Source organism: Aeromonas sp. s8, assembly GCF_040907785.1.
Taxonomy (GTDB): domain Bacteria; phylum Pseudomonadota; class Gammaproteobacteria; order Enterobacterales; family Aeromonadaceae; genus Aeromonas; species Aeromonas veronii.
Genome location: NZ_JBFOCL010000042.1, coordinates 71551 through 121028, shown reverse-complemented (window position 1 = coordinate 121028; position 49478 = coordinate 71551). Strand labels below are relative to the sequence as shown.

The window sequence follows — 49478 nt, the reverse complement described above, 5'->3', positions numbered from 1 at the left end:
TACTAATTACCCGTGAGGCTTAACCATACAACACCCAAGAAGTGTTCTAAGGCTTGTAGCAAATACCAAGCGAACTACTAATTCAGTGATAACGACAGGCCACGAGCAACATCGTTATTCACGTCAGCTTTTCAGATTAAGAATTTGCCTGGCGGCCATAGCGCCGTGGAACCACCTGATCCCATGCCGAACTCAGAAGTGAAACGCGGTAGCGCCGATGGTAGTGTGGCATTCGCCATGCGAGAGTAGGACACTGCCAGGCACCCAATTTAAGAACCCCGCTCGATGAGCGGGGTTTTTTATTGCCTGCAATTCAGAAAGTCGTCTGATAACTGACCTTTTATTCCCTTTTCTCTGCCGTTTTCCCTGTTTTTCCTCCCCGATTTTCTCCGGTTATGCCATCGCGGCTGGCGGTGGTTGTCGCTATAATGGCCGCCCTCAAGCAAGGTGGTGGTATGAAAGCAGAATATCTACAGCGATTCGGGGGCATTGCCCGTCTTTATGGTCAGAACGCCCTGCGTTCCTTTAGCCAGGCTAAGGTCTGTGTGGTGGGGATCGGCGGCGTGGGCTCCTGGGCAGCCGAGGCGCTGGCCCGCGCCGGTATCAACCAGATCACCCTGATCGACATGGACGATATCTGCATCACCAACACCAATCGCCAGATCCACGCTATGCAGGGGACGGTCGGTCGCCTCAAGACCGAGGTGATGGCCGAGCGTATTCGCGCCATCAATCCGGATTGCGAAGTGATCGAGGTGGATGATTTCGTCACTGCCGATAATCTGGCCGAGCATATCAAGCGGGAGTTTGACTATGTGGTGGACGCCATCGACTCGGTCAAGGCCAAGGTGGCGCTGATTGCCTTCTGCAAGCGCAACAAGATACCGGTAATTGTGGCCGGTGGTGCTGGCGGGCAGATGGATCCGACCCAGATAACCGTGGCCGATCTGGCCAAGACTATTCAAGACCCGTTGGCGGCAAAGGTGCGCTCCGACCTGCGCCGGTTGCACAATTTCAGCAAGAATCCGGCGCGCAAATTCGGGGTGGAGTGTGTCTTCTCAACCGAGCAGCTGAGTTATCCGGATGGTAATGGTGGCACCTGTCAGGCCAAGGCCGCCAGCGATGGCACCATGAAGATGGATTGCGCCTCCGGTTTTGGCGCCGTGACGCCGGTGACGGCAACCTTCGGGCTGGTTGCCGCGTCCCGGGTATTGAAGAAGATTGCCGAGCGGGGCGCCCGAGCCGAGAAAGAGAGCGGGAATGAAGAAGCTGGATCGATTGGCGAAGCTTAATCGACCACTGAACAGAGCGGGTTAGACAGCCTGTTCCCGGATCGCCAGTACGATCGCTCTGAGCCCGTTGCCTCGTGACGGGCTCAAGTGTTTCTCAAGTCCCAGTTCGGTGAAATACCCTTCCATATCAAATGCCTGGATCGCCGCAGACGATTGGTGGTTGAGTGCCGCCAGCACGATTACGATGAGGCCACGCACGATGCGAGCATCGGAATCACAGGCAAAGTGCCAGCAGCCATCCTCGCTTTGTTCTCCCTTCAGCCAAGCCTGGCTTTCACACCCCTTGAGGCGGAACTCCTCCTGCTGCCATTCGGCGGGTAGCGCTGGCAGCTGCTTGCCGAGCTGGATGATGAGCCGATACTGGTTCTCCCAGCCGTGGGCGGCGGCAAACTGCTGGCGGATGGTGTCGGCGTTGGGCTCAAGGCCAATCTGGGTATAGCTTGCGAGGTCACTCATTCGGTTGTCTGCCTTAGAAGAAGTCACAGAGTTTGTGCAGGGCGGCCAGCAGGGCGTCGACATCATCCCGATTGTTGTAGCAAGCCAGCGAGGCGCGTATGGTGCCGCCGATCCCGAGCGATTCCATCAGCGGCATGGCGCAGTGATGGCCGACTCGCAGGGCGATACCCTGCATGTCGAGCAGGGTAGCAGCATCTTGCGGGTGGATGTCGTCGAGCAGGAAAGAGACCGCACCGGCGCGTTGGCCGGGTTCGCCGACCAGACGCAACCCCGGCACTTGTTGCAGGCCAGCTACCAGATAGTCGGTCAGTGCCTGCTCATGTTGGGCGAGCCATTCCCTATCTTGCCCCATCACAAAGTCGATGGCGGCAGCGAGGCCGATAGCGCCAGCGATATGGGGGGTGCCCGCCTCGAATTTGAAAGGCAGGGTATTGAAGGTGGTGCCGCTGAAACTGACCCGATCGATCATTTCGCCACCGGCTTGCCAGGGCGGCATCAGCTCCAATAGCTCGGTGCGGCCCCACAACACACCGATGCCGGTCGGGCCATAGAGTTTGTGGCCGGAGAAGGCGTAGAAGTCGCAGCCGATGGCTTGCACATCCACCTCGAGATGAGCCACCGCCTGGGCGCCGTCGATCAGCGTCACGGCGCCAACCGCTTTGGCGGCAGCCACCATCCGGGTGACCGGATTGACAGTACCGAGGGCATTCGAGACGTGGGCCACGCTTACCAGCCGGGTGCGTGGCCCCAGCATGGCGTGATAGGCGGCCAGATCGAGATCGCCCCGCTCATCGAGGGGGATAACCCGGATGACTGCGCCGGTACGCTGGGCGACCAGCTGCCACGGGACGATATTGGCGTGGTGCTCCAGCGTACTGAGGATGATTTCATCCCCCGCCTTGAGCTCGCTCATCCCCCAGCTCTGGGCTACCAGATTGATCGCTTCCGTGGTGCCGCGGGTCCAGATCACCTCGTGGCTGCGGGGCGCATTGATAAAGCGGGTGACAGTCTCGCGGGCAGCCTCAAAGGCGCGGGTCGCGCGGCCACTCAGAGCGTGGGCGGCGCGGTGCACGTTGGCGTTGTCGGCCCCATAGTAGTGAACGATGGCATCCAGTACCGCTTGCGGCTTCTGGGTGGTGGCGGCGTTGTCCAGATAGACCAGAGGGTGGCCGTTTACCTCCTGCGCCAAGGCCGGAAACTGGCTGCGCAGTTGGTCATGCTGTTGCTGATTCATGCTCCCCTCACTATCTGGAAAAAGTCATCATTTCGAAGGTCGGCCATGATCCTGAAAATAGCGCCCAAACACAAGGCGCGATAAGTCGGAATGGCGGTTGCCTGCCGTGCAGCTGATACGGTTCGTCGGGTGATTTCTGGTACAATGCCGCCCCTCATCATAAGCCAAGAGATCCGGCCCATGAAGCTCAACCCCAATCAGAACGAAGCGGTCAAGTATGTCTCCGGCCCTTGCCTGGTGCTGGCGGGTGCCGGATCGGGCAAGACCCGCGTCATCACCAACAAGATTGCCTATCTGGTGCAGCAATGCGGCTACAGTGCGCGCAACATCGCGGCGGTCACCTTTACCAACAAGGCGGCGCGGGAGATGAAAGAGCGGGTCGGCCAGACTTTGGGGCGTAAGGAGGCGCGGGGGCTGATGGTCTCCACCTTCCATACCCTGGGTCTCGATATCATTCGTCGTGAGCACAAGAGTCTGAATCTCAAGGCCAACTTCTCCCTGTTCGATGACACCGACCAGCTGGCGCTGCTGAAAGAGTTGACTGAAGACGAGCTCGACAACGACAAGGACAAGCTCTCGGCCCTTATCAGCCAAATCTCCAACTGGAAGAACGACCTTATCCTGCCAGCCCGCGCCATGCGTATTGCTCGCGGGCCGGACGAGGTGTTGATGGCCCAGCTCTATGAGCGTTATCACCGCCAGATGGTGGCCTATAACGCGCTGGATTTTGACGACCTCATCGTGATGCCGACCCTGCTGCTCAAGAGCAATCAGGAGGTGCGCGAGCGCTGGCAGAACAAGATCCGCTATCTGCTGGTCGATGAGTACCAAGACACCAACACCAGCCAGTACGAGCTGGTGAAGCAGATCGTCGGCGAGCGGGCCCGTTTTACCGTGGTAGGGGATGATGACCAGTCCATCTACTCCTGGCGCGGTGCCAAGCCGCAGAATCTGGTGCTGCTGAGCGAGGATTTCCCCAGCCTCAAGCTGATCAAGCTGGAGCAGAACTACCGCTCCAAGCGGCGGATCCTCAAGTGCGCCAACATCCTGATCGCCAACAACCCGCACGTCTATGACAAGGCGCTCTTCTCCGAGTTGGATGAAGGGGTGAAGCTCAAGGTGCTGTTCGCCAAGAACGAGGAACACGAAGCGGAGCGGATCGCCGCCGAGATGATGGGCCACAAGTTTATGAACCGCACCCGGTTCAAGGATTACGCCATCCTCTATCGGGGCAACCATCAGTCGCGCATCTTCGAGAAGGCGCTGATGACCAACCGGATTCCTTATCGCATCTCCGGCGGCACCTCGTTCTTCTCCCGCACCGAGATCAAGGACATCATGGCCTACCTCAAGCTGCTGGTGAATCCGGATGAGGACACCGCCTTCCTGAGGGTGGTCAACCTGCCGCGCCGCGAGATTGGCCCCTCCACCCTCGAAAAACTGGGTCAGTATGCCAATCAACGCGGCAAGAGCCTGTTTGCCGCCAGCTTCGAGCTGGGGCTGGAGCAGCACCTCTCTGGCCGTGGCCTCACTGCATTACAGGCCTTCACCAACTGGTTGGTACGCCTTGGCGATCAGGCGTTGCGCGGCAATCCGGTAGAAGCGGTGCGGGACATGATCAAGGAGATCCACTACGAAGAGTGGCTCTACGAGACCTCGCCCAGCCCGAAAGCGGCCGAGATGCGGATGCAGAACGTCTCCACCCTCTATCGCTGGATCACCGAGATGCTGGAAGGGGATGAGCTGGAGGAGTCGATGACGCTGGCTCAGGTGGTCACTCGCCTCACCCTGCGCGACATGATGGAGCGCAACGAAGGGGAGGATGATGCGGATCAGGTGCAGTTGATGACGCTGCATGCCTCAAAGGGGCTGGAGTTCCCCTATGTCTACATGGTGGGGATGGAGGAAGGCTTGCTGCCCCACCAGACCAGCATAGACGAGGACAACGTGGAGGAGGAGCGGCGTCTCGCCTACGTGGGGATCACCCGGGCTCAGACCGAACTGACCTTCACCCTCTGCAAGGAGCGGCGTCAGTTTGGCGAGTCGGTACGGCCAGAGCCGAGCCGCTTCCTGCTGGAGCTGCCGCAGGATGATCTGGATTGGGAGAATAAAAAAGTAGTCAGCCCTGAAGAGCGTCAGCAAAGAGGTTTGGATGCTCTTGCTCAGATAAGAGCACAACATAATTTGAAAAAGGGGTAGGGCGATTCTTCTCTACTTCTTGAGTTATCCCCAAGGGGAAAACCAGAAGAAGGTGACCGCCAAGGAGCGCCAGCAGAAGGGGCAGGTCGGTGTTGCCAACCTGCGGGCGTTGTTCAAGAAGGATTAACCCTAAGGATTGGCCGGGGTCAGTAGCGGTACTATGTCTGCTCCCGGCATGGGCGGTGAGATATAGCGCCCTTGCCCCATCCGGCAGCCGATATCAATCAGCTTCTGCAATTGCTGCTGGTTCTCGATCCCCTCGACTACCAAGGTGTAATCGAGATCCTGACAGATATCCCGCATGGCGCGGATCAGCGCCAAATCTTTGGGCGATTGCAGCATCCTCTGGGTAAAGCTGTCATCCACTTTGATGTAATCCACCGGGAAGTGGAACAAGGCGTTGAGGGAGGAGAAGCCGGTGCCGAAATCATCGAGGCTGATCTGGATACCCTTGGCCCTCAGGTCATGAAGGGATGCCAGCGCATCGGAATCTTGCCGCGACAGCTCCCGCTCGTTGAATTCAAAAATCAGATAGCCGGGGGCGACTCCTTCCTCTTCGATAATTCCCATCAGCCGCATGATGTGGTCATGGTTGACCAGATGCTTGCCCGACAGATTGATGGCGACCTTGAACTTGCCCTGCCCGGAGATTGGCAGCCAGTTCTTCAGTTGCTGACAGGTGTGGCGCAGGATCTGGTAATCCAGCTCCAGAATCAGGCCGCACTGCTCTGCCAGCGGAATAAAGTCGAACGCATCCTTCAGAATCCCCTCCTCGGTCAGCCAGCGCGCCATCACCTCCAGTCCGGTCAGGCGGCTATCCTGCAGCCGGATCACCGGTTGGAAATAGGGGACGATACGCCCCTCCCGCAGGGCTCTGGCCAGCATCTCTTCCGGCGAATTCCAGTTCTGGTTGATGCAATCATCCGAGTAGCTGACGATGCGACTGCGACCATTGCGCTTGGCCTGATACATGGCCAAATCGGCCTGATGGAGCAGCTGGCTGATATCTGAGGTTTGCTCGGAGACGCTCGATACCCCAAGGCTGACGGTAATGCTCAACTCGTTGCCGAGTAGCCGGAACGGGTAGGAGAGACGGCTGATAATGCGGTTGAGCACCGGGCTGATGTCATCGTCGCTCTTGCTGCTGTCCAGATAGATGACAAACTCGTCGCCCCCCAGTCTGGCCACCAGATCGTTTTGCCGGATGCAGGTCTGCAGGCGGCGGCTCACCTCCTTGAGCAGCTGATCGCCAGCGCTGTGGCCCAGGGTGTCATTGATCTGCTTGAAGTGATCCACATCGATAAAAATCACCGCGAATCCCGGTGACTTGTAGCGGTTGTAGTGGGTCATGGCGTGGTTGAGGTGGTTCATCAACAGCGCGCGGTTGGGCAGTTGGGTCAGCGGATCGTGAAGCGCATCGAATTGCAGCCGCCGTTCCAGCTCCTGATGCTGCTTGAGCTGCTTTTGCAGCCTGAGGTTGGTCTGACGCAGCTGTTGCAGCCGCTGGTTGATGGAGTCTTCGGTATTGATGTCGTTGAGCTGCTGGCGGATCCGTCTCAGCTCCAGCAGCAGGGTGAGCTGGCCACGCAGAAAGTCGAGAAACAGCTTGTCGTCGGTCTCCAGCGGTTGAGCCGTGCTGATGATGAAGTGGGCGAAGTACTGTTGTTGCAGCCGCAGCGGCATGCTGTGCCAGTAGCGGGACTCCCTGCTCACCTCGATATTGCTGGTGCTGTGGCACAAGCCGCTGATGAACTCGTCCCCTTGATGGGGATGGGCAGGGTAGATCTTTTCCAGCTTCTGACTGGTTAGCCTGACCAGCAGCATGTCCTCGATGGTGAGCATCTGGCGCAGTACCGCTTCCAGTTGGGAGAAGAGCGCCTGGGCCGGCAGGGTATTGGCGAGCCGCATGATGCGGCTGATGCTCTCGATTTTCTTTTTCCAGTTCGGGTCTTTGCGGATCAGCGGTGAAGGGAGCTCGGTGAGATGGGATCCCGCCTGGGTTTCGGTCAGCCGTTTGGCCAGACACTCCAGCAGCAGACGCAGGGTCGGCAGGTCGGCTGGTGTGCCACGCGCCAGCAACCACTGTATCTGGCCATGCTCGATGGGGAAGACGCACCACCCTTCGGCCTCATCCAGCTGGGTGAGTTGATCGGTGATGCGGGACTGCTCACGGCCCAGCTGTTGCTTGAAGATGTCGCTGACCTTGTAGGCGTAAAGCCAGTTCAGACCGGTATCGGAGAGGCCCAGCATGCCGAAATGTTGCAGCGGGCAGAGTTGGTCAATCTGCTGGATCAGGGCATCGTAATCGTCAGACGTGGCGGTTTGTGGCGCCGGGAAGTCCATAATGGCAGAGACCAACGCCAACAGGGGAGTTGAGTAGTGGGGTTCGATGGATTGGGACGACATGTGCAACTCCCGATATGTCTACCTTACAAGAGTAGTCGGAAGCCGATAGATTGAAAGGGCCGCAATTGCGGCCCTTTCAAATACTTACAGCTTGTCGATCATGTAGTGGATGGCGTTTTCAATCTCTTCATCACTACAGTTCGCACAGGTACCGCGCGGAGGCATCATGCCGGACTTGCCGGTAAAGCCTTCAATGGCATGTTTCTTGAGAGTATCAATGCCCTGGGCGATGCGAGGATCCCAGGCTGCCTTGTCACCCCGTTTGGGGGCACCAGCGGCGCCGGTGTCGTGACAGGCAAAGCAGGCGCCCTTGTATACCGTTTCGCCATCGCGGGGACCGGAAGAGGCGGCCGCAGTCGGTGCAGCACTCGCGCCGGCAATACCTTCCAGATCCTTGGCGGTATAGACCTGACCGATTGGTTTGATCCGCTCGGCAATGGCCTCCGGTGACATCTCATCGGCAGCAAGCACTGCCCCAGACAAGCTGGCGGCCGTCATCCCGACAGCCAGCAAATAGCTCAGTTTTTTCAACACGCTCATATACTCCCAGCAGTCTTTTATTATCCATGTAAACGACGGGATTATAACCGAATAGTTACAGCCATTTAAACGCTTGTGTGTGAAGTGTTAAACACTCTGCGTGCAAAGTTTTGGCCGATATCACGGCAATTCGGGTGGTGGAGATAAAAAGAAACCCGGCATTCGCCAGGTTTCGAGTAACCAAAGGGTGAAAAGGGTTATTTATCCCAGCTCAGGATCACCTTGCCGGAGTGGCCGGAGCGCATCGCATCGAACCCCTGCTGGAATTCGTCGATGTGGAATCTGTGGGTGATGATGGGGGAGAGATCCAGCCCGGACTGGATCAGGCTGGCCATCTTGTACCAGGTTTCGAACATCTCGCGGCCATAGATCCCTTTGATAAACAGCCCCTTGAAGATCACCTTGTTCCAGTCGATGGCCATGGTGGAGGGGGGAATGCCAAGCATGGCGATCTTGCCGCCGTGGTTCATCTTGTCGATCATCTCCTGGAAGGCGCTCGGGACGCCTGACATCTCCAGCCCCACATCGAACCCTTCGGTCATGCCCAGCTCGCTCATCACGTCGGCCAGCTTCTCCTTGGCCACGTTGACCGCGCGGGTGGCGCCCATCTTGCGGGCCAGCTCCAGCCGGTATTCGTTGACGTCGGTGATCACCACGTGGCGCGCACCCACATGGCGGCAGACGGCGGCGGCCATGATGCCGATGGGGCCTGCCCCGGTGATGAGCACATCTTCACCCACCAGATCGAAGGAGAGGGCGGTGTGCACCGCATTGCCAAACGGGTCGAAGATGGCAGCCAGCTCGTCCGGGATATTGTCCGGCAGCTTGAAGGCATTGAACGCGGGGATCACCAGATATTCGGCAAAAGCACCCGGGCGGTTGACGCCAACACCAATGGTGTTGCGGCAGAGGTGAGTGCGGCCAGCGCGGCAGTTACGGCAGTGGCCGCAGGTGATATGCCCTTCACCGGAGACCCGATCGCCGATGGCGAAGCCGCGCACCTCCTGACCGATGGCGACTACTTCGCCGACATATTCATGGCCGACCACCATGGGTACCGGAATGGTCTTCTGGGACCACTCGTCCCAGTTGTAGATATGGATATCGGTGCCGCAGATGGCGGTTTTGCGGATCTTGATCAGCAGGTCGTTGTGGCCGAGCTCGGGGGCCGGCACATCCGTCATCCAGATGCCGACCTCTTTGTGCAGTTTGGAGAGTGCTTTCATGGCTGTTCCTTCAATACGAATGCAGAAAAAAGGGGCTGCAGCCCCTTGATTCAAATCAGATAACGCCGAGTTCACGGCCGATGCGGATAAAGGCGTCGATCGCCTTGTCCAGCTGCTCGCGGGTATGGGCGGCAGACATCTGGGTGCGAATGCGGGCCTGACCCTTGGGCACGACCGGGAAGGAGAAGCCCACCACATAGATGCCGGCTGCCAGCATGCGGCTTGCCATTTCGGAGGCGAGTTTGGCATCCCCCAGCATCACCGGAATGATGGCGTGGTCGGCGCCAGCCAGAGTGAAGCCAGCGGCGCTCATCCGCTCGCGGAAGTAACGGCTGTTCTCTTTCAGGCGGGCGCGCAGGTCGTGACCCTCGGCCAGCATGTCGATCACCTTGATGGTGGCGGCAACGATGGAGGGGGCCAGCGAGTTGGAGAAGAGGTACGGGCGGGAGCGCTGACGCAGCCAGTCGATCACCTCTTTCTTGCCGGAGGTATAGCCACCGGACGCGCCGCCGAGCGCCTTGCCCAGAGTGCCGGTGATGATGTCGACCCGATCCATCACGCCGCAATATTCGTGGGTGCCACGACCGTTTTCGCCGATAAAGCCGACGGCGTGGGAGTCATCCACCATCACCAGCGCATCGTATTTGTCTGCCAGATCGCAGATGGATTTGAGGTCGGCGATGACGCCATCCATGGAGAAGACGCCGTCGGTGGCGATCAGCTTGAAGCGGGCGCCGTCGGCATCAGCCTGCTTGAGCTGGGCTTCCAGCTCGGCCATGTCGTTGTTGGCATAGCGATAGCGCTTGGCCTTGCACAGCCGCACGCCGTCGATGATGGAGGCGTGGTTGAGGGCATCGGAGATGATGGCATCTTCGGCGCCGAACAGGGTCTCGAACAGACCGCCATTGGCATCGAAACAGGAGGAGTAGAGGATGGTGTCTTCGGTGCCGAGGAAGGCAGACATCTTCTGCTCCAGCGCTTTATGCTGGTCCTGGGTGCCACAGATGAAGCGCACCGAGGCCATGCCGAAGCCGTGGCTGTCGAGTCCCTGATGGGCGGCGGCGATCAGGTCCGGGTGGTTGGCCAGCCCCAGATAGTTGTTGGCACAGAAGTTCAGTACCTGCTCACCGCCGACGGCGATGCTGGCCTGCTGGGCGGAGGTGATGATGCGCTCCTGCTTGTACAACCCTTCAGCTTGCACCTGGTTCAGTTGCTCGGTCAGGTGACGATAGAATCCGTTAGACATCCTCGATCCTTAGTGGCTATTTCAGCTGCGTATCAACAGAGGGCGACATTTTACTGCAATCTGTTGCGGTAAATTCAAATGATTGTGCTGATATTCAACAAATGTGAAACAGATCTCACCCAGCTGGTTGGGCCAGCTGGCGGTAGTGCTGCTCCAGCTGCTGGATCTGTCCGGCCACCTGGGGTTGCACATAGGGGCGCAGCAGGAACAGCACCTTCAACACGCCTTGATAGAGCAGCGGTTTGGTGATGCGGGTGTTGGGGGCCTGGGCAATCTGGAACGGGATCCAGCAGGTCACCACCATCTTGATGGTCTGGCCCAGATCCGGCAGGTCTTCATCGCTGACATCGATAATGCCCCCTTCGCGCAGGCTTCTGAGTAGCGCGACCACGGAGGAGCGCATCTGCTCCTGGGCCTTGAGGTACTTCTGTTGCAGCGGTTCGTCACGGCTCAGGATGTCCGGCAGATTGGCGTAGAAGAAGCGGAACTGCCACATCAGATAGAAGATGGCATCCAGATATCCCATCAGATCCTGCAGGGTGATTTCACGGTTGCGGGTCGGGACGAAGCTCTCGCTCAGGTGGCGGGCATACTGGTCGAAGATGGAGTGGATGATGTCTTCTTTATTGCGGAAGTGGTAGTAGAGGTTGCCCGGGCTGATGCCCATGTGCGCCGCAATATGGTTGGTGGTGATGTTGCGTTCACCCTGATCGTTGAACAGCTCGGTCGCGCTGTGAATGATCCTGTCTCTGGTTTTCATCACTCATTCCTCCAACAGGTTCCGCTCGGGGCAGTTTTGAACAAGGTCGAATCCCCGGACGGCCCGTGATAAACTTTTCGGCAATTTCAAATTGGCTCACTATACACAGCTTTAACAAGCAGTCACATGTAGCCATCAACGTACGAGAGGCAAACTCCATGATCGTAGTAACTGGCGGTGCTGGCTTTATCGGCAGCAATCTGGTCAAGCAGCTGAACGCTCAAGGACGGACCGATATCGTGGTCATTGATGACCTGACCGACGGCACCAAGTTCGTCAACCTGGTCGATCTGACCATCGCTGACTACATGGACAAAGACGAGTTTCAGGCTCGGATCGTCTCCGGTGACGAGTTTGAAGAGTGGGACAACGGCATCGAGGTGATCTTCCACGAAGGCGCCTGCTCTGCCACCACCGAATGGAACGGCAAGTTCATCATGGAGGTCAACTACGAGTACTCCAAAGATCTGTTCCACTACTGCATCGAGCGTGAAATCCCGTTTATTTACGCCTCTTCTGCCGCGACCTACGGTGGCCGCAATGACAACTTCATCGAAGATCCCAAGTTCGAACAGCCGCTCAACGTCTACGGCTACTCCAAGCAGTTGTTTGACCAGTACGTGCGCCGCTGGATGCCGGAGATCAACTCTCAGGTTGTCGGTCTGAAGTACTTCAACGTCTACGGCCCACGCGAGCAGCATAAAGGCTCCATGGCTTCCGTTGCCTTCCACCTCAATACCCAGGTGAAGAAGGGCGAGAATCCCAAGCTGTTCGAAGGTTGCGATGGCTTCCCGAACGGTGGTCAGATGCGTGACTTCATCTATATTGACGACGTATGCAAGGTAAACCTCTGGTTCTGGCAGAACCCGCAACACTCCGGCATCTTCAACTGCGGTACCGGCCGTGCCGAGCCGTTCCAGAACGTGGCCGAAGCAGTGATCAAGCATCATCAGAAGGGAGCCATTGAGTACATTCCCTTCCCGGATCACCTCAAGGGCCGCTACCAGAGCTTCACCCAGGCTGATATGACCAAGCTGCGCAGCGTGGGTTATGACGCCGAGTTCAAAACCGTTGCCGAAGGGGTAGCGGATTACATGGCCTGGCTCAACCGCTAACGGGTGAGCACAACGCGGCAGTTTGAGCGCAAAACCGGAAGTGGGCACTCGCCTGCTTCCGGTTTCTGGTCTCTGTGGCTGCTTGCCGTTCCTCTCTTCTCTATCGGGTAACCGCGCGATGAATATATTGATGGCACTCTCCCAGCTCGAGGTAACGGGAGCTGAGGTCTATGCCACCACGGTCGGTAACGAACTGACCCGGCGTGGTCACAACGTCTTTTATGTTTCTGATACCCTGACCAAGCCGACGCTTGGTCCCGTCTTCAAGCTGAGATTCAACAAGCGCAGCATTCTGCGCCGCTTCTGGCACGTCTTTTACCTCATCTATCTCATCAAGAAGCACCATATCCAGTTGGTGCATGCTCACTCCCGCGCCTCCGGCTGGAGCAGCTATGTCGCTTGCAAACTGACTGGCACACCAATGATTACCACGGTTCATGGTCGCCAGCCGGTGCACGCTTCGCGCAAGGCATTCCATGCCCTTGGGCTTAGGGCGGTTGCCGTTTGTGAGGATATTGCCCATCAGATAGTCGACAATCTGGGGGTGGATCCCGCGATCGTGCAGGTGCTGCGCAACGGTATCGAAACCGACAAATTCCAGCCTGTGCCTGCGCCGGATAATCCAAAGCCGGTGATCGCCATCATTGGCCGTTTGAGCGGCCCCAAAGGGGAGCTCTGTTACCGTCTGCTCGACGAGGTACTCGATCTGGATGCCTGCAAGGTGCGGATTGTCAGCGGTACCAAGGTACCGGAGCGCTTTGCCCGTTTCGAAGGCCGTGCCGAGTTTGTTGGTTATGTCGATGATGTGCCCGCTCTGCTGGCGAGTTGCGATCTGGTGATCGGCGCCGGTCGGGTGGCGATGGAAGCACTGCTCTGTGGTCGGCCCGCCTTTGCCATTGGTGAAGCCAAGGCAGTTGGTCTGGTGACCGAACAGAATCTGGATGATGCTCTGGCGAGTAATTTTGGCGATATCGGCCCCAAGGATCTGGCTATCGATTTTGCTGCCCTTAAGGGAGAAATCGAGACCGCTTTGACCAGCAAGACGGTGCCGGAAGTCATTCGGCAGCGCATTCAGGATGAGTATGGCTTGCAGGGGGTAGTATCCGGCCTCGAAACCATCTATCAGGATGCCGTAGTCGAAACCCTGCGCCGCGAGATGCCCGTCATCATGTACCACCGTTTTATCGAGCAGGATAGCGAGAAAGGAGTGCATGGCACCTGGATGCCGATCACCATGTTCGAGAAGCATCTGCGACTGATGAAGTGGCTAGGCTACGAAACCCTGACTTTCCGCGATTTGGCGGACAAAGGCTTTATCCACCGTCTGCAATACGGCAAGAAGTACCTGATGATCACCGCCGATGACGGCTATCAGGACAACCTGACCCGCATGCTGCCACTGCTGGAAAAATATGGTTACAAAGCCGTGGTGTACGTGGTTACCGGCGAAGGTTATAACCGTTGGGATGTGGAGCATCCGACCAATCCTGATACCAAGGTCTCATTGATGAGTGGTGAGCAGGTCAAGGTGCTGGCCGCCAGCGGTCATGTGGAAATTGGTGGTCATACCCTGACTCACCCCCGCTTGAGCAAGCTCACACCCGAACAACAAGCCCATGAAATTCAGGAGAATAAACGCCAACTGGAGGCCCTGCTTGGCCATCCGCTGCTCTCGTTTGCCTACCCTTACGGAGATATGAACGAGAGTGCCAAGGAACAGGCTATCACCGCCGGGTATCGTTTTGCCGTCGCTACCAATAGCGGCCCCAAAGCAATGCACCAGGACCCTTTCCAGATCCGCCGGATTGCCATCTTCCCCCGTACTGATGTATTCGGGCTGTGGCGAAAAATTCGTGGGAATTATGTGTTCAGGAAGTGAACTGATAGCTTCCTGCCATACTCAAGGTAATTAATAGGTATGACAGACTCTATAAAGCGATACTTGGAGAGTGAGCATTGCTCATCATTAATGTTTCTCTCCATTATATGCTACGTGATGTTCAAAGATTCATTTCAGGTTGTTGGCGATTTCTTTCAAACCGTTATGATTATTGGTGGTTTGGTAGCAATAGCTGTGTATCGGGATTTTTTTTCCAGAAATGTAGTGTTTTGGTTGCTAGTAATTGGAGGAGTAATTCAGTTCGTAAGCTGGTTTATGTCAACTAGAACTATACCTGAACTCGCACAGCCTACTCCTAATCTCAAACCGTTTTCTTATTTAATGGTGTTTCTTGTCGTGGCTTTTTGGCTAAAGGGGTCACTTAAGAGATCTATCGTGACACTACTTGCATTTTCTGTTGGTAGTGTTTTTACGTTGTTTTATTACTCTGATTTTTTTGAACAATTTATAATTGGAATGCACGGTAGTCGAGTAGACTTTGGCTATAGAAATGCGCAGCATGGCTCCTTGATAATAGGCGCAGCTTTCATCTGTACACTTTGGTTTATATATACTGTCGCGCCACAGAAAATAAATAATAAAGGTGTTGTTGTTTCAATATCATGTTTGTTTTTGGTTCTTTTAGGGGCATTGTTGATGATGTTACAGTCAAGACAATCTTGGCTGGCAGTGTTCATATCTATATTTGTGATACCATTGTTATATGCTTATTTTAGAGACAGGGTTTCACTCAGAAAGATTATCATGCTCTATGGTATATTATTCGTCATCGGAATTATCATATATCATGTTGATTTTGTTCATAATCGTATTTATGCTGGTTTTTCACATCCAGGTGATTTACATAACATGTTATCAGGGAACTGGCGAGAGGTGAAAGATATAAGTATCGGTGTCAGGCTACAGACATGGCTGGAGGCGATTAATTGGTTTTATTCTCATCCTATTTTTGGTACTGGTGATGGCAGCCGTTCTTTAGTGATTACTCAGTCAAATGTTTTGCCTGACTATATTAAGGCGGAATTTAGACATCTGCATAATTCAAATTTTGAAACTGCAGTTTCTTATGGTGCAATGGGGCTCGTATTCACCTATGTACTGATGTTCTATCCTGTATACAAGGCTGTGAGGAGTAATGCTCCTACCTTAATAAAATGTATTGCCATTAGTTTCTTGATCTATTGGCTAATAATTAACAATTTTGAATCGTTCTTATATATGCGTTCAGGTCAATGGGTTTTCAACACCTTTATGGGAACAGTGTATTCATTTGCATTATATAGTGACTTTCTTGAATATCAATCTCGCCGAAATAAATTGGACGAATATAATATATGAAAATTTTTATTGTCAGCTTAAAAAATGCTGAGTCTCGCCGTGAGCGAGTTAAGCGAGTTTTGGCAGAACTTGATGTTGAGTTTGAATTTTTTGATGCAATAAATGGTTTTGCTGGACTGCCCGAAAGATTACAAGGGTGTCCGGATGATATGCACCGAAAATTTTTAAGAAGTCGTCCACTGACTCCCGGTGAGAAAGGCTGCTATGCAAGTCATTATTTACTATGGGAGAAATGCATAGAGCTAAATGAGCCGATAATTGTCCTTGAGGATGATTTTCTACCGACAAGATATTTCTGTGATATATTCGAAGCCCTACCTAAACTACATGAAAAATATGAGTATTTGAAGCTGGAGCCGCAGATCGGTGACGCGACGGCACTGGAATATGAGCATGGAATACAAACAATGCTCTGGCATAACAATGTTAGGTGGACGACGGGATATAGTATTAATCCTAATGGAGCCAGAAAGCTGGTTGGTTGCAGTAGCAGATGGCTATGTTCAGTAGATAACTTTATTGGTGAGTCATATCGACACAAAGTCCAGTCAGTCGGTGTGCTGCCATATGCAATATATAGCCCTGGTGATATGGAGAGTGGAATTCAAAACAAGGTGGCCTTGGCTAAGGTGCCGCTACTTTTTAAGGCATCTCGAGAAATATATAGGTTTTATCGCTTTGTAAGAATGTATTTTTGGAATAAAAAATATAAAAATCAGAAGGGATAACATGAAAGCTTCAAAAAATAATACAGGAATAGGTTGTGATAAAATACATGCAATATGGTTGGGTGACCGCTTGCCACCACTTGCACATGTATGTATTGATGATTGGAGTAAGCAGGGGTATGAATATAAAATATGGTTAGATTGCGACCCTAAAATAAAACATTGGATAGCTGGGTGTGAATTTTCAAGGCGATGCTATGAAAAGGGACTCTATGCTTTTGTGACTGATTATCTTCGCTTGAAAATTCTTGCTGAAGAGGGCGGTCTATATATGGATACGGATGTTACAATAAATAAAAATCCGTTTGGTATTTTCCATGACTATAATTTTGGGGTTGGTTATGAAGAGGGTGATAGAATTGGTACGGCAATAATTTACGCCAAGCAGGATTCTTCTACATTAGCACGGTTGATCCATTTCTACGAGAATGAAATCATGAAGTCAGAGCTCTATATGGGGCCTGATATTATGACCCATATTCTTAAAAGTGAGTCGATTGTGGAAAATGTTGGGGTTTTTGATAAACATTATTTTTATGATTATAGTGGCGAAAAAATAAATTACACTCCACACCCAGATAGATATGTAACACACTGGTTTCAACATAGTTGGAAACGCTCAAACGGATTAGTATTCCTGAAATCAAAACATAAGGGTATGTTGGGGTTTCTATATGAATATCAAAAAGAGCTATTTCGCTTCAGGAGTTAAGGAATGATACGCTTTTTGCATTCATTCTTAACGCTTGATGTCGATGATAAAATGTGAGTTGCAGTTGGGAAACGTTGGTGAATAACTGTTAAAGTTCTAGTCAAATTTTTCTGGTTGGTATGAATTTGATGGTTGTGTTTAGTGAGCGCTACAGCAAGATGATGTTTGGGGCCGTTATTTTTTCTGGGCTGATGTTATCTTGGTTGTTCTTTAGCCACCAACTCCTAACCGGCGACCAGACCCAGATGCTCTACAAGGGTTACCTTGGGGCTTATGAGGGGGTCTGGCTCAGCTATGGCAATGCGGCGAGTGCGGTGGGCAATGTGCCGGGGAGTTTGTCGGCCTGGCTGATCGGCGGGCCGCTGCTACTGTGGGATTCTCCCTATGCCCCCATGGTGTTGCTGCTGGCGATGCGGTTGGTCGGGTTTCTGCTGTTTGATGCAGTGATCCGTCAGGTGTTTGATGACAGGGTGCGTCTGCTGTTTCTGGTGCTCTGCTGGCTTAACCCCTGGTTCCAGTACGAGAGTCTGCTCTACAACCCCTCCTATCTGTTCCTTTTCTCGGCCATGCACTGCTGGTCGGCCTGGCATATGCGCGAGCGGGCCTCCTTCTGGCACATGATCGTTCACCTGCTGGCCATCGGCATGGCGATGCAACTGCACTACTCCTGGCCACTATTGGCGGTAATGTCCACCTATCTGTTCTGGCGCCGCATTCTCAAGGTGAGTTGGAGTGGGGTGGTGGTGGCTACCCTGCTGATCGGTGCCTCCCTGATCCCTTATGCCATGGAAGTGATGAGCAACAGCCATATCACCCAAAACGTCGATCCCGAGGCGCGCCAGCGCTATATCGGCTGGGGGCTGGTGCATGTCTATCCGGTGCTGAAATCAGTGCTCTACTGGCTGCGCTACGGCTCCTGGTTGTTTGCCAGCAAGCTGGTCAATGACACCCAGTTCATCTGGCTGGCTGGGCACGAATACCTGCAGATGGCGGCAGTCTGGCTGTGGCGGGTGGTGATCTACGGAGTGGGCTCGGCGACCGTATTGCTGGCGGCCAAGGCCAACTGGCAGCTGTGGCGTGAGCTCAAGCCGCGCCTGCTGCGCAGCGACCGCGCGCCAGTGGATGGTGAAAGCTGGCTCGGTCTCTATGCGCTGGCGGCGGTGCTGGCGGTGCTGGTGAGTGCGGCTCTGTCGCCGATCATCTTCAACTACTGGCACCTGATGCTGATCTTCCCCTACGCCCTGTTCCCGATCCTGCTGTTACTGGTGCGTTGGAGCCGTCGTTATCCGCAGTGGGTTGGCAAGGGGCTGCTGGTGGCCACCCTGTTCTGCACCGCTGTGAACCTGATCGCGGCGTGCGACAGCACCAAGTTCTCCTATCAGGCGGACTACAAAACCCAGGTGCTGGAGTATCTGCAAGAGATGAAGCTGCAACCCAAGCAGTGAGTCATCCACGCCCAGCTCCCCGGTCTCGGGGGGGCTGGCTGTCACTATTCGAAACGGTCCATATGGGCGAAGTTTTTGGCTTCGGCAACCCAACCCTCACGCCCTTGCTTGTCCCGAATTTTTACCCACCACTGGTTCTGCGGTGACCGGCCGTATCTGATCTCTTTGCGCGCATAGTCATAATCGAGAATGTAGGTTTTGCCCTTGTACCAGAACAGGCTATTGCCTTCGCCCAGTCCGCCGAGGATATAAAGCGTTTCCCCTGCCTTCATATTCAGCAGCGGCCCTTTTCCCTCCTCGTTGTAGCCCAGCTTGACCGATCTGAGTATCTCAACGATCCCCGGTTGTTCGGTAATGACAACCCCGGTCAGCCCTTCCACCTGCTGGCCGCGGGGTAGCCGGAACAGCGCTTTGGCCGTCAGGGATGGCTCGGCTCTGACGATCACCTCTTGCTTGGTGGTCCACGACTGATAGGTACAACCTTCAAACGGGCAGCGACCCCAGTCGTAATAGGGCAGGCGCGGCTTTTCATCAGAACTTACAGTCGCAGCAAACAACGACAACAACAGCAAAAACAGTCTCATGAATTTACCTGTCCGGCGGGGCGCTCACCCGCCGGTTTGATGAATGGGGCCGCACTATATCTCAAGAGACCAAAATCCATCAAAGCAGCGGAAGTATTGATTTTCACCGCAATAAAACGGGGGCCCATTGGTCATGGGAGTAGGGGGCACAAGAGGTCGAAGCGCGGCGGGAGCGGATAGCCCGCTCATTTGCCTTGTGCCTATGGGCATCTCTCGTTCGGGCACGCGTTTGGTATTACTGCTATCGGCACTTCTTCTCCCTCTTATGACCATCAGCCAGGCTGTGGCGATCAACGCGCCACTGCGGGGATGTGTCTTCCAGCTGGCGCCGCTGGTCACCATCGATCAGCAGGGCAAGGTCTCCGGGCCGGTGATCGACTACTTTCGCCGTCATATCGAACCCGCGATCGGGCGCACCATCGAGTGGCAGGGGCTCAATGTGGCGCGGCTGCTCAGCAACCTCGAGAGCGGCGAGTGCGATCTGACCCCGTTGCTGAGCTACAGTCCCGAGCGTGCTCGTCACTTTCTCTATATCGACTCCCACCTGTTGCTGCTGCGGCCAGTGCTGGTGGTACTGGTGCCATCGCGACTTCACTCGGTCGAACGGCAAGAAGATCTCTTCGGCACCACCATCGGCTGGTCGAGTCAGGCGATCGTGCCGCCGCTGTTGCAGCATCCGCAGATCCATATCGACACCCTCTCCCAGCTCAGCTGGGAGCATGGCAACATGCAGAAGTTGCTACGCGGGCGGATTGATGCCGCGCTCTTCTCCAACGATATTTCTGCCAACCATTTTCGTGCCAAGCTCCCTGCGGCGACCCGCCTCATCTACCTGCCGGTCACCCCGCTGCAGGTGCATATCGTGCTGAACAAGTCGTTGGGGGATGGCAATCCCGAACTGGTGCAGCGTATGCGTCAGATGGTGGAGCGGGTGCCGCTCGCCTCGCTGGTAGAACCAACCCCGCGGCTGTGGGGGCGTTGAGAGGGGGTTGCGTGCAATAATCTACAAGCCCAAGGCCCGCTTCTGGTGTATCTATAACCCATGAATACCACCGATTCCCTCATCCGCTACTGGCAATCCCCGCACCTGCCGGGGGTCGAGCTGTCACACTCCCACCACAGGGCGTTCAGCTATGGCCGCCATGTCCATCTCGACTACCATATCGGGCTGGTGCAGCGGGGTGGCCAGAAGTTTATCCACAAGGGGAACAGCCACCATCTGGTGCGCGGGGTGCTATCTACCGTCAATCCGGATGAGGTGCACGACGGCCTCAGCCTGCTGCCGGAAGGGTACGAGGTGCGGGTCTTCGCCATCGATCCGCAGCAGCTGATGCTCTGGCTGCCGGAGCAGCCGGAACCCTTCTTCGACAAGGGATTGCAGAGCCGCCCCGACCTCTATCAGGGCTTTGCCCAGCTGCACGGCTATCTCGACAACCCCAAGGCCGATGGCCTGCTGATCGAGAGCCAGCTGCTTGCCCTGCTGGGGGAGCTGCTGCATCTGGCCCCCGAGGTACACCAGTTGGCGGATCCCCAGTTGCGATTCCTGCGCGACTACCTGATGGCCGCCCTCGACGAGCCCCACTCGCTGGAAGAGCTGGCGGGGCTGCTTGGGCTCGATCGCTTCGCCTTCCTGCGCCAGTTCAAGAAGCGCAGCGGCATGACTCCCTACGCCTGGCTGAAACGGCTGCGGCTGGAGCAGGGCAAGCGGCTGCTGGCGAGCGGCATGGCGGTGAGCGAGGTGGCGCTGGCGGTCGGCTTCTTCGATCAGAGTCACTTCCACCACGGCTTTCGCCAGGCATTCGGTCTGACACCCGCCGAATTTCGTGCCCAGATGCAATCTTTTACAAGCCGCGCCCCCCGCTGATCCGCCATGCTGGCGCTCCGTCGTTAAAGCGAGAGTTGTTATGCTGACCAGTCTGTTCGTTACCCTCGGCCTGATGCACCTGATTGCACTGGCCAGCCCCGGCCCCGATTTCGCCCTGATCCTGCGCACCAGCCTGCACCGGCCGACCGCTCTTGGCGCGGCGCTGGGCATCTCGTTGGCGATCATGGTGCACGCCACCCTGAGCCTGACCGGGATCAGCATGCTGATCGCCAGTCACCCGCTGCTGTTTATGGTGATCAAGTGCTGCGGCGCCCTCTATCTGGGCTGGTTGGGGTGGGGCGCCCTGATGGCGGCTCGCCAGCAGAGCAGTACCGTGATGGCCAGCGCCGCCAACGAGCTGCGCGGCTGGGGCAGGGGCGTGCGCACTGGCCTTGCCACCAATCTGCTCAACCCCAAGGCGCTGGTGTTCTTTATCGGTCTGCTGGCCGCCATGGTGACGCCAGAGGTGGATGGAATGACCCGCAGCCTGCTGGTGGGCGAGCTCTTCATCATCTCCCTCTGCTGGTTCGGGCTGCTGGCGTGGAGCCTCTCCACCGATCGTGCCCAGCGCCGGCTGCTGCGGGTGCAGCGGCCGCTCAATCTGGTGACCGGCGTGCTGTTTGCGGTGGTCAGCCTCTCCATTCTGGCGAGCATGGGGGCCGAGCTGATGGCCTGACGAGTCGGCGCATGGGCCTATACTCCAACAAGGTTTACCTGTCAGGAGTACCCGGCCATGCGTCTACTGCCTCTTTGCTGGTTGTTGGGGATGACCCCGGCGCTGGCGGCCCCGGTTCAGCTCAAATTGCTGGAGTGGGGCTATCTGCCTGCGGGTTATGAACAACAGTTTGCCGACTACGCCAAAACCCATGGGGTGGAGGCGACGGTCAGCCGGATCGAGCCGCTGCTGACCGATTTCGACAGCGTCTACCGCGCCCTGCGCACCCGCAGCGCCGATGTGGTGCTGCCGACCAGCTACTTTTACAAGGCCCATCACCAGCCGCTGTTCAAGCTGCTGCTCCCCATCGATTTCAGCCGCCTGCAGCACTACGCCGAGGTGAAGCCCGCCCTCAAGAACACCGAGTATGACAAGCAGGGGGAGCGCAACTACTCGGTGCCCTTCTCCTACGCCATGTTCAGCCTCGCCTATGACAGCAAGCAGGTGCCGCAAGCGCCCACCAGTTGGCAGGTGCTCGCCAACAGCTCGCCGCCGGGTCAGTTTGCCGAGTTCTGCGACCAGTTCGAGCCGCTGCTCTTTTCGGTGCTGCTCTCGCTGGGCAAGTCGCCCGCCCTGTTTGCCAGCGGCGAGATGCTGGCCGACAAGACCTTGCAGCAAGAGGTGGAGCAGCAACTCTCGCAGCGGCTGCGAGCCAGTCGCGGCTTCTGGTTCAATCAGGCCAACCGCTGCGAGGATCTGCGCCAGCAGACCTTTGCCACCACCTGGGGGCTGGAGCTGGTGGAGTGCAATAAGCAGAACGAGCAGCAGTGGCGGATCGCCATGGTGCAGGAGGGGGCCATCTATGCCCTCGATGCGATCTCCATCGCCCGCCATGTTGACGATGATCCCGCACGGCTCAAGGCCGCCTACCTGCTGGTGGATTTTCTGCTGAGCGCGCCGCTGCAACGCCAGATGCTGGTGGGCACGCCCACCATTTCGGCCAGCAATATGGCCTCCCGGCCGCCCCTCAGCCCGCAGGAGCAGGCGGTGCTGCCGGATCGCCCGCTGCCGGAGTTTGACGAGCGGCTGCTGGTGCCCGCGTTGCCCGCCCATATCAAGAATCGCTACAAACGGATGGTGCAGCAGGCGATCGTCGCCAGCGGCAAAGAGGGGCTGGTCAAGCAGTGCCCCTGGGATCTCGATAACTGATGAATGAGCCTGCCTCTTCTCCGGCGGCAGGCAAGTTTGCGCAAGATGGCTGATGATCGGTCATCACCCGCTCCAGGGTATTCCCCCGTTCAACTCACGCCGCTCGCGGGCTCACATCGTTTGAAAAAACTGAGCGCTTACCGCAGCCCCATTTAGCCGGATTAAACAACCGAACCCTCGCCAGATTGCCGTTCGTACCCTGGCTGACCCTGTACAAAAGTGCCTCAATTGTGACAACTTGGATGTGAGCTGAACAATCCTGATCTGTCCCTTGTGGGAAGGTGATGAATAGGTTATTTCTCTGTGACATTGGCGGCATCCGGCACGGGTTCTCCAGCCATGTGGTGCGAAATCCACAGCAAAAACAAACAGTAAAATGCAGGAGCAAATATGAAAAAGGTCGTGATGGTTGCCGTGGCTGCGGCCCTGCTGGGTGGCTGCGCCGTCAAGAATCAGGTATCCCACAGCTTGCAGGCGATCCCGCTGACTGCCTTCCAGCAGAGCGAGAGCAACCCCAATCAGCGTGTCTACAAGGAGCCGGGTGTTGATCTGCGCCAATACAATGAGGTGCTGCTCGATCCGCTGCAGTTTATCCGGCAGGAGAACGGTCAGTGGTATCTGCTGACCGCCAATGAACAGAACCAGATTGGCCGCTACTACCACGACAAGTTCCAGAGCGAGCTGATCAAGCAGGGCGTCAAGATCGCCTCCGCCCCCGGCCCGAAAGTCATGCGGATCCAGGCCGCTGTCACCAACTTCGACCTGACCCGCCCCGACCCCAAGCTGCGTGACCTGCTGCCGGCCAAGATCGCCATCAATGTCACCCGCGAAGTGATCGGCAAGGAGCCCTATCTGCTCAAGGTGGGCAGCATGGCCCAGCTGCTCGACTCCCGGAGCGGCAAGCTGCTGGTGCGTGTGATGGATGCCCGCGAGAGTACGGATACCACCCACAAGGATGAGCCCATCACTGCCGAGGAGATGGAGAAGATGATCGACCAGTGGGCTGCCAGCCGCGCCAAACAGCTGGCGGACAATCTGGGGCGCTGATCGATTGGTGCGTCCAAGCGGGGCGCTGCGGGAGCCTTTTGGGCTGCAATAATGGTAAGATGTTGATAAGGTGGTCATTTTGCAGGCAGGAGAAAATGATATGAAACGTGTGTTGTTACCCATCCTTGTTGCTGGCCTGTTGAGTGCCTGCAGCACCTCGTCACCCACGCCTGAGTGTGCGCCGATGGCGGGTGGCTGGCAGAGTCAGCCGTTGCCCAATGCTGAAGGGGAGGCTGCGCTGGCCAGCGTGCTGGCTCGCATGAACACGGCCGCCAAACTGCAGAGCATCCGCGAGGTGCGCAGCCAGGTGGTCTCCGGGGTCAACTACGACATCGAGTTCCAGCTCGACAACGGAGAGGTGTGGAACACCCGTGTCTATCGGGATCTTGCCGGCAACTACCAGATGACCCGCACGGCTGCACAGGGTGAGCTTCCTCCCTTGCCTTGCGTCAAGGCCAAGTAATTCCTGCTTGTTGAGCCCCTCGTCAGAGGGGCTCATCTGACCAGAAAATTTCTGCTTTTCTCCCCGCATTCTGACAGTCAGGATGACCCTTCCCGTGACTGCATCCTCATGGAAAAGGAACCGCTATGAATCGCCACCCCTGCATCAAACACTGGAGCGAGCTGCAAGAGCAGACGCCGCGCTACTACTCCGGCAGTCAGGAGCCCCTTTCTCGCGGCTGCGCCCTCGGCAAACACTTCGGCTTTAGCCGCATCGGCATTCACCACGAGATCGTCGAGCCCGGCCATCGCACCAGCTGGCCCCATGCCGAGAAGACCGAGGACGAGTTTGTTCACGTGCTGGAAGGGACGCCGGATGTCTGGCTCGATGGCGTCCTCTATCGGCTGCAACCGGGCGACTCGGTGGGCTTCAAGGCCGGTGACGGGCTGGCCCACGCCTTTATCAACAACACCGAAGAGACTGTCCGGCTGCTCTGCATTGGCGACACGGATCGGGAGGACAACCGCATCCACTACGCCGTGCATCCCGAGCGCAATATCACCCTCGGCAAGCTGCACTGGGATGATGTGCCCGAACGTGAGTTGGGTGATCACGACGGCCTGCCCGACAAGCTGCGCGAGCGCAACGGCCCCTTCTAGGGGGCAGCCCTTCTGCACACCAGCCCAGTACCACCCGATATAAAAAAGCCTGCCGCTTGGCAGGCTTTTGCTATCTGTTTGCCGCCTGTGGCGAGCGGCGCTTATTGCAGGTTGAGCCCGCCCAGATAGTCACGCTTGCCGAGATCGACCCCGGCGCGGCGCAGCAGGGCGTAGGCCATGGTGAGGTGGAAGTAGAAGTTGGGAATGCCGTACTCATGGACGCAGGTATGGCCATCCATCCCCTTGCCGCCCGCCCAGTGGGGCACGTAACGGCCGCTGGCGTACTGGCTGTAGTCCGCCTCCAGCTTGCCTTGCAGATAGGTGATGGTCTTGCCGATATGGGCGCGCAGATCCGCCATGGTTTTGGGATCATCGCCCATGGCCGGCAGCTCGCTGTGGCTGGCGGTGGCGACCACGGCGCGGGCCGAATCGCAGCAGATCAGCACCTGCTTGCTGAAAGGCAGCATATCGACGATCAGCCGATCGCCGAAGAAGTTCTCCACGTTGAACTGCTTCGCCGTGGCGTGGGCCTCGGCCTTGGCCAGACAGTGATCCAGATTGGTCAGCATCTTGATGAACTGGGCGGTAATGTCGCGATTCATGAGCACTCTCCATCTTGTTGAAACAGCGGCCCGCTTGCGCGGCCACGGTGAATGAGACTGGCTAATCGGCCACCAATATACCCCAACCGCTGCCGGGTTCGAGCCCGCCACGATGAAAAGGGCAGGGCAGCGCTACTTCGCGCGACAACCGTTGGCCAAGGGGCCATGCTCGCTTTCTGAACCTGTGAGTCCCTTATCGCCCCTTTTTTGATCTGTGACATAAATCACCTTTTTTCAGGGGCGTAGGCTGAATGCCGTTGTCCTGGACAGACGCCTGCGCATCCGCCAGGACACAAGAAAAGGAGAATGAGATGAAGATCTATGACCGGAACCGAAATGTGCTGAACCAGGGTCAGCGCGTCATGATTGCCGCCACTGGCGCAGTCGATTTTCTGAAAGAGGCCCACACCGACAACATGACCCCCTATCAGGCGGAGCATGAGAAGTGCGTGCTGCTGGCAAACTCCGGAGAGCGCTACGCCCCCATCGAGTTGATTAGACTAGGCTGATCCCTTTCCCTGTCACCCTACTCTTTACAATTCACCCGGCCGCCGCGCCCCATCTGGCGGCCGGGTTTCTGAGTTCCCCCCTTCATCCCACCAAATGCTGGAAAATTGAACCGGGTCACACCCCAACCGATTTGAGCGATTGTCAGCCAGCGCAGGCTCATGCGAACCTTTAAACCCCGTTAACTCACTAAAAAATAACGACTATGTTCAGGCAAATAATGATGAGTGCCGCCCTGCTGTCAGCGGCGCTGCTTTCCGGTTGTGCTTCCGTACCCATGGCCGATGCCACTGCAGATGCGCAGGCCAAGCAGTTTGTGGCGCCCAAGGATGCGGCCAACCTCTATATCTATCGCAACGAGACCTTCGGTGCGGCGGTGAAAATGCCGCTGCTGGTGGATGGTATGGCGGTCGGCGATACCGTGGCCCACACCTACATCCTCAAGCAGGTGACGCCGGGCAGCCACACCATCACCTCCAAGTCGGAGAACGATGCCACCCTGACCCTCAGTACCGAGGCGGGTAAAAACTACTACGTATGGCAGGAGGTCAAGATGGGCCTGCTGATGGCCCGCTCCAAGCTGAGTCAGGTCAGTGAAGAGGAGGGCAAGCAAGGGGTGATGGAGAGCAAGTTGGTCAAGTGACCAGAGGCTTTCACCAAAAACAAGGCGTAGCTCCACCAGTTACGCCTTTGCCCGAAAGTGGGTGTTCCAGATTTCCTGTCCATGTAGGTTCGATTAGCGAAGCGTAATCGGACGATCGCGTAAGTAACATCCGCATCATCACGGCCTGCAAGCAGAGCGAAGTAAGGCAAGGCTATGCTTGGCTTTTCGGCCTCAACGAGGGGAAAAGGATGGCCAATTGGCGGCGGGCATGGTGGCCCGGAGGAACCTGGTTCTTTACCGTCAACCTGCTGGAGCGACGCAACAACCGGTTGCTGGTGGAGCAGATCGACCTGCTGCGCCGCAGCGTTGCCAAGGTGCAACAGGCTCACCCCTTCGCCATTCACGCATGGGTGGTGTTGCCCGACCATCTCCACTGCATTCTCTCTTTGCCGGAAGGGGACACCGATTTCCCCCTGCGTTGGCGGCTGATCAAAAGCCACTTTTCCCGCGCCTTGCCGGTCAATGAGCGGCGCAGCCAGACGCGGTTACGTCACGGGGAGCGGGGCATCTGGCAACGCCATTATTGGGAACATCTGATCCGGGATGAGCAGGATTACCGCCGCCATATGGATTACGTCCATATCAACCCGCTCAAGCATGGTCATGTCACGCGGGTGGCCGATTGGCCGTATTCCACCTTCCATCGTTATGTGGTGAGCGGCGTCTATCCACCGGATTGGTGCGGGTCGGTGGATGGGGCATCGGGGGGATTGGAGTGAACCCTAAAAGGGTTGTTCCGTTGTAAGCGACCGATAATGCGAACGTCTTACGCGATCGTCCGATTACGCTTCGCTAATCGAACCTACGGTCCTACCTACCGTAAGAAAGAATCTGGGGTACATAAATACTGTGCTTCAAATCGATCTTTAATTTGTAGGAAGCTAAAGCGAATGCTGCATTCAAGGACTTTTCTGCTGAATCCTTATCCACTTTCTCATTTCGATGCGCAAAACCATTTCGTGCATTCTTAGCTTGCGTTATCAATGCAATAACAGATGAATACTCACGATAGTTAGCAGTGCTTTGTACTTTTGATAGCATGTCATCAAACTTCGGTGAGTTCCCATTTTTATTCATGTTGCCATTTGCTTCTCTTAAGAAAATATCAAGTATGATATGCTCTATGATAAACCAAGAGAGAATTAATGAGGTGCTGTAGTCACTATTTAAATACTCGCTTTCAGATTTTGATAGAATGTTTAAGCATTCAATCCCCTTCTCATCTAAACGTTCTAAAACATCAAAAGCCTTTTTGTATGCATCAACATAAATTTGGCCATCTCGACTTTCTAATTCTTTGAACTCAAGATTCATAGCTGAGGTTACATTAGGGCATGTCGGGATGAATGTTGTTGGCTCATCAAGGTTTTGACCGCTTTCACCGAAGAATTTAATGCACATAGTTTCATGAATGGTGATTTCTATTGGGATAATTGGCGTGGCACAGCCTGAAGTGTAATCCTTTGATGTCAAAGCTAGTAGATAGTTATAGACATTAGCGACCTTAATTAAATTTTTACGCAATTCAACAGTTTTGAAAAAGTCATCCTCTTGTGTTGTTGCTAGTCTCTTTGTGTTGCTTGATATCCAAACCATACCCGGTCTTGTTACTATTATAGAAAGATCTTTCCCTTCAGCAGCAAAAACCACCTCTCTTATAAAAAGAGATTTATCTTTTCTGGCATTAAAGTCATACCAATGCTCATCAGCATCTACTACAACCCAAACATATGGTTTTGGTGTAAAACCTAAAAAGTAAACGTTATTCATTAGCGTTGCCTGGTAATTAATTTTAATGCATTAATAACACTTGTTGTAACCTGATGCCAGCATCGTAGGTTCGAATAGCGAAGCGTATTCGGACGATCGCGTATTTAAAGTTGTCGCGATGGGTCATATAAAAATCAACCCGGCCTAAGCCGGGTTGATTGCATCAAGCGCGGGACAAATCAAAGCGCTTCCAATCTGGCATACGCCGTCACCAGCCACTTGGCGCCGACGTCGTCGAACTGGATCTGCACCCGGCTCTGCTGGCCGACCCCTTCGAAGTTGAGTACCACCCCTTCGCCGAATTTTGGATGGAGCACCCGCTGGCCGAGCTTGATGCCGCTGGCGTCGAAGCTCTGCTGCACCTCGTTCTGGCTAAAGCGGCCGTACTGGGTGGGGCGGCTGACCTGAGTGCGCAGCCGGATCTCTTCCAGACATTCGGCAGGCATTTCGCGGATAAAGCGGCTCGGCTTGTGGAACATCTCGCGGCCGTAGATGCGGCGGCTCTCGGCATAACAGATGTAGAGCTTCTCCATGGCGCGGGTCATGCCGACGTAACAGAGGCGGCGCTCCTCCTCCAGCCGGCCCGACTCCTCGGTCGATTGCTGGCTGGGGAACATGCCCTCTTCGACGCCGACCAGCAGCACCAGCGGGAACTCCAAGCCCTTGGCGCTGTGCAGGGTCATCAGCTGCACCGCGTCGGCATATTCGTCCGCCTGATTCTCGCCGGATTCCAGCGCCGCGTGGGCGAGGAAGGCGGAGAGATCGCTCATATCCTCCAGCTCGTCCGAGCGCTGGTACTGGCGGCAGGCGGTGACCAGTTCGTCGAGGTTCTCTACCCGCGCCTGGGATTTCTCGCCCTTTTCCGCCAGATACATTGCCTTGAGGCCGGAGTTCTGGATGGCGATATCCGCCTGCTGGTGCAGCGGCAGCATGGCGACCTGCTCCTCCAGCGCGTCGATGAGATCGACAAAGCCGCGCACCGCGTTGCCGGCGCGACCAGTCAGCACCTTGTCGTTGAGCAGCGCCTTGGCCGATTGCCACAGGTTGAGCCCCTGATCGCGGGCGTTGCCGCGCAGGATCTCGAGGGTGCGATCGCCGATGCCGCGGGTCGGGGTGTTGACCACCCGCTCGAAGCTGGCGTCGTCGCCACGGTTGTTGATAAGCCGCAGGTAGGCCATGGCGTCTTTAATTTCCTGTCGCTCGAAGAAGCGCAGGCCGCCGTAGATGCGATAGGGCATGGCATCCTGCATCAGCGCCTCTTCCAGCACCCGTGACTGGGCGTTGGAGCGATAGAGGATGGCGCAGTCGGCCAAGAGCCCGCCCTTTTCCTTCCAATCCTTGAGGCGGCCGACCACGAAGCGCGCTTCGTCCACCTCGTTGAAGGCGGCATACAGCGAAATCGGCTCGCCCTCGGCCCCTTCGGTCCACAGCTCCTTGCCAAGGCGCTCGGCGTTGTTGGCGATGACGCTGTTGGCCGCTTTGAGGATATTGGCGGTGGAGCGGTAGTTCTGCTCGAGGCGGATGGTTTCGGCGCCCTGATAGTCGGTCAGGAAGCGCTGGATGTTCTCGATCTTGGCGCCGCGCCAGCCGTAGATGGACTGGTCATCGTCGCCGACGATCATCACCTTGCCGCTGTTGCCCGCCAGCATCCGCAGCCAGGCGTACTGGATGCCGTTGGTATCCTGAAACTCGTCCACCAGGATGTTCTGGAAGCGGTCGCGGTAGTGCTCGAGGATGTGCGGCTTGTTCAGCCACAGCTCGTGGGCGCGCAGCAGCAGCTCGGCAAAGTCCACCAGACCGGAGCGATCGCAGGTCTCCTGATAGGTCTTGTAGATCTGCTGATAGGTGCGGGTGACGGGGTCGCCGTAGAGGTCGATGTCACCGGGGCGCAGCCCCTCGTCCTTCTTGCCGTTGATGTAGCCCATCACGGCGCGCGGGGCCCAGTGCTTCTCGTCGAGGTTGAGCGCCTTGAGCACCCGGCGGATGAGGCGGTACTGGTCGTCGGAGTCGAGGATCTGGAAATCCTGCGGCAAGCCCGCATCCAGATGGTGGGCCCGCAGCAGGCGGTGGGCGATGCCGTGGAAGGTGCCGATCCATATGCCGCGCACGCCGTCGCCGATCACTTTTTCGACCCGGCCGCGCATCTCGGCCGCCGCCTTGTTGGTAAAGGTGACCGCGATGATGGAGAAGGGTGAACAGCGTTCCACCTGCATCAGCCAGGCGATACGGTGCACCAGCACCCGGGTCTTGCCCGAACCGGCACCGGCCAGCACCAGCAGGTTGCTGCGGGGCGCCGCAACGGCATCTCTTTGCTTGTCGTTGAGCCCGTCGAGCAGGGTTGAAACGTCCATCACCACTCCTGTTTATTTATACAGGCGGGGATTATACGGCCTGAGCGGCCAGAGACCAACCAGCAGGATCAACGAAGGGGGCGGTGATAATCTCGATATTGGCCCAACACATCGCCAGAAAAGCTCAATAGCATGGCGCGTGGGGAATCTAGCACTTGATGGACGGGATCAAAACGAAGTACTGCTGCGTGCAAACGGCCTTCAGGTAAGGTCACTTCCGTGTCGCCCATCATGAGTTGGCCATCTTGATAATATCCATGCTGGAAGTGCACGATGACATCATTCACCATCAAGGTACCCAGCTTGAGCTGCAGTGACTCTCGTTGCATCTCTCGCAACGCAAAGAGACTGGACAGTGACGGACGCCCATCGGGCATCCGCTGCATATATTCCCGGGTAGTTAATTGATATTGCAATTGACCCTGACGATCGAAGACACGTTCCCGATAATCCTTGTAGCGTGCCAACATACCGGCAGCTTGCGCCGTCGGTATCAGCAAAAAGAGCGCCCCCAGCAGGAGCGCTCTGCATTGTTTACAGCTGATCGGCACAGCTGACCTTGTTGCCATCCAGATCGGTACAAGATACAAAGACTTTGTCAAAGGTCGAACCGGACACCGGTGTAATCCGGGTTGACCAGTCATAACCCACCCCCTTGGCATAGATGGCGGTGCGGCTGTCTTGATCTTCCTGCATCCAGCCGATGTACTTGAGCGCACCGCGATCGCTTTGGGCAAGGGCCTTAAACTCGTCGCTCGAGATCAGGCACATAGGTTCTCCCATTGCCTTGGACAGTTCGGCATCCCGCATACCCACAGCACAGTTGCCAGATACCTTGATGGTTAAATCGCTACGATCCAACATCTCGTCAAAGAATGGGATGACGTTGATGTTGAACTTGACGCCCACCTCTTTGGGCTCCCAGCCCATACCGGTATTGACATACTTGGTCTCGACGCTTTCCCACTGGATAGTGGGCAAAGTACCTGCAAAGTGGTTCGCCAGCTCCTTGAGGGTCGCAGCATTGGCCTCGATCTCATCCTGGGTCAACGACTCGTCCAGCTTGTTCTGATCGATAGTCAGTGCGATGCTCACCGCATCCTTCACCTGTGACTTGGCCTTGGCCAACCGCGCTTTGGCATCGTCGGTCAGACGGAAGAAATCGGCGTGCGCCACCAGCGCATCCGGCTCGATATCCTGCTGGATGAACTGGGTCTCGAAGGTGCTGCTGCTCTCTGCATAGGTGGTGCTCGGCTGCATGCCCCAGGAGTCCTTGATGTGCATGCGTGGCAAGGTCACCTCTTCTTGCTGGGTTGCATACGCATTATCCGGGCCGTATTGGTAGGATGCGGCAATATTGAGTGCCGATGCCATCGCCATCGCTGAGGCGCGTAGGGCCTTGGCGCTGTCGAAATTGAGGGTAATCGCATCGTTGTCACCATAGATTGCGCTGTAACCCGGGTCCTGGATATCGGCCAGGGTGGCGGCGACCTTGTCCATACTATCGGCATAGGCCCCCATCAGCTTGGCTACGTCACGGGTATATCCTTTGCCACCCTTGAGACTAAAGGCCATGGAGGCGGAGTATGGTGTGTGGATAATGACATCGATCACTTTAGCCAGGTTGGTGCTGTAATTAACGCCCATCTCAGAAGAGGTAAAGCCTAAGCGGTCTGCAACAACAGGGTCGTTGGTTACTTCGAGCATGGCCAGCATGGCCAGCACGATCTGGCGATCGGTTTTGCCAGTGTCTGTGGTCTCGGCCTGCAGCGTGCTCTTGTACTCCTTGAGCTTATCTTCCACATGCAGGGTTTTCAGATCGGTCAGCGTCAGCAGATCGGTGAGTACCTTGTTGACTGCAACTGATTGACCATTAATCACTGCCAGCGAGGCATTCATATGTGCTTCGGCAGCTTTGGTATCAACCACTTTTTTGTCGAGCTGTGCCTGTTTCAGGGCTTCATTCAGGCTGGTATTAAAAGCGTCATCGCTTTCAAAACGGATGGTATTGCCCAGCTTGGCGATGGCATCAGGCTTCAGGGTGATACCGTTCGCAGGATCGTTGTCGTCATCCATGGTTTGCAGCAGGGCGGCGATACGAATGGCGCGATCTTTGTCACCCTTCTCGGCGATGGTATATGGGGTTACCAGGGTCTGACCTTTTTTAACCTGGGTTTCCCCAAGCGGGATTGAGCCCAGTTTGAAGGCACAGGTGTCACCGTCATTAAAGAGGAACTGGCCTTGCTGATTAGTGAGCGCGGTGTAGTTACCGCATGTGTAGTTCAAACCGGCTACTGCACTATCAATAAAGGTGGCAGTCAACGCAGGTTTGGTGGTGTTTCCACCATTGCCACTGTTATTGCCATTATCTGTGCTGGCACCATCGCCACCACCGCCACAACCTGCCAGCGCCAAGCTGGATAACGCCGTCACAACCGATAAAGCCAGAATATTTTTTTTCATTTTTATTTTCCTGAAACAACGATGCATATGTCACCGGCACCTGGCTGAGGAAGTCAGAATGGGTGGCATGAATTGATGCAAAAGAAGCCCAATTGATGTTTTTGTTAGTTTCATTTGAGGTCTATGCGGCGGGCATCATACAGGGGCTCATATGGTTTTCAACTTGATCTGGATCTCGAGTTCATATGAATTGTGAGCTTGCTCAACAAAGTGGATGCGGGGGCTCATGGTTGGTTAGGGTATGTTGACTGGAGAGTATTAGAGAGAGGGTCTATGAGCTTTGATCGTATCCAGCTGTAGCCAACTCTTGCTCGCGCGGTTTGTGGGGATTTTGCGAGCCGGATCACGGGCTTGCCGGGGGGCTGGATGAATAACAGGGGAAAACGGTTTACAGTAACTTGCTGAACAATAAGAGAAATGTCGTTTGGGTCTTTTGGTTTTTAGCATAAAAAACTGAAAAGCAGCTAAAAAACAACTGCTTATAAGGTTATTTGCTTAGAATTCAAACCGTTAACGCAAACGTTTTTCCCTTATCATTTGCTTGACCCGCATCGGGGCTGACTTAGAGTAAGCCTGCGTGCTAGATAGCCTGCTCTGACAGGCAAGCAAGTTCCCTCACTTAATAACAATCAAGGATACGATCGTGACTAAAGTGCTCAAGCTGGCCACTGTGGCCTCCCTCACTCTCGCTGCTCTCTCTGCTCAGGCTGCTTCCGAGCCAGCCGTCATTTATGACACCGCGGGCAAGTATGACAAATCATTCAACGAAGCCGTGTTCCGTAACGGCGTCGAGCTCTACAACAAGGACAAGGGCGTCAAGGTCAAAGAGTTTGAACCCCAGAACGAAGCCCAGCGCGAGCAGGGTCTGCGTCGTCTGGCCAGCCGTGGCAACGGCCCGATCGTGGCGGTCGGTTTCAACATGGGTTCTGCCGTTGAGAAAGTAGCGACCGAATTCCCGAAAACCCAGTTCACCATCATCGACATGGTGGTCGACAAGCCGAACGTCCAGTCCGTCATCTTCAAGGAGCATGAAGGTTCCTTCCTGGTGGGCGCGCTGGCTGCCATCGCTTCCAAGAGCGGCAAGGTCGGCTTCGTGGGCGGCATGGATATCCCGCTGATCCGCAAATTCCAGTGCGGTTACGAGCAGGGTGCCAAGTTCGTCAATCCGAAGATCGAAGTGTTCCAGAACATGGCGGGCTCTACCCCGGCCGCGTTTGCTGACCCGGCCAAAGGTGCCGAGCTGGCCAAGTCCCAGTTCGCCAAGGGCGCTGACGTGGTTTACGCCGCAGCTGGCGGTACCGGTATCGGTGTCTATCAGGCAGCCAAGGACAGCGGCAAGTTCGCCATCGGGGTGGACTCCAACCAGAACCACCTGCAACCGGGCACTATGCTGACCTCCATGGTCAAGTCTGTGGGTCTGGCCGCTTACCAGACCTGGGATGACGCTGCCAAAGGCGAGTGGAAGCCGGGTATCAAGAACCTAGGTCTGGCAGAAGGCGGTGTGGATTGGGCTCTCGACAAGGACAACGAGAAGCTGATCACCCCGGAAATGAAAGCCAAGGTGGATGCCATCAAGGCTGAAATCATCGCTGGCAAGGTCAAGGTTCATGACTATATGAGCGATAACACCTGCAAATACTAATTAGATAGTTGCTACGACTCTCAACGCACCACCGGCCCGCACGGGCCGGTTTTTAGTCTTATTTCATGAAACGCAGGGCTGCATCATGGACCAGACAGATCGCTATGCCATCGAATTAAGAGGTATCGATAAGCGGTTCGGCGAAGTGTACGCCAACAAGCTGATCGACCTTAAGGTTCGCAAAGGCAGTATCCACGGCATTGTCGGCGAAAATGGCGCCGGTAAGTCCACCCTGATGAGCATCATTTATGGTTTCTACCATGCCGACAAAGGCGAGATGCTGATCGACGGGAATCCTTTCAAACCCCATGGCTCACAAGATGCGATTGCCGCAGGCGTGGGCATGGTTCACCAGCACTTCATGCTGGTCAATAACTTCACCGTATTGGAAAACGTCATCCTCGGCGCTGAGAACGGCTGGCACCTTCAGCAGAGCGTGGCGTCAGCCGAAAAGTTGCTGGGCGAACTGGCGCGGGATTATGGCCTAGACGTGCCGCTGCACGAAAAGGTCGAAGATCTGCCGGTGGGTTTGCAACAGCGGGTCGAAATTCTCAAGGCGCTCTATCGCGGCGCCCGCATCCTGATCCTCGACGAGCCGACCGGGGTACTGACCCCGCAAGAGGCGGATCACCTTTTCGAGGTGCTGAAAAAGCTGCGGGATCAGGGGGCAACCATCATCCTTATCACCCACAAGCTGCGGGAGATCCTGGCCATCACCGATCAGGTTTCCATCATGCGCCGTGGCGAGATGGTGGCACACGTCGCCACCAAGGATACCGACAAGGAGCAGCTGGCCGAGCTGATGGTGGGCCGCAAGGTACGCCTCAAGGTCGACAAGGGGCCAACCCAGCCCGGTGAAGCCAAGCTGAAGATCGAAGGGCTCAGCTACTTCGACGCCAGCAAGGTGGAGCGGGTCAAATCGGTCAGCTTCGAGGTGCGGGCCGGTGAAGTGGTCGGCATCGCCGGGGTCTCCGGCAACGGTCAGTCCGAACTGCTCAGTCTGCTTGGCGGTATTCTCAAGCCGAGCAAGGGTGGCTTCACCATCAGCAGCCGCAGCGGCGTGCACAAGGTGAGCGCGGAGCACCCGGCCGATCCCGAGCGGGTGCGCAACTACGGCCTCGGCCATGTGCCGGAAGATCGCCACAAGATGGGGCTGATCAACCGCTTCGAGGCGAAAGAGGCCTTTATTCTCGGTTATCACCGCCGCCCGCAATACAACAAGGGGTGGCTGCAGAACAAGGAGGCGATCCAGCAGGATTGTCAGGCCAAGATGGAGAAGTGGGACGTGCGCCCGCCCCATCCCGATCACAAGACCGCCAACTTCTCCGGTGGCAACCAGCAGAAGCTGGTAATCGCCCGTGAAGTGGAGCAGGACCCGGATGTGCTGTTGATCGGCCAGCCGACCCGCGGGGTCGACATCGGTGCCATCGAGTATATCCACCAGCAGATCATCGCCATGCGCGATAAGGGCAAGGCCGTCTTGCTGGTCTCGGTGGAGCTGGACGAGATCATGAGCCTCGCAGACCGGATTCTGGTCATTGCCGATGGTCGCATCGTCGGCGAGCTGGATGGTGCCAAGGCGGATGAGCGCACCATTGGTCTGATGATGGCGAATATAGTGCCGGACGAAGTTGCCAAGGAGGCCCACTGATGAGCCAAGTACGTATTCCTGCCTGGGTCTCCGTAGGCGTCTTGTCTGCGGTCAACATCCTGCTGGCCTTCCTGGTGTCGGCCATTCTGTTCTACTACCTCGACATCAACCCGGTCGATGCCGCCAAGATCATGTGGTACGGCGCGTTCGGCACCGGTGAAGGGGTCGGCTTCACCCTCTACTACGCAACCGGCTTTATCTTTACCGGTCTGTCGGTGGCGGTCGCCTTCCACGCCGGTCTGTTCAACATCGGTGGTGAAGGTCAGGCCTATATCGGCGGTCTCGGTGTCGGTCTGGTCTGTCTGATGCTCGGCGATGTGCTGCCGTTTGCCCTGCTGTTGCCGCTCTCCATCATTGCCGGTGGTCTGTTCGGTGCTGCCTGGGCCTTTATTCCGGCCTGGCTGCAAGCCAAGCGCGGCAGCCATATCGTGATCACCACCATCATGTTCAACTTCATCGCCGCCTCGCTGATGGCCTATCTGCTGGTGGAGGTGTTCAAGCCGCCCGGCTCGATGGCGACCGAGAGCAAGGTGTTTGCCGAAGCAAGCTGGCTGCCCAAGATGAGCGGGCTGGCGAACCTGTTCGGGATGGAGATCCCCAACAGCCCGCTCAATATCAGCTTCTTTTGGGCGCTGATCTGTGCGGCGCTGGTGTGGGTCTTTATCTGGCACACCCGCTGGGGCTACGAGATCCGTTCGGTCGGCGCCAGCCAGAGCGCCTCCGCCTACGCCGGTATCTCCTATCCCAAGGTGGTGATCCTGGCCATGGTCATCTCCGGCATGCTGTCGGGCTTCTTCGCCCTCAACGTGCTGCAGGGTGAACTGCACCAGATCAAGCTCAACTTCGTGGAAGGGTTCGGCTTCACCGGTATCGCGGTGGCGCTGATGGGGCGCAACCATCCGGTCGGCGTCATCATCGCCAGCCTGCTGTTCGGTTTCCTCTATCAGGGGGGCGCCGAGCTCAGCTTCGAGTTCGGTGTCGACCGCAACATCGTGGTGGTGTTGCAGGGTCTGGTGATCCTGTTCTGTGGCGCCCTTGAGCACATGATGCGTCCGCGCATCGAGCAGCTCTATCTGGCGTTTGCCAACCGCTCAGCCGCGCAAGCTAAAGGAGTCTGATCATGTTTGAAATTCTGATCCTGATGCTGGATGCGACCATTCGTACCGCACCGCCTCTCATTTTGGCGGCCATGGCGGGTATGTTTTGCGAGCGCTCCGGGGTGGTCAACATCGCGCTGGAAGGCAAACTGCTGGCGGCGGCGTTCGCCAGCGGTGCGGCGGCAGCGGTCTCCGGTTCTGCCTGGATAGGTCTGGGTGCCGGGGTGGGTGTCTCCATCCTGTTTGCCCTGATGCACGGCTTTGCCACCATCACCCATCGCGGTGATCAGGTGGTGAGCGGCATGGCCATCAACATTCTTGCGGCCGGTCTGACCGTCACCCTGGGCCGTTACTGGTTCGATCAGGGGGGCCAGACTCCGGCGCTCTCCGGTGATGCCCGTTTCGCCCCCATCGATCTGCCCTATGCCAAGGAGCTGTGGGATGTGCCGGTGATCGGCCAGCTCTACAGCGAGCTGCTGAGCGGCCACTCCCTGCTGGAGTACGTGGCATTTGCCTGTGTGCCGCTGGCCTGGTGGGTGATGTTCCGTACCCGCTTCGGTCTGCGTCTGCGGGCGGTGGGTGAGGCGCCCGCAGCGGTCGATACCGCCGGTATCTCTGTGGTGCGGATGCGCTACACCGCGCTCCTCATCGGCGGCCTGCTGGCCGGTATCGGTGGCACCTATCTGGCGGTCGCCCAGACGGCCCAGTTCATCCCCAACATGAGTGCGGGCAAGGGCTTTATGGCGCTGGCGGCGCTGGTGTTCGGCAAGTGGCGCCCCTGGAATGCCATGGCAGCCTGTCTGCTGTTCGGTTTCCTCGATGCAGTCGCCATCCGCCTGCAAGGGGTCAGCATCGGTGGCTTCGCCATTCCGGTGCAGGCCATCGAGGCTCTGCCCTACATTCTGACTGTGTTCCTGCTGGCCGGTTTTATCGGCCGTGCGGTGGCACCCAAGGCGCTCGGCACCCCCTATGTGAAGGAGCGGGAGTAGCGCCCTCTATCGCGATATTCCCACCCACGCAAATAACAGCAGGCCCACTTCGGTGGGCCTGTTTTTTATGGGCGGAATGGGGCAGACCTGCCGGGATCTGGATGGTGTGATGAAGGGAGGCGATGGCGTGAAGGGATAAAGGGGCTGCGCGAGTTGCTGCAGGTCGTGGTTGGCGTACAGGCGCTGACCCCTCCGCCAGCACCACCAAAAACCCCCTCGTATCAGGAGGGGGTTGCAGAGGTTATTGCCGGATTAACCCTGAGGATCAGGGGGCCAGCACCAGCTTGTAGACGCCAAAGCCGGGGTGTTTGGCATCGGTGGGCGGCAGGGTCTCCACATAGTTCAGCTTGCCGCCGGTCAGGGCTTGCGCCTCGCTGCGTGGCGAGCTGTAGATGCGCAGATCCAGATTGGCGGGCAGGGGGGCCAGCTGCCAGTTGTTGTCTGCCGGGGGCTCGAAACCGGCCGGATTCTTCTCTGCCAGATCCTTGAGGTATTCGGAGAGCACTTCGCGGGTTTCGAACTGATCTTCATGGACGATCACCTTGGCGTTGATGCCCGGGAAGTTGCCACCACCGCTGGCGCGGTAGTTGTTGGTCACCACGTAGAACATCTGGGCCGGGTCGATCGCCTTGCCCTGATAGGTGAGGTTGGTGATGCGGTAGCTGTCGCTCACCTTGTTGCCATCCACATCGTAACGGGCAGGTTTGGTCACATCGACCTGATAGTTCACCCCGTCGATCACGTCGAAGTTGTAGGTGCGGTACTTCTCGTTCACCAGCCACTGGGTGGCGGTGCTGGCGGCATCGATCTTGTTGAACTGGACGGCGCTCTTCTCCAGCCACTCCTGTACGGTCGCGCCATTGATGGCGACCACCTGCAGGGTATTGGGGTAGACATAGAGGTCGGCCACGTTGCGCAGGGAGATATCGCCAGCCGGTACATAGGTGAAGTCGGTCGGGCCGTTGCGACCGCCACGGAATGGCGCGGCGGCGGAGAGGATGGGCCATTTCTCCTTGAGCTGACCATCCTGTTGCAGCTTCTTGGCGTGCCACAGTTGGGCGTCGCTGACGATCTGGATGGAGGGGTCATCCTGCACCAGCGCGAAGAAGCTGTGGATCGGCTTGGTGATCTTGCTGAGGGGCTCGTCCAGCCACTGGTTGGCCTGCTCGTGCTCGGCAATGACCTGATCGACCACTGCCTGATCTTCGGTGCTGGTGGCGCTGCTGTCGATTTTGCGCAGCTGGGACTGGCTGGAGGCCACTTCCCAGCGACCCTCTTTCCAGGTCATGTGCAGGTCGATGATGCCGAGGTGGTTACCCCAGACGCCCGGCATCACGGTCGGTACGCCCGCCAGGGTGCCTTTCTCGTTGTCCACGTCGGTCATGTTGGGGTAGTCACCCGGGAAGGTGCGGTGGGCGTGACCCAGCAGCAGGGCATCGACCCCTTTTACCTTGGCCAGCGGCAGAGCGGCGTTCTCCATCATGGGTTCGCGCGGGTCACCTATGATGCCGGTGTGGGCCACGACCACGACGATGTCAGCGCCCTTGGCGCGGATTTCGGGTACATAGTGTTCGGCGGTCTCGACCATATCGGCCACCACCACCTTGCCTTCCAGATTGCGCTTGTCCCACTGGGTGATCTGGGGCGGAGTCAGGCCCAGCACACCGACCTTGATGGTCTGGGTATTGCCGTTGGCATCCTTCACCTGACGATCCAGCACCACATAGGGTTTGAACTTCTGCTTGCTCCAGTCGATGGTGCCCTTGCCATCACGGCTGAAGGCATCGGCCTGGAAGACGTTGGCGTTGATGTAGGGGTAGTTGGCCCCTTTCAGGGTCTCTGAGAGGAAGTCGAGACCGAAGTTGAATTCGTGGTTGCCCAGGTTGCCGACATCATAGCTCATGGTGTTGAGCGCCTTGATGGCGGGGTGGGTCTGCTTGCTCAGCCACTGCTGTTTGACCTGCTGGTCGTGGATATAGTCGGCCAGCGGGGTGCCCTGGATCAGGTCGCCGTTGTCGATCAGCAAGTTGTTGGCGTTCTCTTCGCGGGCTTTGCGGATCAGCACAGCGGTGCGGGCGAAGCCCAGCGAGGCATCCGGCTTGTTCTGGTAGTAGTCGTAGCTCAGCAGGTTGGAGTGGATATCAGAGGTTTCGATCAGCCGCAGGGTGAGATCACCGGGGGCCTGAGAGTTGTTGTCATCACAGCCGGACAGCAAAAAGATAACTGCCACCGCGCTCAGTTTGAGGGTGGTTTTCATTGTTGGATTCTCTTGTTATGGGTATGCCAGCGTGGTGCATTCTATCGACAGCAAAAGAATCCGATTGTGAGCAGGCTGGCAATTCGGGCTAATTACCCTCCTGTTAATAGAGTTATGACTCTGATTTTAATCTCTTTTTTCTCTTCCTTCAGGGTCGCCACCCTCGCTGCTTTTCCGCAGTGAGTCACCCTGTCGTGACCGTTGTGCGGTCGGGGCAAGCTGCGCGGCCTGCCGCTTCTGCGAGGCTGTAATGGTTGGTTACAGATCTCCATTCGACTGATAGATGACCTTTCCCTTAAATTCAGCGGCGATTGATTGCATCTAAAAAATTACAAAGCGACAGCAAGGAATAAAACCTCATGAAAATGCACAACAGAGCGCTGCTGGCCATCGCCTGCGCCGCGGCCCTGTCTGCCTGTGACAGCGAAAAAGCTGCCAACAGCATTGCCAAGCGGGTGCCGCTGGCTCTGCCGGAGGCGGGTCTATACCAAGCGAATCTGATGAGCCGCGACGGCGACAAGGCGACGCCGCGCATGATCAAGGATCTGGATGGTCTGGCGCTGGTCTACCCGAAGGGTGAAACCCTGCAGCACTGGGGTGTCTGGGTGGATCATCAGGTGGGCAAGGTCGAGACCAACAGCCAGTGGCTGGGTCAGGCTGACCAGAAAGCCGACAAAGACGGGATCTACCCGGTGCAGTTGATCCGCAACAGCGAACGGCTCGGCACCAGCACGGCGCTCAGCTCGGTGACCAACGACCACAACCTCATCACCTTCCAGGATCAGCCGGTCATCGATCTGCAGGGCAAGGAGATCAAGCGCTGGGTTTTTGATTTCACCCGGACCGGCACCAAGTTCTCCGACAACTCCCCCATCTATTCCGGTTTCAGCGGTCATGTGGCGGTGACGGCCCTGACCACCAAAGCGGTGACCACGGCCAGCTGGAGTGCCACGGGCAGCGATGGCTTCAGCAGCGACATTGTGGGCAAGGTGGATACCACCAACAACGGTGGCAAGCTGACGGTGGCGATCGAGTTTCCGGCGGCAGGTTGTACGCTGGTGGGCGAGGGGAGTGCCACTGCCGGGTTGAGCAAGCTGACCATGACCGGGTTTGGCAAGTGCAACTTCAAGCAATCCGCTGCCGCCACGCCGATCGAAAACCTCTGGAATGCCGCTCTGGCCCGGGCGATGGATAACCGCGTCGCCTATGTCACCACCTATACCACGGATGCCAAAAAAGAGGCGCTGGTCATCGGCTTCCCCGACACCAATGGCTTGCTGATCACCGCTGACAAGCGATAAGCAGCTAACGGCAGGGGTGGGCAAACGTGCCTGAAACAACAAGGGAGCCAGTGGCTCCCTTGTTGTTTTCAACGCACGGTTTACAGCAGGAAGAGTGTCGCCAGCCCGAGGAAGATAAAGAAGCCGCCGGTGTCGGTGATGGCGGTGATCATCACGCTGGCACCGACTGCCGGGTCGCGGCCGAGGCGGGTCATGGTCATGGGGATAATCACCCCCATCAGGGCGGCCACCAGCAGGTTGAGCATCATGGCCAGGGTCATCACGGCGCCGAGCGCCGCATCCTGATAGAGCAGGTAGGTGGCAATGCCCATGGTGCCGCCCCACACCAGCCCGTTGATAAAGGCGACGCCGAGTTCCCGCAGCAGCAGGAAGGAGAGGTTGCCCGCCTGAATGTGCTGCAATGCCAGCGCCCGCACTATCATGGTGATGGTCTGGTTGCCGGTGTTGCCGCCGATCCCGGCGACGATGGGCATCAGGGCCGCCAGCGCCACCAGCTGGGAGATGGTGTGCTCGAACAGGCCGATCACCCGCGAGGCGACAAAGGCGGTGCAGAGGTTGATGGCGAGCCAGGCCCAGCGGGTCTTGACCGCCTTGGAGACAGGGGCGAACACGTCTTCATCCTCGCTGATACCCCCCATCCGGCGCAGGTCGGTGTCGCTCTCCTCATAGACCAGATCCACCACCTCTTCGACGGTGAGGCGGCCCATCAGCTTGCCCTTGCCATCCACCACGGCGGCGGAGAGCAGGTCATCCCGTTCGAAGGTGCGGGCCGCCGCTTCGTCGTTATCCTCCGGATCGAAGGTGACCGGATCCCGCTCCATCACGTCGCTCACCAGGGTGGCGGGCTTGTGCAGCAGTACAGTGGTGAGGGCCAGCTCCCCCAGCAGGTGGTTGCGCCGATCGATGACGAACAGCTTGTCGGTGTTGGCGGGGATCTTGCCGCGCAAGCGCAGATAGCGCTGCACCGTGGCCAGACTCACCTCGGGGCGGATGGTGATGATCTCGAAGTCCATCATGGCGCCGACGGTGTGCTTGCCGTAGCGGATCACCTCCCGCACCCGATCCCGGTCGGCGGGGGCCATGTAGGTGAGCAGCCGCCCCATCAGGTTGCGCGGCAGGTACTGGCCCAGATAGATCTGGTCGTCGATATCCAGGGTGCGCAGGGCGTGCAGCAGCTCCTTGTCACTCATCCCGCTGATCAGGCTGTCCCACACCGTCTCCGACGCTTCTACCAGGATCTGGCCGCGCTTCTCCTCCTCCACCAGTGCCCATAGGGCATGACGTTCATCGGGCGGCAGCGACTCCAGCGCGTCGGCGACGTCGGCGGCGGGCAACCCGTTGACCAGTGTGGTGAGTTCGCTGGTCTGATCGCGCTGCTCGGCATCCTGCACCACCTGCGGATCGAGCAGGCTGTCGGTGAGTGCATCATCGCGCAGCAGTAGGGTGAGAATGCGGGATCTGTCATCCGCGCGCTGCCGGGCGCTGTTCTTGATGGGAAGAGACATGGGATGAATTCCTGAGATGGTAGCCAAGGGCTCAATGCCCATAGGATACCAGACTTAAAACAACAGGTTATGACCGTGATAGGAGAAGAGGGAGGTAAAAGTGAGGCCACCTGCTGGTGGCCTCATGGTGAGTTGCCGAGAATCCCTCAGGCGAGGGCTCGCTGGCGCTGCGGTGCCTCGCCAAACCAGGCGAGCCGGTCGGCCAGCGTCACTACTGAGCCCACCATAATCAGCGCCGGACTCTCGACCCCCACCGCCAGCGCGGGCAACTGATCGAGGGTACCGCGAATGACCCGCTGGTTTGGCTGGGTGCCGCGCTCGATCAGCGCCACCGGGGTGTGGCCCGCCTTGCCGTGGGCCAGCAGCTCTTCACGGATGGTGGCGCAGGATGAGAGCCCCATGTAGAACACCAGCGTCTGTTTGTCCTTGGCGAGCAGCGGCCAGTCGAGATCCCGGGCGCCCCCCTTGCCGTGGGCGGTGACGAAGCGCACGCTCTGGGCGTGGTCGCGATGGGTCAGCGGAATGCCGGCGTAGGCGGCGCAGCCGCTGGCCGCGGTGATCCCCGGCACCACCTGAAAGCCGATGCCAGTGCCGACTAGCGTCTCCAGCTCCTCGCCGCCACGGCCGAAGATAAAGGGGTCGCCCCCCTTCAGCCGCACCACCCGTTGCCCCTTTTTCGCCTCCTCCAGCAAGAGCTGGTTGATCCCCTCCTGCGGCACGCAGTGGTTGCCCGCCTGCTTGCCGACGAAGATGCGTTTGGCATCCCGGCGCACCAGCGCCATCACCTCGTCGGAGACCAGCCGGTCATAGACCACCACGTCGGCCTGCTGCATCTGGCGCAGGGCGTGCAGGGTGAGCAGACCCGGATCGCCGGGGCCAGCCCCCACCAGCACCACTTCGCCTCCGGTCTGGCTTTCGTCGGCAAACAGGTTGTCGGCCAGCTGGTTGGCAGAGGCGTGATCCCCCCGCGCCAGCGCCTGACCGAGCCGGTCCGCCCCGAGTAGCCGCTCCCAGAAGCGGCGCCGCTCGCCCATGCTGGCAAAGCGGGCCTTGACCCGATCCCGCAGGCTGCCGGCAAAGGCCGCCACGGCCCCCAGATGTTGCGGCAGCAGCGCTTCCAGTTTTTCCCGCAGCAGACGGGCCAGCACCGGCGCCTTGCCACCGGAGGAGATGGCCACCATCAGCGGCGAGCGGTCGATGATCGACGGCATGATGAAGCTGGAGCGTTTCGGGTCATCCACCACGTTGGCAAAGATCCGCGCCCGGTTGGCGCTCTGGTAGACCAGCGCATTCACCTCGCGCCGATCGGTGGCGGCCACCACCAGCCACTTGCCCGCCAGTTGCTGCGGTGCAAATTCACCGGCCAGCCACTCGATGTTGCCATTGGCAGCCAGTTCCGCCAGCTCGGGGTCGAGCTCGGGCGACACCACTGTGAGGTGGGCACCGGCATCCAGCAGCAGGCGCGCCTTGCGTTCCGCTACCTCGCCGCCGCCGACCAGCAGCACGGGTTTGTTGTCGAGTCGGCAAAAGATGGGCAAGTAGTCCATGGGGCCTCCGGATCAGGCGGTTCGGGTCTGGTTGGCGGTGCTGGTGGTCTCGCTCACTGCAACCGGGCGCTCAGCCTTGGGGGTGGCATACCAGTAGCCGAGGCCCATAAAGAGGACGCCGGAGACGGTGTTGCCCAGCGTCACCCACAGCAGGTTGTGGCCGATGCCGCCCAGGGTGTAGGCCTCGGAGTGGGCGCCAAACCAGGAGAGAGCGAACAGGGTCATGTTGGCGATGGAGTGCTCGTAGCCGGAGGCGATAAAGGCAAGCAGGCACCACCAGATGGCGATGAAGCGGGCGGCCCCTTCGGTGCGCAGCGCCATCCAGATGGCGAGGCAGACCAGCCAGTTGCAGAGGATCCCTTTCATAAACAGGGTCAGGGCCGGTGCCTGGGTTTTGGCCAGTGCCACCTTGTGGGCCAGACTGCCCGCATCCGGCAGCAGGCTGCCGCCGTAGGAGTAGATCAGCGCCACCACGATGGCGCCAATCAGGTTGCCCGCCCAGGTCTGCGGCAGGATGCGCAGCAGGTCGGCCATGGTGATCTTGCCCGTCTTCACCCCGAAGGTGAGGAACATGGTGTGGCCGGTAAACAGCTCGGAGCCGGCGATGATCACCAGCGTCAGGGCGATGCCGAAGGTGGCCCCCATCACCAGCGGTCGGATGCTCGGATCCACCAGATTGCCGAGGGTGAAGATGAGGATGATGCCGAGGCCCACATAGGCCCCCGCCATGGCGGAGCTGAGCCAGAAGCCGAGCTTGTCGCTGCGCTCGAAGCGGTTGATGCGGGCCGCGTTGGCGGCGCACTTGTTGATGGTTTCCGTGTACATCTTGTGAGTCCTTGAAAGGGCTGCCCACAGGCAGCCCGAAAGAGAGTGAATTTGGTTTTAGACGGCGACCCAGACCTGCTGGTCGCGCACTTCAACGGGGTAGCTCTGCACCGACATGGCCGGGTTGTCGAAACAGTGGCCATCGCTCAGGCGAAAGCGCTGCTTCTTGAGCGGGCTCGCCACCCAGAGCTCGCCGTCGTGTTCGCAGATCAGGCCCCGCGACAGCACGTTGGCGGCGAAGAAGGGATCCCGGTTGTCGATGGCGAACACCTCGGCGGCCGCGCTCGGGCGGAACAGGGCGATCTGGCGACCTTCAATGAGTGCGCAGACACCGGTTCCCGGCAGGATGTCGCTGAGTTGGCAGGCGAATTTCATGATTGAACCTCCACATCGAGCGAAACAGGCATATTCTGGCGACCTTCAATGAGGGCGCAGACACCGGTTCCCGGCAGGATGTCGTTGAGTTGGCAGGCTAATTTCATCATTTGGTTTCCACCTCGATCTGGTAGACGGGGATGCGCTCGGCCGGAGTCGCCGGTCGGTGCTGGTCGCGCTCGGCGACGAACTGGACGTCCGGATCGCGCTTGTCGCTGTTGATGAAGTGGCTGAAGCGCTTGAGCGCCTCCTCTTCGTTGAGGGTGCGCGACCATTCGCACTCGTAGCTGTCGATAAGGGTCTGGATATCGCGCTCGAGGGTCTCGGCCAGTCCCAGCTTGTCGTCGACGATCACCTCGCGCAGGTAGTCGACGCCCCCTTCCAGATTGCCGAGCCAGACCGAGGTGCGCTGCAGTTTGTCGGCGCTGGTGACGTAGAACATCATAAAGCGGTCGATCAGCTTGATGAGGGTCTCTCTATCAAGGTCAGACGCCAGCAGGTCGGCGTGGCGCGGCTTCATGCCGCCGTTGCCGCCCACATAGAGGTTCCAGCCAGCATCGGTGGCGATGATGCCGACGTCCTTGCCCTGCGCTTCCGCACATTCGCGGGTACAGCCGGAGACGCCGAACTTCATCTTGTGCGGGGTGCGAATCCCCTTGTAGCGGTTCTCGAGGAAGACCCCGAGGCCAACGCTGTCCTGCACGCCGAAGCGGCACCAGGTGCTGCCGACGCAGGTTTTGGCCATGCGCAGTGCCTTGGCGTAGGCCTGACCGGTCTCGAAACCCGCTGCCAGCAGCTTGCGCCAGATGGCGGGCAGATCATCCTTCTGGGCCCCGAACAGACCGATACGCTGGGCGCCGGTGATCTTGGTGTAGAGCTTGTAGTCGCGAGCCACTTCGGCCACCGCCAGCAGCCCTTCCGGGGTCACTTCGCCACCGGCCATGCGCGGGATGACGGAGTAGCTGCCGTCCTTCTGCATGTTGCCGAGGAAGATATCGTTGGTGTCCTGCAACGGGATGTTGCGCGGGCTCAGCACATGCTCGTTCCAGCAGGAGGCGAGGATGGAGCCGACGGTCGGTTTGCACACCTCGCAGCCATAGCCCTGACCGTGCTTGGCCAGCAGTTCGTCGAAGCTCTTGATCCCCTCCACCTTGACCAGATGGAACAGCTCCTGACGGGAGTGGGGGAAGTGGGCGCAGAGGTGGTTGTTGACCTCGATGCCCTGCTTCACCAGCTCGGCGTTGAGCACCTGACTGATGAGCGGCACGCAGCCGCCGCAGCCGGTACCGGCCTTGGTGTGCTGCTTGATGGCGGCCAGCGTGGTGTGACCCTCGGCGACGGCCTGGGCGATGTCGCCCTTGGAGACGTCGAAGCAGGAGCAGATCTGGGCGCTCTCCGGCAGGGCATCCACCCCCAGTGTCGGCTTGGCACCGGCGTAGGCGGGCAGGATCAGGGTATCCGGGTGGCTCGGTAGCGGCAGGGCGTTGAGCATCATCTGCAGCAGGTTGCCGTAATCCTCCACGTCACCCACCAGCACGGCGCCGAGCAATCGGCTGTTGTCTTCGCTCACCACGATCTTCTTGTAGACGCCGGCCTGATCGTCCTGGAACACATAGCTGTGGCTACCCGGGGTGCGGCCGTGGGCATCACCGATGGAGCCGACGGAGACGCCGAGCAGCTTGAGCTTGGCGCTCATGTCCGCCCCTTCGAAGCGGCTGTCGCCGCCGAGCAGATGGTCGACGGTGATCTGGGCCATCTTGTAGCCCGGCGCTACCAGCCCGAAGAAGCGGCCCTGCCAGGCGGCGCACTCGCCGATGGCGTAGATGTCGGGGTCGGAGGTGAGGCAGTGATCGTCGATGACGATGCCGCCGCGCTCGGCGATGGCGAGATCACCGTAACGGCCCAACGTATCTTGCGGACGAATGCCGGTGGAGAAGACCACCACGTCCACTTCCAGCTGGCTGCCGTCGGCGAAGGCGAGGCGGTGTTTCGCCTGTTCGCCGCCATGCATCAGGATCTCGCTGGTGCTCTTGCTTGTGTGTACCTGCACCCCCATGGATTCAATCTTGCGGCGCAGCAGCTGGCCACCCTGACCGTCGAGCTGCTCGGCCATCAGCACAGGGGCAAACTCCACCACGTGGGTCTCGAGACCCAGCGCCTTGAGGGCACCGGCGGCTTCGAGGCCAAGCAGACCGCCCCCGATCACCACCCCGCTCTTGCCGCTCTTGGCGGCGCTGCGGATGGCTTTCAGATCCTCGATGGTGCGATAGACGAAGCACTCGTGGTGCTGACTGCCCGCAATGGGCGGCACCCAGGGGTAGGAGCCGGTGGCCAGCACCAGCTTGTCGTACCCGACCACAGTGCCCTTGTTGGAGTGCACTTCGCGGTTGGCCCTGTCGATTTTTTTCACCGCTTCGCCGAGCAGCAGGCGGATACCGTGCTTGTCGTAGAAACCGGGTTTGACGAGGGAGAGATCTTCACTGGTGTGATGGGAGAAGTAGGAGGAGAGATGGACGCGATCGTAGGCGGGACGGGGTTCTGCACCGAAGACGGTGATCTCGTAGCGGCCCGGCTCGGCCCGCTCGATCAACTCTTCGATGAAGCGGTGCCCCACCATGCCGTTGCCCACAACGACCAGTCTGACTTTGCTCATGATTGCCTCTAGTTTGGAGTAATAAAACATCATTCTGGGGCTAGGCTACCCAGTCAGTCGGGGCGGGCAATTGATGCAAATCAAGTGTCTATTTATATATCTCGTCAGGGGTAATTCGATAAAATTCAAAGATATACAAAAATAGGTATACCAGTTGAGTGTTTTGCTGCTGGGTGCGAGTGGGACATAGAGAGAAGGGGGCTGGGGCTTAAAATGCAAAAC

42 protein-coding genes, 1 rRNA gene and 1 pseudogene are annotated in these 49478 nt (G+C 57.7%); 24 read left to right on the top strand and 20 right to left on the bottom strand.

The annotated features are described in order from the left end of the window. Window positions 1-147: 147 nt before the first annotated feature. A 5S ribosomal RNA gene (gene rrf / locus AB5Y86_RS14870) occupies window positions 148-262 on the top strand. Between the two features lie 193 nt (window positions 263-455). Continuing rightward, complete coding sequence (gene tcdA, locus AB5Y86_RS14865) at window positions 456-1292, top strand: tRNA cyclic N6-threonylcarbamoyladenosine(37) synthase TcdA (protein WP_064339107.1); 837 nt, start codon at window positions 456-458, stop codon at window positions 1290-1292. Window positions 1293-1313: 21 nt separating this feature from the next. Here tcdA and AB5Y86_RS14860 read toward each other — a convergent pair whose 3' ends face one another. Next, window positions 1314-1748 carry a SufE family protein gene (locus AB5Y86_RS14860; protein WP_058056434.1) on the bottom strand — a complete coding sequence of 145 codons (435 nt, stop codon included), beginning with the start codon at window positions 1746-1748 and terminating at the stop codon, window positions 1314-1316. Between the two features lie 13 nt (window positions 1749-1761). Beyond that, window positions 1762-2982: an aminotransferase class V-fold PLP-dependent enzyme gene (locus tag AB5Y86_RS14855; protein WP_368193209.1), complete on the bottom strand. Its 1221-nt coding sequence runs from the start codon at window positions 2980-2982 to the stop codon at window positions 1762-1764. Window positions 2983-3162: 180 nt separating this feature from the next. On the opposite strand from AB5Y86_RS14855, the gene rep reads away from it, so the two are divergent. Beyond that, on the top strand, window positions 3163-5181 hold the full coding sequence (gene rep, locus AB5Y86_RS14850; protein WP_368193207.1) for a DNA helicase Rep: 2019 nt from the start codon (window positions 3163-3165) through the stop codon (window positions 5179-5181). Window positions 5182-5310: 129 nt separating this feature from the next. Here the strand turns inward: rep and AB5Y86_RS14845 are convergent, their stop codons facing one another. The 5 genes from AB5Y86_RS14845 to AB5Y86_RS14825 all read right to left on the bottom strand — a co-directional run bounded on the left by AB5Y86_RS14845 (window position 5311) and on the right by AB5Y86_RS14825 (window position 11359). Then, complete coding sequence (locus tag AB5Y86_RS14845) at window positions 5311-7587, bottom strand: bifunctional diguanylate cyclase/phosphodiesterase (RefSeq protein ID WP_123172112.1); 2277 nt, start codon at window positions 7585-7587, stop codon at window positions 5311-5313. 84 nt (window positions 7588-7671) lie between these two features. Then, a complete protein-coding gene (locus AB5Y86_RS14840; RefSeq protein ID WP_041234042.1) occupies window positions 7672-8127 on the bottom strand; it encodes a cytochrome c5 family protein in 456 nt (151 codons plus the stop codon). Window positions 8128-8324: 197 nt separating this feature from the next. Beyond that, window positions 8325-9353 carry an L-threonine 3-dehydrogenase gene (gene tdh / locus AB5Y86_RS14835; protein ID WP_103250870.1) on the bottom strand — a complete coding sequence of 343 codons (1029 nt, stop codon included), beginning with the start codon at window positions 9351-9353 and terminating at the stop codon, window positions 8325-8327. 55 nt (window positions 9354-9408) lie between these two features. Beyond that, entirely contained in the window at window positions 9409-10599 is a 1191-nt protein-coding gene (locus AB5Y86_RS14830; RefSeq protein WP_005342487.1) for a glycine C-acetyltransferase, read from the bottom strand. 115 nt (window positions 10600-10714) lie between these two features. Then, the gene (locus AB5Y86_RS14825) at window positions 10715-11359 is read right to left on the bottom strand and encodes a TetR/AcrR family transcriptional regulator (RefSeq protein ID WP_005340848.1); all 645 of its coding nucleotides are present in this window, start codon (window positions 11357-11359) and stop codon (window positions 10715-10717) included. A gap of 158 nt (window positions 11360-11517) precedes the next feature. Between AB5Y86_RS14825 and rfaD the strand changes: the two genes are divergently transcribed. The 6 genes from rfaD (at window position 11518) to AB5Y86_RS14795 (ending at window position 18597) form a co-directional block, all read left to right on the top strand. Beyond that, the gene (gene rfaD / locus AB5Y86_RS14820) at window positions 11518-12474 is read left to right on the top strand and encodes an ADP-glyceromanno-heptose 6-epimerase (RefSeq protein ID WP_005340846.1); all 957 of its coding nucleotides are present in this window, start codon (window positions 11518-11520) and stop codon (window positions 12472-12474) included. 118 nt (window positions 12475-12592) lie between these two features. Then, complete coding sequence (locus tag AB5Y86_RS14815) at window positions 12593-14353, top strand: polysaccharide deacetylase family protein (protein WP_368193205.1); 1761 nt, start codon at window positions 12593-12595, stop codon at window positions 14351-14353. A gap of 39 nt (window positions 14354-14392) precedes the next feature. Then, window positions 14393-15712: an O-antigen ligase family protein gene (locus AB5Y86_RS14810; RefSeq protein WP_368193204.1), complete on the top strand. Its 1320-nt coding sequence runs from the start codon at window positions 14393-14395 to the stop codon at window positions 15710-15712. Then, a complete protein-coding gene (locus tag AB5Y86_RS14805; RefSeq protein ID WP_368193203.1) occupies window positions 15709-16440 on the top strand; it encodes a glycosyltransferase family 25 protein in 732 nt (243 codons plus the stop codon). The genes AB5Y86_RS14810 and AB5Y86_RS14805 overlap by 4 nt, the downstream gene beginning before the upstream one ends. 1 nt (window position 16441) lies before the next feature. Then, window positions 16442-17152: a glycosyltransferase family 32 protein gene (locus AB5Y86_RS14800; RefSeq protein ID WP_368193201.1), complete on the top strand. Its 711-nt coding sequence runs from the start codon at window positions 16442-16444 to the stop codon at window positions 17150-17152. Window positions 17153-17397: 245 nt separating this feature from the next. After that, window positions 17398-18597: a 3-deoxy-D-manno-octulosonic acid transferase gene (locus AB5Y86_RS14795; protein ID WP_368193213.1), complete on the top strand. Its 1200-nt coding sequence runs from the start codon at window positions 17398-17400 to the stop codon at window positions 18595-18597. Between the two features lie 44 nt (window positions 18598-18641). Here AB5Y86_RS14795 and AB5Y86_RS14790 read toward each other — a convergent pair whose 3' ends face one another. Next, window positions 18642-19181 (bottom strand): hypothetical protein, encoded by a 540-nt coding sequence (locus tag AB5Y86_RS14790; RefSeq protein ID WP_115544248.1) that lies wholly within the window; start codon window positions 19179-19181, stop codon window positions 18642-18644. A gap of 265 nt (window positions 19182-19446) precedes the next feature. Here AB5Y86_RS14790 and AB5Y86_RS14785 point away from each other — a divergent pair, with 265 nt between their 5' ends. The 7 genes from AB5Y86_RS14785 to AB5Y86_RS14755 all read left to right on the top strand — a co-directional run bounded on the left by AB5Y86_RS14785 (window position 19447) and on the right by AB5Y86_RS14755 (window position 25057). Continuing rightward, window positions 19447-20163 (top strand): substrate-binding periplasmic protein, encoded by a 717-nt coding sequence (locus AB5Y86_RS14785; RefSeq protein ID WP_368193199.1) that lies wholly within the window; start codon window positions 19447-19449, stop codon window positions 20161-20163. A gap of 60 nt (window positions 20164-20223) precedes the next feature. Then, window positions 20224-21045 (top strand): AraC family transcriptional regulator, encoded by an 822-nt coding sequence (locus tag AB5Y86_RS14780; protein WP_368193198.1) that lies wholly within the window; start codon window positions 20224-20226, stop codon window positions 21043-21045. 40 nt (window positions 21046-21085) lie between these two features. Next, the gene (locus AB5Y86_RS14775) at window positions 21086-21721 is read left to right on the top strand and encodes a LysE family translocator (RefSeq protein WP_368193196.1); all 636 of its coding nucleotides are present in this window, start codon (window positions 21086-21088) and stop codon (window positions 21719-21721) included. Window positions 21722-21778: 57 nt separating this feature from the next. Further along, the gene (locus AB5Y86_RS14770) at window positions 21779-22909 is read left to right on the top strand and encodes a PotD/PotF family extracellular solute-binding protein (protein ID WP_368193195.1); all 1131 of its coding nucleotides are present in this window, start codon (window positions 21779-21781) and stop codon (window positions 22907-22909) included. Between the two features lie 390 nt (window positions 22910-23299). Continuing rightward, window positions 23300-23956 carry a DUF3313 domain-containing protein gene (locus AB5Y86_RS14765; RefSeq protein WP_064335116.1) on the top strand — a complete coding sequence of 219 codons (657 nt, stop codon included), beginning with the start codon at window positions 23300-23302 and terminating at the stop codon, window positions 23954-23956. A 100-nt stretch (window positions 23957-24056) separates the two neighbouring features. Beyond that, window positions 24057-24419 (top strand): cystatin domain-containing protein, encoded by a 363-nt coding sequence (locus AB5Y86_RS14760; protein WP_026034886.1) that lies wholly within the window; start codon window positions 24057-24059, stop codon window positions 24417-24419. Between the two features lie 125 nt (window positions 24420-24544). Continuing rightward, the gene (locus AB5Y86_RS14755) at window positions 24545-25057 is read left to right on the top strand and encodes a cupin domain-containing protein (RefSeq protein ID WP_005357028.1); all 513 of its coding nucleotides are present in this window, start codon (window positions 24545-24547) and stop codon (window positions 25055-25057) included. Between the two features lie 101 nt (window positions 25058-25158). On the opposite strand, the gene AB5Y86_RS14750 is transcribed toward AB5Y86_RS14755, so the two are convergent. Next, window positions 25159-25659: a DUF1993 domain-containing protein gene (locus tag AB5Y86_RS14750; RefSeq protein ID WP_368193193.1), complete on the bottom strand. Its 501-nt coding sequence runs from the start codon at window positions 25657-25659 to the stop codon at window positions 25159-25161. Window positions 25660-25970: 311 nt separating this feature from the next. Here AB5Y86_RS14750 and ydfZ point away from each other — a divergent pair, with 311 nt between their 5' ends. The 3 genes from ydfZ (at window position 25971) to AB5Y86_RS14735 (ending at window position 27549) form a co-directional block, all read left to right on the top strand. After that, the gene (gene ydfZ, locus AB5Y86_RS14745) at window positions 25971-26168 is read left to right on the top strand and encodes a putative selenium delivery protein YdfZ (RefSeq protein ID WP_005357022.1); all 198 of its coding nucleotides are present in this window, start codon (window positions 25971-25973) and stop codon (window positions 26166-26168) included. 203 nt (window positions 26169-26371) lie between these two features. Further along, entirely contained in the window at window positions 26372-26809 is a 438-nt protein-coding gene (locus tag AB5Y86_RS14740; RefSeq protein WP_017788673.1) for a DUF2846 domain-containing protein, read from the top strand. A 209-nt stretch (window positions 26810-27018) separates the two neighbouring features. Then, window positions 27019-27549 (top strand): transposase, encoded by a 531-nt coding sequence (locus AB5Y86_RS14735; protein WP_368193192.1) that lies wholly within the window; start codon window positions 27019-27021, stop codon window positions 27547-27549. 91 nt (window positions 27550-27640) lie between these two features. On the opposite strand, the gene AB5Y86_RS14730 is transcribed toward AB5Y86_RS14735, so the two are convergent. The 4 genes from AB5Y86_RS14730 to AB5Y86_RS14715 form a co-directional block, all read right to left on the bottom strand. Continuing rightward, a complete protein-coding gene (locus tag AB5Y86_RS14730) occupies window positions 27641-28600 on the bottom strand; it encodes a hypothetical protein (protein WP_368193191.1) in 960 nt (319 codons plus the stop codon). A gap of 179 nt (window positions 28601-28779) precedes the next feature. Then, window positions 28780-30951 (bottom strand): DNA helicase II, encoded by a 2172-nt coding sequence (uvrD, locus tag AB5Y86_RS14725; protein WP_368193189.1) that lies wholly within the window; start codon window positions 30949-30951, stop codon window positions 28780-28782. 68 nt (window positions 30952-31019) lie between these two features. Continuing rightward, a complete protein-coding gene (locus tag AB5Y86_RS14720) occupies window positions 31020-31421 on the bottom strand; it encodes a hypothetical protein (RefSeq protein ID WP_193860939.1) in 402 nt (133 codons plus the stop codon). A gap of 64 nt (window positions 31422-31485) precedes the next feature. Next, window positions 31486-33441 (bottom strand): hypothetical protein, encoded by a 1956-nt coding sequence (locus AB5Y86_RS14715; RefSeq protein WP_368193187.1) that lies wholly within the window; start codon window positions 33439-33441, stop codon window positions 31486-31488. 616 nt (window positions 33442-34057) lie between these two features. Between AB5Y86_RS14715 and AB5Y86_RS14710 the strand changes: the two genes are divergently transcribed. The 4 genes from AB5Y86_RS14710 (at window position 34058) to AB5Y86_RS14695 (ending at window position 38793) form a co-directional block, all read left to right on the top strand. Then, the gene (locus tag AB5Y86_RS14710) at window positions 34058-35056 is read left to right on the top strand and encodes a BMP family protein (protein ID WP_005340803.1); all 999 of its coding nucleotides are present in this window, start codon (window positions 34058-34060) and stop codon (window positions 35054-35056) included. 85 nt (window positions 35057-35141) lie between these two features. Further along, a complete protein-coding gene (locus AB5Y86_RS14705; RefSeq protein WP_368193185.1) occupies window positions 35142-36707 on the top strand; it encodes an ABC transporter ATP-binding protein in 1566 nt (521 codons plus the stop codon). Continuing rightward, on the top strand, window positions 36707-37825 hold the full coding sequence (locus AB5Y86_RS14700; protein WP_005357011.1) for an ABC transporter permease: 1119 nt from the start codon (window positions 36707-36709) through the stop codon (window positions 37823-37825). Before AB5Y86_RS14705 ends, AB5Y86_RS14700 begins: the two co-directional genes overlap by 1 nt. Before the next feature lie 2 nt (window positions 37826-37827). Further along, the gene (locus tag AB5Y86_RS14695; RefSeq protein ID WP_021230728.1) at window positions 37828-38793 is read left to right on the top strand and encodes an ABC transporter permease; all 966 of its coding nucleotides are present in this window, start codon (window positions 37828-37830) and stop codon (window positions 38791-38793) included. Window positions 38794-39058: 265 nt separating this feature from the next. On the opposite strand, the gene AB5Y86_RS14690 is transcribed toward AB5Y86_RS14695, so the two are convergent. Further along, window positions 39059-41050: a bifunctional 2',3'-cyclic-nucleotide 2'-phosphodiesterase/3'-nucleotidase gene (locus AB5Y86_RS14690; RefSeq protein WP_108542528.1), complete on the bottom strand. Its 1992-nt coding sequence runs from the start codon at window positions 41048-41050 to the stop codon at window positions 39059-39061. Between the two features lie 359 nt (window positions 41051-41409). On the opposite strand from AB5Y86_RS14690, the gene AB5Y86_RS14685 reads away from it, so the two are divergent. Beyond that, window positions 41410-42351 carry a hypothetical protein gene (locus AB5Y86_RS14685; protein ID WP_201975305.1) on the top strand — a complete coding sequence of 314 codons (942 nt, stop codon included), beginning with the start codon at window positions 41410-41412 and terminating at the stop codon, window positions 42349-42351. A gap of 80 nt (window positions 42352-42431) precedes the next feature. On the opposite strand, the gene mgtE is transcribed toward AB5Y86_RS14685, so the two are convergent. From mgtE to nirB, 6 genes and pseudogenes are all read right to left on the bottom strand, one after another. After that, window positions 42432-43856, bottom strand: coding sequence for a magnesium transporter (gene mgtE / locus AB5Y86_RS14680; RefSeq protein ID WP_043821442.1), 1425 nt, complete (start codon window positions 43854-43856; stop codon window positions 42432-42434). 146 nt (window positions 43857-44002) lie between these two features. Then, window positions 44003-45403, bottom strand: coding sequence for a siroheme synthase CysG (cysG, locus tag AB5Y86_RS14675; protein WP_368193184.1), 1401 nt, complete (start codon window positions 45401-45403; stop codon window positions 44003-44005). Between the two features lie 12 nt (window positions 45404-45415). Beyond that, the gene (gene nirC / locus AB5Y86_RS14670; protein ID WP_368193183.1) at window positions 45416-46228 is read right to left on the bottom strand and encodes a nitrite transporter NirC; all 813 of its coding nucleotides are present in this window, start codon (window positions 46226-46228) and stop codon (window positions 45416-45418) included. A gap of 57 nt (window positions 46229-46285) precedes the next feature. After that, window positions 46286-46603 carry a nitrite reductase small subunit NirD gene (gene nirD, locus AB5Y86_RS14665; RefSeq protein ID WP_113069183.1) on the bottom strand — a complete coding sequence of 106 codons (318 nt, stop codon included), beginning with the start codon at window positions 46601-46603 and terminating at the stop codon, window positions 46286-46288. A gap of 35 nt (window positions 46604-46638) precedes the next feature. Continuing rightward, window positions 46639-46710, bottom strand: a pseudogene (gene nirD / locus AB5Y86_RS14660) (nitrite reductase small subunit); the annotation flags it as partial. Beyond that, window positions 46710-49256 (bottom strand): nitrite reductase large subunit NirB, encoded by a 2547-nt coding sequence (gene nirB / locus AB5Y86_RS14655; RefSeq protein WP_368193182.1) that lies wholly within the window; start codon window positions 49254-49256, stop codon window positions 46710-46712. The gene nirB and the pseudogene nirD (AB5Y86_RS14660), both read right to left, overlap by 1 nt. Window positions 49257-49478: the final 222 nt, after the last annotated feature.

Excerpts from the sequence above, each read along its gene's own strand:
- tcdA (WP_064339107.1), top strand. The coding sequence starts at position 456 with ATGAAAGCAGAATATCTACAGCGATTCGGGGGCATTGCCCGTCTTTAT.
- AB5Y86_RS14860 (WP_058056434.1), bottom strand. The coding sequence starts at position 1,748 with ATGAGTGACCTCGCAAGCTATACCCAGATTGGCCTTGAGCCCAACGCC.
- AB5Y86_RS14855 (WP_368193209.1), bottom strand. The coding sequence starts at position 2,982 with ATGAATCAGCAACAGCATGACCAACTGCGCAGCCAGTTTCCGGCCTTG.
- rep (WP_368193207.1), top strand. The coding sequence starts at position 3,163 with ATGAAGCTCAACCCCAATCAGAACGAAGCGGTCAAGTATGTCTCCGGC.
- AB5Y86_RS14845 (WP_123172112.1), bottom strand. The coding sequence starts at position 7,587 with ATGTCGTCCCAATCCATCGAACCCCACTACTCAACTCCCCTGTTGGCG.
- AB5Y86_RS14840 (WP_041234042.1), bottom strand. The coding sequence starts at position 8,127 with ATGAGCGTGTTGAAAAAACTGAGCTATTTGCTGGCTGTCGGGATGACG.
- tdh (WP_103250870.1), bottom strand. The coding sequence starts at position 9,353 with ATGAAAGCACTCTCCAAACTGCACAAAGAGGTCGGCATCTGGATGACG.
- AB5Y86_RS14830 (WP_005342487.1), bottom strand. The coding sequence starts at position 10,599 with ATGTCTAACGGATTCTATCGTCACCTGACCGAGCAACTGAACCAGGTG.
- AB5Y86_RS14825 (WP_005340848.1), bottom strand. The coding sequence starts at position 11,359 with ATGAAAACCAGAGACAGGATCATTCACAGCGCGACCGAGCTGTTCAAC.
- rfaD (WP_005340846.1), top strand. The coding sequence starts at position 11,518 with ATGATCGTAGTAACTGGCGGTGCTGGCTTTATCGGCAGCAATCTGGTC.
- AB5Y86_RS14815 (WP_368193205.1), top strand. The coding sequence starts at position 12,593 with ATGAATATATTGATGGCACTCTCCCAGCTCGAGGTAACGGGAGCTGAG.
- AB5Y86_RS14810 (WP_368193204.1), top strand. The coding sequence starts at position 14,393 with ATGACAGACTCTATAAAGCGATACTTGGAGAGTGAGCATTGCTCATCA.
- AB5Y86_RS14805 (WP_368193203.1), top strand. The coding sequence starts at position 15,709 with ATGAAAATTTTTATTGTCAGCTTAAAAAATGCTGAGTCTCGCCGTGAG.
- AB5Y86_RS14800 (WP_368193201.1), top strand. The coding sequence starts at position 16,442 with ATGAAAGCTTCAAAAAATAATACAGGAATAGGTTGTGATAAAATACAT.
- AB5Y86_RS14795 (WP_368193213.1), top strand. The coding sequence starts at position 17,398 with ATGCTCTACAAGGGTTACCTTGGGGCTTATGAGGGGGTCTGGCTCAGC.
- AB5Y86_RS14790 (WP_115544248.1), bottom strand. The coding sequence starts at position 19,181 with ATGAGACTGTTTTTGCTGTTGTTGTCGTTGTTTGCTGCGACTGTAAGT.
- AB5Y86_RS14785 (WP_368193199.1), top strand. The coding sequence starts at position 19,447 with ATGACCATCAGCCAGGCTGTGGCGATCAACGCGCCACTGCGGGGATGT.
- AB5Y86_RS14780 (WP_368193198.1), top strand. The coding sequence starts at position 20,224 with ATGAATACCACCGATTCCCTCATCCGCTACTGGCAATCCCCGCACCTG.
- AB5Y86_RS14775 (WP_368193196.1), top strand. The coding sequence starts at position 21,086 with ATGCTGACCAGTCTGTTCGTTACCCTCGGCCTGATGCACCTGATTGCA.
- AB5Y86_RS14770 (WP_368193195.1), top strand. The coding sequence starts at position 21,779 with ATGCGTCTACTGCCTCTTTGCTGGTTGTTGGGGATGACCCCGGCGCTG.
- AB5Y86_RS14765 (WP_064335116.1), top strand. The coding sequence starts at position 23,300 with ATGAAAAAGGTCGTGATGGTTGCCGTGGCTGCGGCCCTGCTGGGTGGC.
- AB5Y86_RS14760 (WP_026034886.1), top strand. The coding sequence starts at position 24,057 with ATGAAACGTGTGTTGTTACCCATCCTTGTTGCTGGCCTGTTGAGTGCC.
- AB5Y86_RS14755 (WP_005357028.1), top strand. The coding sequence starts at position 24,545 with ATGAATCGCCACCCCTGCATCAAACACTGGAGCGAGCTGCAAGAGCAG.
- AB5Y86_RS14750 (WP_368193193.1), bottom strand. The coding sequence starts at position 25,659 with ATGAATCGCGACATTACCGCCCAGTTCATCAAGATGCTGACCAATCTG.
- ydfZ (WP_005357022.1), top strand. The coding sequence starts at position 25,971 with ATGAAGATCTATGACCGGAACCGAAATGTGCTGAACCAGGGTCAGCGC.
- AB5Y86_RS14740 (WP_017788673.1), top strand. The coding sequence starts at position 26,372 with ATGTTCAGGCAAATAATGATGAGTGCCGCCCTGCTGTCAGCGGCGCTG.
- AB5Y86_RS14735 (WP_368193192.1), top strand. The coding sequence starts at position 27,019 with ATGGCCAATTGGCGGCGGGCATGGTGGCCCGGAGGAACCTGGTTCTTT.
- AB5Y86_RS14730 (WP_368193191.1), bottom strand. The coding sequence starts at position 28,600 with ATGAATAACGTTTACTTTTTAGGTTTTACACCAAAACCATATGTTTGG.
- uvrD (WP_368193189.1), bottom strand. The coding sequence starts at position 30,951 with ATGGACGTTTCAACCCTGCTCGACGGGCTCAACGACAAGCAAAGAGAT.
- AB5Y86_RS14720 (WP_193860939.1), bottom strand. The coding sequence starts at position 31,421 with ATGTTGGCACGCTACAAGGATTATCGGGAACGTGTCTTCGATCGTCAG.
- AB5Y86_RS14715 (WP_368193187.1), bottom strand. The coding sequence starts at position 33,441 with ATGCATCGTTGTTTCAGGAAAATAAAAATGAAAAAAAATATTCTGGCT.
- AB5Y86_RS14705 (WP_368193185.1), top strand. The coding sequence starts at position 35,142 with ATGGACCAGACAGATCGCTATGCCATCGAATTAAGAGGTATCGATAAG.
- AB5Y86_RS14700 (WP_005357011.1), top strand. The coding sequence starts at position 36,707 with ATGAGCCAAGTACGTATTCCTGCCTGGGTCTCCGTAGGCGTCTTGTCT.
- AB5Y86_RS14695 (WP_021230728.1), top strand. The coding sequence starts at position 37,828 with ATGTTTGAAATTCTGATCCTGATGCTGGATGCGACCATTCGTACCGCA.
- AB5Y86_RS14690 (WP_108542528.1), bottom strand. The coding sequence starts at position 41,050 with ATGAAAACCACCCTCAAACTGAGCGCGGTGGCAGTTATCTTTTTGCTG.
- AB5Y86_RS14685 (WP_201975305.1), top strand. The coding sequence starts at position 41,410 with ATGAAAATGCACAACAGAGCGCTGCTGGCCATCGCCTGCGCCGCGGCC.
- mgtE (WP_043821442.1), bottom strand. The coding sequence starts at position 43,856 with ATGTCTCTTCCCATCAAGAACAGCGCCCGGCAGCGCGCGGATGACAGA.
- cysG (WP_368193184.1), bottom strand. The coding sequence starts at position 45,403 with ATGGACTACTTGCCCATCTTTTGCCGACTCGACAACAAACCCGTGCTG.
- nirC (WP_368193183.1), bottom strand. The coding sequence starts at position 46,228 with ATGTACACGGAAACCATCAACAAGTGCGCCGCCAACGCGGCCCGCATC.
- nirD (WP_113069183.1), bottom strand. The coding sequence starts at position 46,603 with ATGAAATTCGCCTGCCAACTCAGCGACATCCTGCCGGGAACCGGTGTC.
- nirB (WP_368193182.1), bottom strand. The coding sequence starts at position 49,256 with ATGAGCAAAGTCAGACTGGTCGTTGTGGGCAACGGCATGGTGGGGCAC.